This is a genomic window from Cupriavidus sp. BIS7 (assembly GCF_000292345.1).
Taxonomy (GTDB): Bacteria; Pseudomonadota; Gammaproteobacteria; order Burkholderiales; family Burkholderiaceae; genus Cupriavidus.
Genome location: NZ_ALOU01000052.1, coordinates 1 through 43032 on the forward strand (window position 1 = coordinate 1; position 43032 = coordinate 43032).

Below are 43032 nucleotides of genomic sequence, written 5' to 3' on the forward strand. Positions count from 1 at the left end.
CCCCCAACCCCTCTCCCGCAGTGCGGGAGAGGGGAGTAACAATTGGCAATTTCACGCTGGCGTGGCGTTTTCGGAGCACTACACTGGAAACCCGCGCCAGTTTTGTTTTGGAGGGCCGATATGAGATCGAATTTGATTACGGCCGCCGCTGCAATCGTTTTCGCTATGACGCTGTCACCGCACGCCGACGCCCAGCCCGCCACTACTGGCCCCATCGTCGTTGGCGGATCGGCTCGGGTTGAAGGGCCGGCAACCATCACCGGCACACTCAGGGTCGACGGCAATGTCTTTGCCAACGGTCCGCTGACGGCGGACTGGTTCGCGTCGCCGGGCGGATATGGGCGTCCGCCGGAGGCCGGGCTCCTCAAGGTGTTCCATGGCCCGTTGACGGTGCACGGGACGATGGTGGTGCGTGGCGATCTGTATGTCGATGGGCCGCTGACCGTGAATGGCGCCCTTGAGGCTGCGGGGCACATCAGCGCCAGCGGCCCGATGGTCGAGCGCGAGGGGGGACGCTAGCACCGGCGCGCGGATGACAGCACAATGGCGACTTCGACACCTTCTCCGATTTCGCCATGGCTCACTCCGGATCACCACTGGGACTCAAGGGTATCGCGCTGTTCGAGGCCGCCAAGGGGGCGCTCGTCATCCTGGCCGGTGTTGGCCTGATGGCGCTGCTGCACCGTGATGCACAGGCCCTGGCCGAGGCCATCATCACCCGTATTCATGTCAACCCGGCCAGCCACTATCCAACCATCTTTCTTTCCCTGCTGGCGAATCCGTCCGACGGGCGCCTCTGGGCCATCGGCGGGTCTGCCGCCGTGTACGCAGTGATGCGCTTTGCCGAGGCCTATGGCCTGTGGAAGGGGCTTGCCTGGGGCAACTGGATCGGCGTGTGGTCCGGCGGCATCTATATTCCCGTCGAGATCTACGAGGCGGTGCGGCATCCTACCTGGCTGCATATCGGCCTGGCCATTGCCAATGCGCTGGTGGTGGTCTACCTCGTGCAAAGCCTTGCAAGGCACAAGGTCAGCGGCTGAGCAGGGGCGCACGAATCTGCTAAGGTAGACGCCATGCGGCGCGGCTCCGCGCCCGGTCAGACATTCATCCAGCAAGAAACCAGAGAGACCCATCATGATTCATGAAATTGCCCAGATCACGATCAAGCCCGGCATGGAAGCGCAGTTCGAAGCCGGCGTGGCAAAGGCCAAGCCGCTGTTCCTGAGCGCCCGGGGCTGCCACGCGATGAACCTGCAGCGCGTGATCGAGGAGCCGTCGCGCTACACGCTGGTGGTGGCCTGGGAGACCGTGGAAGACCACATGGTGCACTTCCGCGAGTCGGATAACTTCCAGGAATGGCGCAAGCTTGTCAGCGACTGCTTCGCCGCGCCGCCGCAGGTGCATCACGTCAACACGGTTCTGTGAGTGGCGGTGCCACCTGACGAAGGAGCAGAGCGCATGTCGACCCCTCAACAGCGTCCCCGGCATTTCTCGATGCTGCGCGACCTGCAACTGGCCGACTTCTTCACGCTGGCCAACGCGGCGTGCGGCATGGGCTCGGTGTTCTTTGCGATGTTCTTCGTTGCCGAGCCGTCGCTCAGCAACTTCTACATCGCGGCGGCGCTGGCGCCTGCCGCGTTCATCTTCGACGTGCTCGACGGGCGCATTGCCCGCTGGCGCCATGCGCACTCTGCGCTAGGCCGCGAACTCGATTCGCTGTCCGACATCATCTCCTTCGGAGTCGGCCCGGCCACGCTGGCATTTGCGGCCGGCATGCGTGGCGGCTGGGACCTGGCCGCGCTGATCTATTTCGTGTGCTGCGGGGTGAGCCGTCTGGCACGCTTCAATGTCACGGCCGAGACGCTGGCTGAAGATTCCGGCAAGGTCAAATACTTCGAAGGCACGCCGATCCCGACCAGCGTGGTGCTGACCGCGATCCTGGCCTGGTGCGCGTCCCATGGCCGTATTGGCGATGCACTGGTCGGCGGGGCGTGGGACATCGGCCCGGGAACGCTGCATCCGATGGCACTGCTGTTCGTGCTGTCGGGGTCGTTGATGATTTCCAAGACCCTCCGCATCCCAAAGTTCTGACTGCCTTTGCGAGTCGCCGATCCCGCCGCCGAGCCCGAGAGTTGTGGCTGGCGGGATCGGCACGCCATCTGGCGAAAATAGCTCTATCTGTCATCCCCCGGTTTGCCTGACCATTGCTGCTGGTGGAAAGCGGCCTGCCCGCTGCCGCCACGACAACAAAGCAAAACAGGAGAGAGACAGATGACCCCACGCATTGCGCGCGGTGCGGTCGTGCTTGGCACGGCCACGCTGGCGGCTGCTGCCCTGAGCGGCTGCGCCACCGGCAACGGCAACTGGAGCGACCAGGGCCTCAGCGCCGAGATTCGCCGCACGTCCTACGGGATTCCCCATATCCGCGCCAACGATTACGCCAGCGTGGCGTTCGGCATGGCCTATGCCTTTGCGCAGGACAACGTTTGCCTGATGGCCAATCAGGTGGTGACGGTCAGCGGCGAGCGTTCCGCGACGTTCGGGCCGGATGGCAGCACGGAAGTCTCGTTCAAGCCGATGCGCAATGCCGATGCCGACGCGTTCTTCCGCGCGATCATCGACGACGATGCGCTGCAGGCCGCTGCCGCGCAGCAGTCGCCCGAGGCGCATGAGCTGCTGCGTGGCTATATCGCCGGCTATAACCGCTACCTGCGCGATACGCCGCCGTCGAAGCGTCCCGCCGCGTGCCGCGATGCGGCGTGGGTGCGGCCGATCACGGCCATCGACATGGCGCGTCTGGCTGAAGAGAAGAGCATCCAGGCCAGCGCTGGAGCGCTCGCGGCCGGCATTGTCGCCGCTGCGCCGCCGCAGGCTGCAAAGACCGCAATGGCTGCAACGGCCGCAATAGCGGCTGGAGCGCCCGCGCAGGTGGACGTCGCCTCGATCGATTTCGATGCCGTCAATCGTGACCTGCAACTGCTCGATCCGCCGATCGGCAGCAACGGCTGGGCGTTCGGCAAGTCGGCCACCGCCAATGGTTCCGGCCTGCTGCTTGGCAACCCGCACTTTCCGTGGACTACGACCAACCGCTTCTACCAGGCGCACCTGACGGTGCCGGGCAAGCTCGACGTCATGGGCGCGTCGATCGCGTCGTTCCCGATCATCAGCATCGGCTTCAACAAGGACGTGGCCTGGACCCACACGGTGTCCACGGCGCGCCGCTTCACGCTGTTCGAACTGAAGCTGGCCGATGGCGACCCCACGACCTACCTGATTGACGGCAAGCCGCACAAGATGACCACCAAGACGGTCACCTACTCGGCGAAACTGGCCGACGGCCGCACCGAGCAGCGCTCGCATACGTTCTACATGACCGAGTACGGCCCGGTAGTGTCGATGCCTGCCGCAGGGCTGCCGTGGACCGCGCAGAAGGCCTACACGCTGCGCGATGCCAATCAGAACAACATGCGTTCGATCGACACGTGGCTGAACATTGCACGCGCGCATAACGTTGGCGAGATCCGCAATGCGGTGGGCAACCTTGGCATTCCCTGGGTCAACACGATCGCTACCGACCGCTCGGGCCGTGCGCTGTTTGCCGATGTCTCGGTCACGCCTAATGTCTCCGCCCAGATGCTGCAGCGCTGCGCCCCGGCCGGCGATGGCGCCATGTTGGCGAAGAAGCTGATGGTGGGTACCGGCATGGTGCTGCTCGACGGCTCGCGCAGCGCCTGCAACTGGACGGTCGATCCGGCGTCGCCGGTGCCGGGCCTGGTGCCGCCGTCGGCGATGCCTGTGCTGGAGCGCGACGACTTCGTGGCCAACAGCAACGACAGTTCTTGGCTGACCAATCCGGCGCAGAAGATGGAAGGGTTCTCGCCGGTGCTTGGCCCCCAGGCCGTGCCGCAGCGCCTGCGCACGCGCGTAGGCCTGATGGAAATCGGCAAGCGTCTGTCGGGTGTCGATGGTCTGCCGGGTAACCGCTTCGATATCGAAAGCCTGCAGGCTGTGCTGTTCCGCGACCGCAACCTGGCCTCGGAACTGGTGCTCGATGATTTGCTGCGCGCGTGTCACGCCAAGGCCGTGCAGGCCGATAGCGAACTGCGCGACGGCTGTACGGCGCTGGGCAAGTGGGACCGCCGCAGCAACCTGGAAAGCCGTGCCGCGCCATTGTTCCGCGAGTTCTGGATGCGCGCCCACGTGATCCCGCACGTCTATGCTGTCGCGTTCAACCCGGACGATCCGGTCAACACGCCGCGCGGCCTGCACATGCAGGACCCGGCGGTCAGCACCGCGGTAATCAAGGCGCTCAAGGACGCCGTGGCGGCCATGCACAAGGCCGGTTTCGCGCTCGATGCGCCGCTCGGCGAAGTGCAGGCAGCCCGGTCACCGAAGGGCCTGATCCCGCTGCACGGTGGCGAGGAGTACGAAGGCGTGCTGAACAAGCTGACGAGCAAGCCGGTGTCCGCGGATGGTCTGCAGGTGTATTTCGGCACCAGCTATGTGCAGACGGTGGGCTTCGACGCGAACGGTCCGGTGGCGCAGGCGCTGCTGGTCTACGGCCAGTCGGTCGATCCGGCGTCGCCGCATGCCTGGGACCAGATGCAGCAGTTCTCGGCCAAGCGCTGGATCTCGCTGCCGTTCTCGGAGCAGGCCATCGCCGCCGATCCGCAGTTGACCGTCACGAAGCTGAGTCAGTAAGACGCTTCAAGGATGACCCGCCGCGTTGCGGCGGGTCATCGAAACCTCGTGCATCGAAATTCCTTATATCGGCGCCAAAGACTTTGAAATCGACGGGGCAGGGTGGCTGCGCTATGTTGCGGGTTTCGTACCCGTCACCAATGGAGCCGTCTCCCGTGTCCCTTTCCGCTTCCGCCAAACTCGGCTGCCTGGTGCTGCTGGGCGCAGGCCTTGCCGCATGCTCGACGCAGCAGGCGCCGTCGACCTACCGGATGACCACGCCGATTCCGCCCGAGATCACCACACCATCTTCGGTCGATACGCGCATTGGCAGGCTCGAGTATTTCGACGGCGTGCCGACGCCGGAGACGGCACGGAAGGTCTTTGACAACCTCGACTTTTCGCGTGGGGTGGAGGCATTCCTGAACGGTGTGCCCGGCGCCTCCCTGGTCGCGATTCGTACCGGCCTGCGCAGTGTCGGCGCGGTTGGCAGCACGGTGGGCGTCTACGAGCAGTTGATGGACTCGAAATCGCTGTACCTGACGGCGAATTCGGAAACCATCTACTTCTGGAACTGGATGGACCTCAAGGACGGGCCGGTGGTGGTTGAAACCCCGCCGAACATTCTCGGGGTGGTGGACGACTTCTGGTTCCGCTATGTCACCGACATGGGCAATGCGGGACCGGACAAGGGCAAGGGCGGAAAGTACCTGTTCGTGCCGCCGGACTACAAGGGCACGCTGCCGTCCAGCGGTTACTTCATCATCAAGTCGCCTACCTACGGCAACCTGCTGTTCGGCCGCGCCTTCATGCAGCATGGTGATCCGAAACCGGGCGTGGCCAGCCTGAAGGCCGGGCTCAGGGTCTATCGTCTGGCCGATGCGGCGCGTCCGCCCGAGACGAAGTTCATCAACCTGTCCGGCAAGGTGATGAACACCGTCCACGCGAACAACTTCAAGTTCTTCGAGGAGGTCAACCAGATCATCCAGGAAGAACCGGCGGGTGCCTATGGCCCCGACATGACCGGTCTGTTCTCGGCCATCGGCATGGAGAAAGGCAAACCGTTCGCGCCTGATGACCGCATGAAGCAGATCCTGACCGATTCGGTGGCCGTGGGCAACGCGTCGGCGCGGGCGATAGATTTCCGCAATCGCGACAAGGCCTCGCTGATCTTCCCGGACCGGCGCTGGACCACGCCGTTTATCGGCGGCAGCTATGAGTGGCTGAATAACGGCGCACGCAACTTCGATGCGCGCACACTGTTCTTCTACGCGGCCACGATTGATACACCGGCGATGGCCGTGGCGATGCCGGGCATCGGCTCGCAGTATGCCGCCTCGAACCTGGATGCCGCAGGCAATCCGTTCGATGGCGGCAAGACCTACCGCATGCACGTGCCGGCGAACGTGCCAGCCAAGGACTTCTGGTCGGTGGTGGTTTATGACACGCAGACACGCTCGATGCTGCAGACGGACCAGCAGTTCCCAAGCCTGTCCAGCGAGAAGTCGCTGACGAAGAATGCCGATGGGTCGGTGGATATCTACTTCGGCCCGCAGGCCCCGGCCGGCAAGTCCGGGAACTGGATCCAGACGATCCCGGGCAAGAGCTGGTTCACGATCTTCCGGCTTTACGGGCCGCTCAAGCCCTGGTTCGACAAGCAGTGGAAGCTTGAGGATATCGTCGAGGCGTCGTAGGCGCACGCAAGGCGGCCGACGCGGGGCATGGGTGGTAATCCATGCCGGCGGCAGGGTCAGCAGGGCTTTCCAACGGCGACTACAATCGCCCGGACCACCACGCCCCGCAAGGACTGCCCGCATGCCCCATCTCTTCGATCCATACAAGATTGGCAATCTGGAACTCGCCAATCGCATTGCCATTGCGCCCATGTGCCAGTACTCGGCCGACGAAGGCTGCGCCACTGACTGGCACATGATCCACCTTGGCCATCTGGCGTTGTCCGGCGCCGGCCTGCTGATCATCGAAGCCACGGCCGTCTCGCCCGAGGGCCGCATTACGCCGGACGACCTGGGCCTGTACAACGATGCAAACGAAGCCGCGCTCGGCCGTGTCGTCGATGCCGTGCGCAGGTATTCACCGATCGCCTTGACGATGCAGCTTGGGCACGCGGGCCGCAAGGCATCGAGCCATGTGCCCTGGGATGGCGGCAAGCAGATCCGGCCGGACCAGCCGCGCGGCTGGCAGAGCGTTGCACCGTCTGCAGTGCCGCATGCCGACGGTGAGGCCCTGCCGGCTGCGCTCGACCGCGCCGGCATGAAGAAGATTCGCGACGACTTTGTCGCGGCAGCAAAACGTGCAGCGCGCCTCGGCATTGAAGGTATCGAGGTGCATGGCGCGCACGGCTATCTGCTGCACCAGTTCCTCTCGCCGATTGCCAATCACCGCACTGATGAATATGGCGGCAGCCTTGAGAACCGCATGCGCTTTCCGCTGGAGGTGTTCGATGCGGTGCGCGAAGCATTCCCGGCCGACAGGCCCGTGTGGATGCGCGTGTCGGCAACGGACTGGGTGCCGAACGGGTGGGATATCGACGGCACCATCGCGCTGTCGCACGAACTGAAGGCGCGCGGCAGCGCCGCGGTGCATGTGAGCACCGGAGGCGTGTCACCGCAGCAGGCCATCAAGCTTGGCCCCGGCTATCAGGTGCCATATGCCCAGCGCGTCAAGGCGGAAGTGGGCCTGCCGACGATGGCGGTCGGTCTGATTACCGAAGCGGAGCAGGCCGAAGCGATCATCGCCAACAATGAAGCCGATGTGATCTCGATTGCGCGCGCCATGCTCTACGATCCGCGCTGGCCGTGGCATGCGGCGGCCACGCTTGGTGCGAGTGTCGATGCGCCAAAACAGTACTGGCGATCGCAGCCACGCGGGCTGGAAAAGTTGTTCAGGGATGCAAATTTCGGCCAGCGGTAGGCTGGCAGTCGGCGTCAGCCGGGCATAAACAAAAAGGCAGGGCTGACCCTGCCTTTCAACATTTGCGATGTGACGCCTCAGGGGCGCGTCTTGCGCAGGATCGCGTAAAGCTCGTCCTTGAGCCGCAGCTTTTCCTTCTTCAGTCTCTCGATCTCCATTGACGTGGACGGGTCCAGCCCCGCTTCCATGTTCCTGATTTTCTGGTCCAGGTCGTTGTGCATGTCGAACAACCTGCCGAAGCGGGCGTCATGCACCTTGAGCATGGAAATCTGTTCGCGATATTCCGGAAACATCGTCAACTCTCCTGCAGTGGATCAAACGTTGGGAATCTTCGTCTGCAGATTCTAGGGAGATGGCGATTCGGCCAGTTTGACAATGGTCACGCAGGGGCCGCGTTGCGTCCGCACATTTACTCATTGACTTCGGCCTGCGCCAGAAGCGGTGACGCAAGCGCCGCGATCTGCGGCGCTGCAGCATCGAAAATTGCCAGAAACGAAGGGATTACCATGATTGTCGCGTCCGGGTGACAAGCGCGACCATGGCCTCAATAGATTGCGTTGGGCAGTAAAGACGGGAGCCCCCACATGCGAATCCCGCCTTCACAGAAGTAGTCGAAGAACGAACTCTGGGAGACATCCATGCAAGTCTATGACGGCCTTGTCTTCGGTTGCGCCATGGTCCTGGTCTGCATGTACGCCTATCTGGGCGTGCAATCGCAGAGTATTGCGCTGAAGTATGTGTCGCCAGCAATCGTTGGTGCGCTGACGGTTGCCTACGCACTGTTGCCTATGCGGATGATTGGCTGACTGCCGTGTCCCGGCGACAAAGATCCCCGCCCAGTGCGAATCGGGCGGGGCGTGGCTATTGAGTGCTGGCGGTGCTGGCAGACTGCGCGCCTAGCGCAGCGACAGCCAGATCGCTTTCGGCTCCGTGAAGTTCTCGATGGCCGCGTCACCGTGCTCACGGCCCAGGCCCGAGTCGCCGCCGCCGCCCCATGGCAGGCGCACATCGGTGTAGCCATAGGTGTTGATCCACACGGTGCCTGCCCGCAACTCGCCGGCCACCTTGTGCACGCGCGCGATGTCGGCACTCCACACGCCCGCTGCCAGGCTGAACGCAGTGCCATTGGCGATGCGCACCGCATCGGCTTCATCCTCGAACGGAATCACGCTGGCCACCGGGCCAAAGATCTCCTCCTGCGAGATCCGCATCTCATGCTCGACGTTGGCGAACACGGTCGGCTCCACAAAGAAGCCGCGTTCGCCGATGCGTGCGCCGCCGGTCACCGCGCTGGCACCTTCGCGCTTGCCGATTTCCACATAGTCGAGCACCGTCTTCATCTGCGCTGCGGACACCACCGGGCCCATCGTCGTATCGGGGGCGGCGGGGTCGCCCACGCGGATCGCCCTGGCGCGTGTGGCCAGCCGTTCCACCACTTCGTCGTAGATTTGCCGCTGTGCCAGGATGCGCGATCCGGCCGAGCAAACCTGGCCTGAGTTGAAGAAGATGCCCGACGCCGCGGCGCGCGTGGCGGCATCGATATTGGCATCGGCGAAGATCACGTTGGCGGACTTGCCGCCAAGCTCCAGCGTCACGCGCTTGAAGTTGCCAGCCGCGCCCTGCATGATGCCGCGCCCAACGCCAGGTGATCCGGTGAACGTCACCTTGTCGATGCCCGGATGGGCGACCAACGCGTTGCCCACGACACTGCCCTTGCCGGTGACCACATTGAAAACGCCCGGCGGCACGCCGGCTTCCAGCGCCAGCTCGGCCATGCGCAGCGCCGTCAGCGGCGTGATCTCGGCTGGTTTGACGATCAGCGTGCAGCCACACGCCAGCGCCGGAGCAATCTTCCACATGCCGATCATCAGCGGGAAATTCCACGGAATGATCGCGGCCACTACGCCCACCGGCTCGCGCACCGTATAAGTCAGCGCATCCGGGCGCGCCGGTATCACGCTGCCATTGATCTTGTCGCACCAGCCTGCGTAGTAGCGCACGGTGTCGATCACCGCGGGCATGTCCTGGCGCCGCACTGCGGCAAGCGGTTTGCCGGCGTCCTGGCTTTCCAGTGTGACCAGTTCCTCGGCGTGGGCCTCCAGCAGATCGGCAAAACGGTAGAGGATGCGGCCCCGGTCGGCCGCGCGCATGCCGGCCCAGCCCTTGAGCGCCGCGCGGGCGGCGTGCACAGCCGTGTCGACGTCGGCGGCGCTGCCTTGCGCCACCAGTGCAATAGGCGCTTCAGTGGCCGGATTGATGTCGGTGGAATACTCGCCGTTGCCAGGCGGCAGGCGTTTGCCGTCGATCAGCAGGTCGTGTTTCGGCAAGTCCAATAGTGGGGCGGTGTTCATGCAAGGCACCTCGCTTGGGTCATGGTTCTGGAATGACGTGAGCGTTGGCCGTGGAATCAGGCCTGCTTTGCCTTGCAGTGTGGTCGGGCGCCTGACCTAAGTCCAATTAATAGGAATGATCCATTCATGTTTTTGTTGCATGAATGTGGTTCGGGCTTATTGCTCGGCCCGATACCATTCAGACTCGCGCAGCAACGTGCTGATGGCCGCGTGGAGTTCGCCTGGCACCACCGGCTTGTGCAGCAACGTGGTGCCACCGGCGTGGACATTGCGCAGCCGGTCGGCGGCGGTGTCGCCGGTGATGATGATGGCAGGCAGCGCCGAGCCGATGCGTGCGCGGATGGCAGCGATGGCCTCCTGCCCGGTGCGATGCCCGCGCAGCCGGTAATCGGCAAGGATCAGGTCGGGCGTGAAGGCGTCCAGAATGGCCAGTGCCTCTTCCTCGGATTCGGCGGTGCGGCACGGGCAGTTCCAGACAGCCAGCAGCCCGGCCATTGCTTCGCGAATCGCGGGATCGTCATCGATGACGAGTACGCGCAATCCGTCCAGCCGCATCACGCTACCGGGGAATGCGGTTTCTTCTGGTGCGGCCCAGGCCTGCGGCAGCCGCAGCCGGAATACCGATCCGCGATCGGGGACCGAGGCTACCGTCACGCGGGTTTCCATCGTGCGGGCCAGGCCTTCGACGATGGCCAGGCCGAGGCCCAGGCCCTTGCGCTGGTCGCGTTCCGGATTGCCAAGCTGGTGGAACTCGCGAAAGATCTCCCGATGCTGCGCGACTGGAATGCCGATGCCGGTGTCCCAGACCTCGATGGACGCATGGAATCGCTTTGGCCGGCAGGCAACCAGCACGCCGCCAGCGCGGGTGTAGCGAATCGCATTGGCAATCAGGTTGCGCAGGATCAGTTCGACCAGCGACGGGTCGCCAAACAGCGTGGCAGTGGTGTCCCGGGTGCGATAGATTAGGCCGCGTGCATTGGCCTGTGGCGCGAACTCGTTTTCCAGCTTGTGCAACATCGGCTGCAGCCGGAACGGCCGTGGCCTTGGCGTGATGACGCCTGCTTCCAGCTTCGAGAAATCGAGCAGCGTGTTGAGCATCTCGCGCGCGGCGCCGGACGATGCCTCGATGTGATCGAGCAACTGGCGCTGGTGCGAGTCAAGCGGTGTACGTCCGAGCGACACAAGAAACAGCCCCAGCGCGTGCAGCGGTTGCCGCAGGTCGTGGCTGGCCGATGCCAGGAACACCGACTTGGCGCGATTGGCATTCTCGGCCTCGCGCTGGGCCTGTCCGGCACGCGCGGTCTGGTCGCGCAGCTGCGAGATCAGCTCGATATTCTCGAAGCGCAGCGCAATCGAATGGCTCGCCACACGCGAGTAGTTGCGCGCAAAGATCAGCAGTACCACCAGGTAAAGCGGCGTGCCAAAGAACATCGGCAGGTAGGCGATGTCGCGCGTGGCCAGGAATACGATCCACACGGGCAGGATCGATGGAATGAAGAAGCCGATGGCCACGGGCAGGCACGCGGAGAAGACCGCCAGCGCGGCCGCGCTCATGCCCGCGATCAGCGACAGCACGCAGATCACCACGGCGGGCGAACGGATATCGAGATACAGCCACGCCACCAGTCCCCACAGGCCGCCAATCAGCACCAGCATCGCCGTCATGCTGCGCGCATAAAGCCCGGCGCGGGCTTCCGTCAGCCGGTCCGGCACGGCAAGCCGGCCAAAATGTGCGATGGCGCAGAGCACCACCATCGCCGCGGCCCACGGCATGGCACCCGGATGGCCGCCGGTGAGCATCAGGCCCGTACCCAGAATGATCGCCGCAAGCGAGCAGCCGAGCATGGCAATGCCGAAACTCTGGTCGATCAGCTCCATCTGCGCCGCCAGCAGGCGCGGTTCGTCGTAGCGGGGGAGCAGGGACAGCGGCATGCCGTGCGCGGGTTAGCGCTGGGCCTGCACCAGCCCGCGGCGCTGGGCTTCGAGAATCGCTTCCACGCGGCTGACCACACCAAGGTGGTCCAGTATTGCCGCCACGTGCACGCGCACAGTGTTTTCCGACAGGCCAAGGTGATAGGCGATGACCTTGTTGGAACGGCCCAGGTTCAACTGGCTCAGCACCTCCAGCTGGCGCGGCGTGAGCTGGCTCGGTTCATAGACGGGCGCCTGCGGGAGGCAGCCGCATGGGCTTTCGGATGGGAAATACGTGGCGCCTGCAAGGCAGCAGGCAATCGCTTCCTCGATCTCGCGAGGATCGGCCGATTTCGGCAGAAAGCCGGCGATATCCTTGCGCGCCTCGGGCGGGATCGTCTCGACACCGGACGTGCCGGATACGATCAGGATCGGTGCCCTGGCAAAGTGACGGCGCAGTACCTTGATGCCTTCGATGCCATTCAGGCCCGGCATCTGGATATCGAGCAGCAGGATATCGACAGCCTTGTCGCCATGGTCCTGGACAGCCTCCATGACGGAGCCGGCCTCGACGATCGACGCAACGCTCGGGCTGTCGGCCAGCAGAAGCCTTAGCCCCGTGCGGAACAGCGTGTGGTCATCGATCAACAGGAGCTGGGCACGCGACATGAGAAGTGCGGAGGACGACAGACAAGCAGGATTGGACTCGATTCCGCTCCGCTTGTCCATGTGTGCACGGCCCCACGCGCATGGGGTAGTCCAGAAAGATTATTGGCAGGTCAGTGTGCGGGTGCCACGATGCTGACGTGGACAGATTCCGCGACTTGTCCATACCACTTTGGATACCCGCACCTCCCGGCTGCGGGTATTTTTTTGGGTCATCGCCGATTTGCGGGGTCGATAAGGGGCGTAGAACGGCCCACTACTCTGTTTATTGCTGCGAGATCGGATGCGCAGCCTGCGCTGGTCGGACGAAACCATTTGTACGCACCATGTCACTTGGTTGCGAAAACAACGACAAGGTCTGCATCGCCATCCTCTGGCAATTACCGCGGAGTTGCCTAGAGTAGCTAAAGCCTAATGTGGTCGACACTTGCATTGAGGTGGCGTAGTTCATCCAGCTTTTTCTTTCCTTTCAGGAGGAATTTGCATGAAAAACGCTTCGTTGGCGGCATTGTTTGCAGCAATGGGGGTCAGTCTTTCTGCGTGCGTGATTGCGCCTCAACCTCCGCCGGCGACAGTCGCTGTCGGCTGGCACGGAGACCGCTACTACGATGGTCATCGTTACTGGGAGCGAAAGGAATGGGAGGAGCACCAGCAACACGAGCACGGTGATCACGACCAAGATCGCTGCCCACCTGGACTCGAAAAGCAAGGCAGGTGCTGAAGAGCGATAGCGAGCATCAAGCGGGGCGACTTGGCGCCGCCGGCGCTGGCCTAGGTTGCCGGCGCCAGCTAATCCGAGAGAACAGCGACTGATGCGGCGGGCTGGCATGCTCGCGGCGGTCAGACCATCGATGGAAGGGGGCATTCAGCCATGAAAGCGTTCTTCATTGCCGCCTGGATCGGCATTGTCACGGTAACCGCCACCGTACCGGTGGGGGCTGCCACCAAGCACACCGCTGCCAAGTCGGCCTCGAAGCCGGGCAGTCAGGCTGCCCCCCGCGGCGAGAAGTGGCAGTGCGAACTGGGCAACACACTGTACATTGCCGGCGACATGCAGCGTGACGCGATCCTGACACTGCACTGGAAGGGCCGTGACTACAAACTGCCGCGCGAGGCTACCCATACCGGCGCGGACCGCTTCCACGATGCGCGTTCTGGGCTGGACCTGGTTGTAATCCCCAGCAAGGCCATGCTGTTTAACGATAACTTGGGCCAGCGCCTAGCCGATGAATGCCAGACCGCCGCAATGCAGGCCGGCGCCGCCGCCCCCACCCAAGCCGGCGGCCTGCGCGCACCGGTGACATCGCCCCTGCTGGTGGCGCCGACACCGAAGCAGTAAGCACGCACGCCACGCAGCGCCGTGGCCGGCCGCCGGGCCCGGAAGCGGCCCCGGCGGCCGCTTCCCTCATCGGGTGCCGCTGGTAGATCGCGTGCAGATTTCCCTTGTTGCAAAAGCCATCACGCACGCGACCCTGCGCGAAGCCCCGTGATGCTGGTCCTTATCTCGGATTGCCCGCCTGCTGTCAGGCCGCTTCACTTGCAACTGCCTCAGCCAGCGCGACTTCCGTCTCGTCGGTCACCGTGCTTTCCGCGATCACGTTGTCGCCTTCGGAAACCAGGTCGCCAAGACCGATGACGACCGTGATATTCGGCGTCCAGTTCTTGCGATCGGTACTGACCTCGGCAAACGTGGTCACCGTTGCGGTGTAGCCCTGCGCTCTGAGGTCGTCGGCTAGCCGTTGCGCGCGCGGTTCCAGCGCTGCTTGCGGATTTTCTTCGTTGATGTCGAGTACCAGTCTGGTTTCGAATTCGTCCTTGCCCCTCTGGATTGCCGTTTGCATTGCCTTGAGTTGCTTGTTCGCGAGCGCGACGAGCTTGCTGTACCTGGATTCTTCCTGGCTGGCGCGCAGTGCCTTGGCGGCGTTAATGATTTCGGTACGGTCCACGAACATGATTGCCTTTCGAGGGTGGGGGAGAGAAAGCGCAGGCGCCGCACGGGCTTGACTTCAGGAGCCAGCTTTTCCGGGGTGCGACGACAACTGTATAAATATACAGTGTGCGCCGTCTGGCCGGCAAGAGTCCCTGGCAGAAATTCGCTGCACCAGCGCGTCAGATTGCGCAGGCGCTCAAGGCGTCATTGGGGTAGGTTGGCGTTCGGCAAGAAACTGATGAATTTGCGCGACGACGGCAGCACCTTCTCCTGCGGCAGACGCTACGAACCATTCCTTTTGGTTCGTCCGTCACACCTTCCGGACGAACTCCGATTTCAGGCTCATGGCGCCAAAGCCATCAATCTTGCAGTCGATATCGTGGTCACCGTCTACCAGGCGAATGTTCTTTACCTTGGTACCCATCTTGATCGTGCCGGCCGAACCCTTCAGCTTGAGATCCTTGATGACGGTGACGGTATCTCCATCCTGCAATACGTTGCCCGCCGAGTCGCGATAAACCCTGGCTTCCGCTTCGGCCGGTGCCGATGCCTGCGGCGACCACTCATGAGCGCATTCCGGGCAAATATAGAGCCCCCCATCCTCGTAGGTGAACTCGGAATGGCATTTCGGGCAAGCGGGTAATGCGCTCATCGGTAATCCTTGGTGCGTGGCGATAGACGAAGGGCGAAAGTATACTGCCCCGCCTCGGGGCCATGCTCGGGCGGGGCGTCAGGCCTGCAAGTACTCTGCGGCTCCCAGCCCGGCAACCCGCCCGCTGGCGAAGCAGGCCGTCAGCAGATAGCCGCCGGTCGGCGCTTCCCAGTCCAGCATCTCTCCCGCACAGAACACGCCTGGCATCGCGGTCAGCATCAGCCGGGCATCCATCGCCTCGAAACGGACACCGCCCGCCGTGCTGATGACTTCGTCGATTGGCCGCGCGCGAACCAGCCGCAGTGGCAGCGCCTTGATGGCCGCAGCCAGCGCCACGGGGTCATGCATCGCTTCCTTGGTCAGGATCTCGCGCAGTATTCGCGCCTTGACGCCGGTAATGCCGAGCCGGCTCTGCAGATGGCTGGACACCGAGCGCGAGCCGCGCGGCCGTCCGATCTCGGCGGCAACGTCCTCGGCCGAGCGCCCCGGTGCCAGGTCCAGCGTGATGGTGGCGAAGCCGTTTGTGTCGATCAGGTCGCGAATCGGTGCGGACAGCGCATAGACCAGGCTGCCTTCGATGCCGGATTCGCTGATAACGAATTCTCCCTGCCGGTGCAATGTCTCGCCATCGACCGTGGTGACGCCGATCGCCACGGACTTCACTGGCTCGCCCGCGTGCTGCGAACGAAACACCTCGCTCCATTCGATATCGAAGCCGCAGTTGGCGGGCCGCAGCGGAGCCACGTCCACCCCGCGCGCCGCCAGCATCGGCATCCAGGCGCCATCGGACCCGAGACGCGCCCAGCTACCGCCACCGAGCGCCAGTACCACGGCGCGTGCCGCTACCTCGATCTCGCCGTCCCGGGTGGCAAAGCGCAGCACGTGCCAGCCATCGACGGATTCCGAGAAGCCGATCCAGCGGTGCCGTACGTGAAGACGTACCCCCGATTCGCGTAGCCGATGAAGCCACGCGCGCAGCAGCGGCGCGGCTTTCATATCAGTGGGAAACACGCGCCCCGAGCTGCCGACGAAGGTATCGATGCCCAACGCATGGACCCACGCGCGCAGTTTGTCGGCGTCGAAGATGTCGAGCAACGGGCCAATCCGGTCCGCGCGCGTGCCATAGCGGCGCAGGAATGCGTCGGCCGCTTCGGAGTGGGTGATATTCATGCCGCCCTTGCCAGCCATCAGGAACTTGCGTCCAACCGATGGCATGGCGTCGTAGATATTCACCGAAATACCCTGCGCGGCGAGCATCTCGGCCGCCATGAGACCGGCCGGGCCGCCGCCAATAACAATGGCGCCATGGTGGCGGGCGGGATGGGCGGAAGAGACAGCGGGCATGGAACAAGGCGATGGCGGGAGGCGGGCGAATTATAAGCGTAGCCAAGCTGTCAGCCATTTTCGTGCCCGCTGGCGAGCCGCGACGAATTTGTTCATGTCGGGGCACTAAAGTACTGAATTCACTGCTTTCTCCATTGTCGATAGCATCCACTGATCATGGAGCGCCTGGCGCACCCGGACATCTTCTGGCGTGCGCTCGGTGCAGGAGAGAACAGAGATGCGGCAGAAGTTGATCCGGGTGGCAGTAGCGCTTCAATTGGCGGCGGGGCTTGCAGGCACCGCCTACGGCCAGACGTCGAGGTACGACGCCATCGCAAACACACCAATGCAAGGTGGCTACCCCACGGCCCAGGGCATCTCGGCGCTGAAGGACGAGCTTTATTTCCAGCGTGCGGTGCAGTCGTACATCTGGGCATTGCCAGCCCTGAACATGTACGGCATGAAAGAGGGCTCGGAAAAGGCGTTCGGCAAGGGGTACAACGTACTGCCGATCTGGAAGGACCGGCTGAACGCCAAGACCCAGGTCACCACGCCCAATTCCGACGTGATCTACGCAATGGGTTACCTGGATCTGAAGGACGATGGCCCGATGGTGATCGAGGTGCCGCCTGGCCTGCAGGGCATCCTGGACGATTTCTTCCAGCGGCCGATCTGTACCGAAGGAGAGTTCGAGGGCCGCAAGTGGTGCGGGGACGTGGGCCTTCCCGGCCCGGACAAGGGCAAGGGTGGCAAGTACCTGCTCCTGCCGCCTGATTTCCGTGGCGAAATTCCATCGGGCTACATACCGATGCGCTCGCGCACGTACGGCGTGTTCGTATTCTGGCGCGGATTCTTCCAGGACCCCAAGTTACTGGAGGCGCCCGTCAAGGTGATGGAGCAGACTCGCATCTATCCGCTTGGCAAGGAAGCCAGCGCACGCCCGATGCAGTTCCCGAATGCCTCGGGCGTGCCTGTCAACATGCTCTATCCGCGCGATGGGTCCGCATTCGACATGCTCGGCCGCTTTATCGCGCATGAGTACGCCGACCCGCAAGACATGGAAATGCGGGGCATGCTCGCTGCGCTCGGCATCATCAAGGGCAAGGACTTCGCGCCTGACGCCAAACAGCGTGCTCTGCTGGACAAGGCCGCCCGCACGGCATTCAGGATGGGCCATGCCATCTCATCGTCTCCGCAGACGATCGTGGACGATGGCACGTGGTACGGCGACCGTCGCTGGCTCAACGTATTCCCGGGCAACGCCACGTTTACGGCCGAGACCTTCAACTACATCGACCCCCGTACCGGCTTCTTTACCAACGCCTATTCCGCGAGCCCAGGCATGGCGGTCACCATGGTCAAGGTGGGCGCCAAGTACCCGACGACCTTTGTCGATGCCGATGGCAACTTCCTGAGCGGCGGCAACCGGTACAAGGTCACGCTGCCCAAGGACGTACCTGCTGCGCTTTTCTGGTCCGTCTCCATTTATGACGCGCTGACCTCGTCGGGCGTCGACAACGGCCAGCCGTTCCCGTCGATCAACACGATGGACAAGCCGGTGCAGAACGCGGATGGCTCCACCGACCTCTATTTCGGGCCGACCTCGCCGGGGGCAGGCAAGAACTGGCTCAAGACGCTGCCGGGCAAGGGCTACTTCGTGATCCTGCGCCTGTACGGACCGACGCAGCCGTTCTTCGACAAGACCTGGAAGCCGTCTGACGTCGTCAAGCTCAAGTAAGCACCGGCTCCTTTCTTCTGGAATCATGCAAAAAACCGACCCAACCGCCGACCCAACCGCCGACCCAACCCCTGTGACTATCCGCGCGGTCGAGCCCGGGGACTTTGCTGCCTGGAAAGTGCTCTGGGACGGGTATAACAAGTTCTACGGCCGGCATGGTGCTACTGCGCTGCCGGCGGAAATCACGCTCACCACGTGGTCACGCTTCTTCGACGCATACGAGCCAATGCACGCGCTGGTTGCAGAGCAAGCGGGCGAGGTGGTTGGGCTGGTGCATTTTCTGCTGCATCGAAGCACGATCCAGCTGCATCCGAACTGCTATCTGCAGGATCTTTTCACCGCCGAGGCGGCAAGAGGAAAGGGCGTAGCACGGCGCCTGATCGAGGCGGTCTACGCGCGTGCAAAGGCCATGCGCGTGGAACGGGTCTACTGGCAGACACACGAAACCAATACGACTGCCATGCGTCTGTACGACACCGTCGCCGAGAAGTCGGGGTTCGTCGTCTACCGCAAGCTGCTTTGAGTCGAGAAAGAGCGCGAACCGCGAGCGCGCTCAATCCGTCAATCAGTCAGTCAATCAACTTCCCGCTCGCGTCGTAGAACGGATGCAGCGCGCCATAGTCGCCGCTGGCAGCCAGATGCGTCACCAGGCCATGGACCGGATGCCACCAGTGCAGCAGGTACCCCGGCGGCTCCATCCGGAAGCGCGACGCCGCGTCCGGGTCAAGGTCCAGCGCGACCTGATGCGCGGGGCCCGGTGCCGTCATGGCGATGGTGCCGCCGAATCGGCGCGTGATATGGCGGTGCAGGTGGCCACAGACGACGCGCTCCACCTGAGGATGGCGCGCGATGACGCTCTCGAACGCGGCGGCATTCTCAAGGCCCTGAACGTCCATGTGGCCGATGCCGGTATAAAACGGTGGATGATGCAGCATCACCAGCGTCGCGCGAACCCGTTCGGCCGATAGTGCCGCATCAAGCCACGCCAGCCCTGCATCGTCGGCGCGGCCGCCCGGCTTGCCCGGCACCGTGCAGTCAAAGCCCACCAGCCGCAATGGCCCGGCATCGATCGCGTAATGAACCGGCGCGTCGCCATCGCCATTCGCGAAAAGATAGTCGTGGTCGATGAACACGCTGCGCAGCGACTGGCGGTGATCGTGATTGCCGGGCAGCAGCCGGACCGGCATCGGCAGGCGCTGCAGGATGTCGCGCAGGAAGCGGTATTCGGGCTCGCTGCCGAAATCGACCAGATCGCCGGTCACGATGACGATGTCCGGCTGTTGCGGCGCGGCCAGCAAGGTGTCGATGGCGGTATGCAGCGCGCCGGCGGTGTCCACCAGCCGGTATGAGAGCTTGCCGCCTGCCTTGATATGCAGATCGGTCAGTTGCGCGACCAGGTAGGGGGCTGTGCTGTTCATGCGGCCTCGGGAAGCGTAATCAGGTGGTCGGTATCGATGCGCAGGCCGATGCGTTCGCCAGCCCGCCACGCATCGCGGCGAGCGGTATCAACGATCAGCGGCTGCGTGGCGCCCACATCCACCAGCAGACGGGTATGGTTGCCGAGGAACAGCGCGGTGACGATCGTGCCTTCCACATGTGCGTGGTCCGCATGCGCAAGCGCCACGTCCTCCGGGCGGAACATCAGGCGTGCAGAGGCCGATACCGGCGCATCAGCGGGCGGGCCCATCGGCACGGTTCCGCCCGGCACGCGCCAGCGGCCCGCTTCGGCCATTGCCGGCAGGTGGTTCATCGTGCCGATGAAGTCGGCCACGAACGCGTTGGCAGGCGCGCGGTAGATCTCCTGCGGCGTGCCGGCCTGCGCGATGCGCCCCTTTTCCATCACGATGATGCGGTCGCCCAGCGCCATTGCCTCGGCCTGGTCGTGCGTCACGTAGACGGCGGTGATATGCAGGCTGCGCAGAAGTTGGTTGATGTCGGCGCGCAGCGCGTCGCGGAGCTTGGCGTCAAGCGCGGTCAGCGGTTCATCGAGCAGCAGCACGCGCGGCTGTACGGCGATGGCGCGCGCCAGTGCTACGCGCTGGCGCTGGCCACCAGAAAGCTGGCCGATGCGGCGGTCGGCGAACGGCCCCAGATGCATCATCGCCAGCATGTCATCGACGCGCCGGCGGCGCGTGGCGGCATCGGTTCGCCGCACGCGCAGGCCGTAGGCGATGTTCTCGGCCACGGTCATGTTCGGGAACAGTGCATAGTTCTGGAACACCATGCCGACTCCACGCTGCTCGATGGGCTGGTTGGTGACGGGGGTATCGCCAAACCAGACTTCGCCGCCCGCGTCGGGCTGTTCCAAACCGGCGATGATGCGCAGCGTCGTGGTCTTGCCGCAGCCCGATGGCCCGAGCAGCACCACGGTTTCCGCGGCGCCGATATCGAGATCGAGCGGCTGGAGCGCCGTCGTCCCATCGGCAAAGGTCTTGGCGCAATGGCGCAGGCGGATCGTTGTTGGCTCATGCATGGCGGGTCTCGGCGGGTTGGGGCGCGGCTGCGGGCGATATCGCGGGCGCGGCTTCCGTTTGGGGCGCATGGCGGCGCGCACGTGCGCCCATGGCGCTCAACGTCTGCATGAACACCAGCAGCGGAATGATCATCACGAAGAACACAATGGTGTAGGCCGAGCCAATTTCGAGCCGCATCGATGCATAACTGTCGGCCAGCCCCACGGGCAGCGTCTGCGTAGTGGGCGTATGGAGCATCCAGGTCAGGTTGAATTCGCCGACGGACAGCGTCACCACCATCAGCGCGCCAGCCAGGATGCCCTGGCGGCAGTTGGGCAGCACCACCGTAAAGAAGCGCTGCAGGCGCGTGGCGCCAAGGCTGGCGGCGGCGTCCTCCAGCGTGCGGATGTCGATGGCTGACAGAATGGCCAGCACCGACCGCACCATGAACGGCAGCGTGAACAGCACGTGGCCGATCAGGATGAACACCCAGCTTGTGCGCAGGGCCTGCCAGCCGCCGTAAAGCAGGATCAGGCCCAGCGCCGTGGCCAGCCCGGGCACGGCGACGGGCAGCATCAGCAATTCCTCGATCAGCCGCGTCACGCGATTGCGCCGCAGTGCCATGTAGTAGGCGGCGGGCACGCCGATCACGAGCGTGCAGGCCAGGCAGGCCAGCGCAATACCCAGCGACAGGAAGATCGTGTTGCGATACAGCGACCAGACTTCGAGCAGCCAGCGCGTGGTCAGGCCGCTGGAGACGCCGATGAAGATATTGTTGGTCAGGCCGGCCAGCACGGACAGCACCACGGGCACCGTCATGAACGCGCAGACCGCAAGCGTGAGCGCCAGTTGCAGCCAGTAGGCAGCGCGGCGGGGTTGTGAGGTCATCAGTGGTCCTCAGGTGGGCTCATTGGGACACAGGGAGCTTTGGGGAGGCGCTATCAAAATGAAGCGAAGCGGTTCTGGCTAGGGTGAAGCAGGGGTTTCGGCTCGCGTGCGAGCCGCCTGCGTAACGGCATGTGCCTACGAGCACATGCGCGCCCTGCAAGGGCGCGGCCGCAGACAGTACAAGTGGTACGGCAAGGCCGCGCAACGACGCCAGAATCATTTTGATAGTGCCTCCTAGGCTGTGGCGGCGACGGCGTCGCCGGAGTACCAGCGCGCCAACGCCAGCAGCAGCCACGTGACTGCACCAAGCAGGATCGACAGGGCCGCGGCCATGCCGAAGTTCGCGTAGTTCGTGAATTCGTTGTAGATCGTCAGCGGCAGCACATCGAGCTGTGTGGCCAGCGTGAACGCCGTGCCGAACGCGCCCATGCTGGTGGCAAAGCAGATGGCGCCGCTCGACAGCATGGCTGGCATCAGCGCGGGCAGCATCACGTCGCGCACCACATGCCAGCGGCTGGCGCCGAGCGAACGCGCGGCTTCTTCCAGCGAGGTATCGAGTTTCTCGACGGCCGCCATCACGGTCAGGATCACGCGAGGAATCGAAAAATACAGGTAGCCGACGAACAGGCCGGTCAGCCCGTAGGCAAAGGTCCAGCGGTCGCCCACCAGCAGATCGCCGATCGATGCCAGCAGGCCGTTGCGGCCGCCGAGCATGATGACCATGAAGCCGATCACCACGCCCGGGAAGGCCAGCGGAAACGTGAGCATCGCCACCAGCACCGGCTTGCCCGGCACCGGATGGCGCTGCAGGAACGTGCCGGAAATGCCCGCAATCACCAGCGTGGCGAACGTGACCAGTGCGGACAGCAGCACGGTCACCATCAGGCTATGCAGGTAGCGCGAGCTGGTCAGGACGGTCCAGTAGACCCCCGCGCCGTCCTTGCCGGTCAGGCTGACTTCGATCAGCCGCGCCATCGGCAGGCAGAAGAACGCCAGGAATACGACGAGCGCTGGCAGCGCGAACAGGAACAGGGCGGGGGATCGTCTGGTCATGGTGTATCAGCGGACTTCCTTCAGGTACTGCTCGCTGAAGCCCTTCTGCACCTGCGCCATCTTGCCGAAGTCCACCGGCTTGGCGCGTGCGTACTCGGCGGCAGGCAGGAAGCGCGACTGAACGTCCTTTGGCATCGGCACGTTACGCACCGGGCGCAGGTAGGCGTTGGCCCACAGCGCCTGGCCCTGGTCGGACAGCACGAAGTCGAGCACCTTGCGGCCTTCCGTGGCGTGCGGCGCGTTGTTGACCAGGCTCATCACGTACGGGACAACCAGCGTGCCTTCCTTCGGAATCACGAAGGCCACGTTGGCGTGATCCTTGTATTTCGCGCGATAGGCGTTGAAGTCATAGTCCAGCAGGATAGGAATCTCGCCCGACAGCACGCGCGCATAGGCGGTCTGCTTCGGCACGATCGGCTGGTTCTTCTGCAGTTCGCGGAAGTACTTGAAGGCCGGACCGAAGTTGTCGAGCGTGCCGCCCATCGCCTGGTTGACGGCGACGGCGCCGACGTAGCCGACAAACGCGCTGGCTGGATCGAGATAGCCGATCAGGCCCTTGTACTCGGGCTTGAGCAGGTCGGCCCACGACTGCGGCACCGGTTTGCCGCGCAGCGCGTCCACGTTGACCATGAAGCCGAGCGTGCCCGAGTGAATGGCGAACCAGTTGCCCTGCGGGTCCTTCAGGCCATCGGGAATATCGTTCCAGTTAGCCGGCTTGTACGGCTGCGTCACGCCATCGGCCTTGGCCTGGATGCCAAACGTCACGCCAAGGTAGGTCACGTCGGCCACCGGGCTGGCACGCTCCGCTACCAGCTGCGCCAGCGACTGGCCCGAGTTTTTGTTGTCGAGCGGCACGGTGACGCCGGTTTTTTCCTTGATCGCGCGGATCTGCGCGGCCCAGTCGGCCCATTCGGGCGGGCAGTTGTAGCAGATGGCGGTTTGTGCGGCCACGCCCTGGCTGAAGGCCGCGGCGGTTGCGGTGATGGCCAGCCAGCGCAGCGGACGGCGCCAGAAGGATTGCGTCGACATGTAAAGCTCCCTGGTTGAGATGATGGGACGGCGGGAAATGCGTGAAACGCTTGTTGGCAGGATCTATGGCGGCGCGCCGACGGTACCGGCGACGCGCAGTATGTGTGGCAGCAGGAAGGCGCCTTCTGCTGCGTCATCGTGGATCGTGTTGCGATGCTTGAGCCGGTGCAGAAGCTGCCGTACGGCTTGCGCGCCAATTTCGGAGTTCGGCTGCACCACGGTGGCCAACGGCGGCTCCACCAGTGCGCCCAGCGCGATGCCGTCGTAGCCGAGCACGGAGACGTCGCGCGGCACGCGCAGGCCCAGGCGCTTGAGATCGGAGATCACGCCGATGGCGAGCAGATCGTTGGTGCAGAAGAAGGCGGTAGGGGTATCGGCATGGGCCATCAACTCGCGAATCTGCGCGGCGTTGCTGGCCGTGTGCGATGGCAGGCAGACCGGTGCGAGCGGCGCCAGCCCGTGCGCCCGCATGGCATCCTCATAGCCCGCAAATCGCTGGCGGGCGCGGTCGGAGGCCATGAACGCGCCGGAGACCACCACGATGCGCCGATGGCCTGCGGCGATCAGCGCCTTGACGCCCTCGCACGCGCTGGCGCGGTTGTCCACCGATACCGAATACCGGCCGCGCGGCGTGCCCTGTGGTGACACATGGTGCGACACCTGGTTGTACGCGAGCACATATGGCACGGACTCGCGGTCCAGCTGATCCAGCACGATGCTGTCGGCGGCGTCGGCCACGGTCAGCACCATGCCGTCGACGCGATGGCGCAGCAGGTACTCGATCCGCTCGCGCTCGCGCGCAGGGTCATAGCCGCTTGTCACAAGCATCAGCGAGTATCCCGAGGCCATGGCCTCTTCCTCGATGCCGCGCCAGCACTCGGCAAACACGGCATTCTCCAGCGTGGGCAGCATCACGCCGAGGATGCGCGTCTGCTGCGCGCGAAGCTTGGAACCAAGCAGGTTGGGGCGGAACGAGAGCCGCTTCGCGGCGTCATGCACGCGCTGTGCCGTGGCCTCGCGCACAAGCTGGGGATGACTGAACACGCGTGACGCCGTGGCCAGCGATACCTTCGCCGCCAGCGCTACGTCGGCCAGCGTCACGCCATGGCCCGGTTCGGCGGGGGCGATGCTGGGCAACACGGATCGGCGGGACGTCGACATGGGCTTCCTCGTCGGTTGGGGGCGCGCTATGATGAAAACGTTTTCATTGAAGCGCCGAAAAATCAGACGTCAAGGTTTTCCGTTGTTGCGATGCCGCATCGGCGATGCGGTGCGGCCCGGACCCTGCGCCTGTTATTGCCCCGGATTTTCGCGGGCATGTGTGACTTGGCGATGACAGGCGCGCAGGCGAAAGTTTTGGTAACAGTGTTGCCACGCTCCACGGTCAACCGTTGCGCCGGTCAAGCGTCAAACCGGCATTCCCTCCAGGAAACACGAAAGGGCGCCCCCATGATCACCCCCAAATCGCGCGCGCAGAAGTGGCGGCGCCCGCTGGCACTGCTGGCGATGACCACAATCCTGGCGGCCTGCGCCCAGACGCCACCGTCAGGCGCTGCCCCGCAGGGAAACCTGACGGCGGCTGACCTGCGCTGGCTGAACACCGTCAGCTTTGGCGCGGACCAGGCCAGCGTGCAGCATCTGCAGGCTGTCGGGCGGGAGCGCTACCTGGAGGAGCAGTTGCGCATGCCGATGGCCGACCCGCAGCCGGTGGCGGCCGCCATCTCCACGCTGGAGATCAGCCAGGGCGATGCCGCGCAGCGGTTGCAGGTGGTGCGCACCGAACGCCAGCGCATCAACGCGCTGACCGACGAGACCGAAAAGCAGCAGGCACGTCAGGCGCTCAATCGCCAGGGGCGTGACCTTGTGCTGGATACGGAGCGCCGCCACCTGCTGCGCGCGTTGTATTCGCCGGGCCAGTTGCGCGAGCAGATGACGTGGTTCTGGATGAACCACTTCAGCGTCTATGCCGGCAAGGGGCAGGTCAGGCTGGCGCTGCCCGACTACGAGGAGCGCACGATCCGGCCGCACGCGCTGGGCAAGTTCCGCGATCTGGTGATGGCGACCGTGACCGCGCCGGCCATGCTTGAATACCTCGACAACGCGCAGAGCGCGGTCAATCACATCAACGAGAACTACGCCCGCGAATTGATGGAACTGCACACGCTGGGCGTGTCGGGCGGCGCCAGTGGGTCTCACTATACGCAGCAGGACGTACAGGAACTGGCGCGCGTGCTGACGGGGCTGGGCGTGAACGTGCGCGGCGAGCCGCCAAGGCTCGGGCCGGCGCGCGCGGCGCTGTATCGCAGCGACGGGCTGTTCGAATTCAATCCGAACCGCCATGACTTCGGGCCCAAGACGCTTATGGGTCAGCGGATCGAACCGACTGGCTTTGGTGAAGTGGAGCGGGCGGTGGCTATCCTGTCGCGCGACCCGGCCACGGCGCGCTTTATCTCGATGAAGCTGGCGACGTACTTCGTGTCCGATGCGCCACCGCAGTCGCTGGTTGATCGCATGGCCGCCACGTTTACGCGTACCGATGGCGATATCGGCGCGGTGCTGCGGACGATGCTGCTGTCGAAGGAGTTCGACAGCACAACGCCTCATGGCGCACGCAAGTTCAAGGATCCAATGGTGTTCGTGGTGTCGTCGATGCGGCTGGCCTATGACGGCCGTCCGGTCACGAACCTGCGCCCGGTGATCAACTGGCTCAATCAGCTTGGCGAGCCGCTGTACGGGCATGTTGCCCCCGACGGATATCCTTCTGCCGAGAGCGCATGGGCCAGCTCCGGGCAACTGGTTCGACGCTTTGAAATCGCGCGGGCCATTGGCAGCGGTCCGGCCGGGCTGTTCAGCGGCGACGACGGCCAGCCCACGCAGCGGCGTGGCTTCCCGATGCCGAACAGCCGCATGTTCTACGACACGATCGAGGCCACGCTGGGCCCCGCCACGCGTGGCGCGCTGGCGCAAGCCGGATCGCAGCAGGAGTGGAACACCGTGCTGCTCAGTTCCCCGGAATGGATGCAACGTTGAATGCGCAAGGAGCGTGTCATGAATCGACGTGATTGGCTCAAGGCCATGGGGAGTACGGGGCTCGCGCTGACGCTGCCGACGGTGACGTCGCGCGTGTTCGCGCTGCCGGCTCAGGCGGATGCGCGTTTCCTGCTGGTATTCCTGCGCGGCGGCTACGATGCGGCCAACGTGCTGGTGCCGACGGGCAGCGATTTCTACTATCAGTCGCGGCCCACCATCGCCATTCGCCGTCCGGTGGCGGATGGCGCTGCGCCGGACCCGGCCGCGGCGCTGCCGCTGTCGGTCGATGGGTGGGCGCTGCACCCGGCGCTTGGCGCCACGATGCTGCCGATGTGGCAGCGCCAGCAGCTCGCCTTCATCCCGTTTGCCGGCACCAGCGACATGTCGCGCAGCCATTTCGAAACGCAGGACGGCATCGAAGCCGGGCTGGCTGGGGACGGGCACGCCGGAGGTGTCCCGCGCGGCAGTGGTTTCCTGAACCGGCTCGCTCAGTCGATGGGTGGCCTGGCCGCGCCGGTGGCGTTCACCGATGGGCTGCCGATGGTGATGTCGGGGGGCGCCAACGTGCCGAACGTATCGCTGAAAGGCACGGGCCGCACGCCGTTCGATGCGCACCAGACCCAGGTGCTGGCGCAGATGTACAAGGGCACGCGCTTCGAGTCACTGATCGCCGAGGGGTTCGATCTGCGGCAGACCGTTGCGGAGCAGGCCGAGGCGATGCGGCAGCATGAGGCCGCGATGCACAGCGCGGAAGGGGAATCGATGTCGGGCCGCATGCAGGAAATGCAGGCGGCCAACCGGCGGGCGCTCAGTGCGCGTGGCTTCGAACAGGAAGCGCGCCGCATGGCCGGACTGATGCGCGACAAGTTCAATATCGGCTTTATCGACGTAGGCGGTTGGGACACGCACGTCAACCAGGGCGGGGCGCAGGGCCAGCTTGCCAACCTGCTGGACAACCTGGGGCGCGGTCTTGCCGGGTTCGCCGAGGAAATTGGCCCGGCGTGGCGCAATACCACGGTCGTGGCGATTTCCGAGTTTGGTCGCACGTTCCGCGAGAACGGCACGCGCGGCACCGACCACGGCCACGGGACGGTGTACTGGGTGGCGGGGGGCAATGTGCGTGGTGGGCGCATCGTCGGCGAACAGGTGGCGGTGTCGCCGTCCACGCTCAATCAGAGCCGGGACTATCCGGTGCTGAACGACTATCGCGCTGTGCTCGGTGGGGTATTCCGCCGGCTGTACGGGCTGGACGACAGCCGTCTGGCGCAGGTTTTTCCGGGCAGCCGGGCGCGGGACATCGGACTGGTGTAGCACGCCGCGCGCCGGCGTGTGCCCCCGGCAAGTGGGGTGTGGCGGGGCTCAAGGGGCGGTGGTGATGTGCCGATAGTTTGCGGTGGGAGCGGATTTTCCCACTGCAAGATCCGCACGGTCCAACGCCAGTTTGAGTGCAAAGCCTTGTCGCGACCCCTGACGCCAACTATTGCCGATTGCCTCGAACACAGGTACCTGCGACCGGTTTTCCAACCGATCGGGTCGCTCGCCACGGGCGACATCCTCGGGTACGAGGCACTGATTCGCGGCCCTGCAGGCACGCCGCTGGAGAATCCCGTCGCACTGTTCGCGGAAGCGGCCAGGGCGGGAGCGCTGGTGCGCATGGAGCGGCTGGCCGCGCGCACCGCGATCGCCGCCTTCATCGAAGCGGGCTTGCCGGGCAAGCTGTTCCTGAACTACTCGGCGGATTCGCTGCGCGATATCGAGGACACGCGAGATGAGGTGCGCACCTTCCTGAAAGCCAGTGGCATTCAGTCGGACCGGATCGTGCTGGAGTTGACCGAGCAGGCGCCGCTGGGATCGCTGGAATCGCTGACCAAGGCGGTCTTTTCGATCCGCAGCCGCGGCGCGCAGTTCGCGCTCGACGACTACGGCACCGGCCATGCGAACCTGGGCCAGTGGATCGCGTTGAAGCCCGACTACGTCAAGATCGCCCGCGTGGTGATTGATGGCATCGCAACTTCCACCTTCCAGCATGAGGCGGTGCGCGCACTATGCAAGCTGGCAAGGCTCAGCGGCAGCAAGCTGGTTGCCGAGGGTATCGAGCGCGTGGAAGACCTGATTGCATGCCGCGAACTCGGCATCGATTATGCGCAGGGGTACCTGCTGGGGCGTCCTTCGGCCGAGCCGCCGCTGACGCTTTCAGACGTATCGTTGCGCGCCTTGCGTGTGAAGGCGTAGCGCATCAGTGCATCAACGTATCAGCGTGCTGTTGCCGATGCGGCGTCCGGCGTCGTGGAGTCGGCTGTAGCGGAGGAAGGGGGTTGCGGCGCTGCTGCGGGCGCGGCCGGGCCTGAGGGCAGGGAAGCCGGGGCGGCCGGAGAGGCAGTCGGAGTCGACAGGGCCGACGATGTCGAATCAGGCGCGGCTTCCACCACCTCGCCCGGGTCGAGTGCCATGCCGTTGTCTGCCGTCGTCGCAGGTGCGCTGGCCGGCGGTAATGCATCGCTCTCGGTCTCCGGCAGGGCCGGACGGCGAGGCGAGGGACGTGGTGTCGGAGCGGCTTCCTCCTTCTTGCCGGACGCAAACAGCTTCTGGTACCAGCCCTTGACCTGATCGGTGATGGCGGAGTACCAGCTCTTCTCGTCCACCTCCGCAAATCGCACACGCGGGTCGATGATCCGGGCACGCAGCGCGCGCTGATAGAAATCGCCGACGATCGGCAGTGCGCTGTGTGCGCCCTGGCCCCAGTAGTCGCTGCGCAGCGTCACGCGGTTATCGTTGAAGCCCACCCATGCACCCGCCACGAGCTGGGGATGCATCAGGATGAACCAGCCATCGGCGTTGTCCTGCGTGGTGCCGGTCTTGCCGGCCACGTCGGCACGGATGCCGAAACGCGTACGGATCGAGGTGCCCGTGCCGCGGTCGATCACGTCACGCATTACATCGACGAGCGTTTCGTTGGCCGACGCCGAAAGTGCACGCTGCGGCGACGGCAGGCGGAACTGCGCAAGCACATTGCCATCGTGGTCCTCGATGCGCGTGACCATCGATGGCGCGATGTACTGCCCGCCGTTGGCGATGGTGCCGTACGCGCTGACCATCTCCTTAAGCGTCACCGGGCTTGTGCCGAGCGCTAGCGAAGGCACCGCTTCGAGCTTGCTGTCGCGCACGCCCATCTCGCGGGCCAGTTGCGCCACGCGGTCCGCGCCGATGCTCTGCACCAGTTGCGCGGTGATCGTGTTCTTCGAATAGACCAGGCCGTCGCGCAGGCTCATTGCACGCCCGGTGGGCGCCGAATCATCGGTGGGGCGCCAGATTTCGCCACCGGCCAGCTTGATCTCGACGGGCTGGTCGATAAACGTCTCATCGGGACTCTGCCCGCGCGCGAAAGCAGCGCCATAGACGAATGGCTTGAACGTGGAGCCGGGCTGGCGGCGCGCCTGGGCCACGTGGTCGAACGCATCCACGGTGAAATCGCGGCTGCCTACCCAGGCCCTGATCTCGCCGGTGGTCGGGTCGATGGCCATGAAACCGGCCTGAATGCGCGTCTTCTGCTGGCGCAGGTCCTGCATGAACGCCCGGTTGGCCATCAGGTGCTTCAGTGCATCGTCTTCGGCCCGGCCGCCTGCGACGGCAGCGCGGAACTCCGGCGTTTCACGTACGAAGGCCTGCACCAGCGCGGGATTCTCGGCCCAGCCGGCGCGCGGTGCCCAGGCGGCATTGGCGATCGACTGCAGTTGATTGCCCTGGCGCGCAAGTGCCTGGGTGGCCATGGACTGCAGGCGCGAGTCGATCGTCGTGCGAATGACCAGCCCGTCGGTATAGAGGTTGTAGTCGTTGCGGTCGGCCCAGGCGATCAGCCACTTGCGCAGTTGCTGGGCGAAGTGGGGCGCCGGGCCGGGGGCCTCGATCTGGCGCTCGAAATCGATGCGTAGCGGCCGCTTCTTCAACACCTCGTACCGCGCGGGGGCCAGCTTGCCGCGCTTGACCATCTGCGCCAGCACGGTATTGCGGCGGTCCAGCGCACGCTCGGGGTTCAGCACCGGGTTGTAGTAGCTGTTGCCCTTCAGCATGCCGATCAGCGTTGCCGCTTCGAGCACGTCCAGCTTGTCGGCGGACTTGTCGAAGTACGTGCGCGCGGCCATCTCGATGCCGAACGCGTTGTACAGGAACGGGACGGTGTTCAGGTAGGTTTCGAGGATTTCATCCTTCGAATACAGCGCCTCGATCTTGAGCGCCGTGATCGCTTCCTTGAGCTTGCGCGTCAGCGTGGGCGCGCGGCCAATTTCGTCCGGATAGCGGTTGCGGGCGAGCTGCTGCGTGATTGTGGAACCGCCCTGGCGGTCGCCGGAGAACGTATGCAGCGCGGCCGATGCCGTACGGCGCCAGTCCAGCCCGTGATGCTGGTAGAAGCGGTGGTCCTCCGTGGCGATCAGCGCATCGACCACGTTTGGCGAGATTTCCGAGAGCTTGACCCAGTCGCGATTGGCCCAGCGATAGACCGCTATCTCCTTGCCGTCGGCCGACAGCACCTGGGCCGGCTGCTCGGATTTGGCCTTGCGGATGTCGCTGATGCCGGGCGTAAACGGGATCAGCAGCAGGATGTAGAGCAGCACCAGTGCCGGGATGGCAGCCACCGCCAGCAGGGCTTCCCGCCGCGTTGGTCGGCGCAGACGCTGACGCAGTTGCAGCAGGCGCGGGGCGATGAAGGTCTTGATCGAATCCAGGTGCATTGACGCAGGCACCCTGGGCCCGGCGTACGTACTGTCGCGGGGCTGTCAAATGCCGTTCTCGGAAAAGTGTGAATCCTACCAAATTGCGGCTCGGGAAAACCCGCATTTTGTACCTCGTTTGGGTTCGTACCCTGCCAAGGTGGGGTGTCATTTCGTGCAATGAAAAGCGTTCCGACACACGAATTTCATACTCGACTGGAACAATCGCGCTGCCCCCAATATGTCACCGCGTGTTTCCGGTTGTGCCTTGTGCACTTTTCCCGGATCTGGCGCGGGGCGGGGAAGCGCCTCAATGTCTTGAATAAAACGAGAAATTACAGTGAAGAAAGCTCTATTTGCCCTGGCGGCTGCGGGTACGTGCGTCCTGAGCGGCGTTGCATCGGCACAAACCGCCTCCAACGTGACGCTGTACGGCATTGCCGATGCAGGCATCGAATTCGCCACCCATACGCCGGGCGGCAACAACGGTACCGTGGTTCGGGTCAGCTCGGGCAACATGTCCGGTTCGCGCTGGGGTCTGCGCGGCGTGGAAGACCTGGGCGGTGGCCTGAAGGGTATCTTCACGCTCGAGTCGGGCTTCGATATCGACACGGGCCTGTCGGGCCAGGGCAGCCGCCTGTTCGGCCGACAGGCTTTCGTGGGCCTGCAGGGCGATTTCGGCGCCGTGACGCTTGGCCGTCAGCAGAACGCGCTGTATGACCTGTTTGGCGCCTATGACCCGATGGGCGTGGGCCCGAAGTATTCGCTGAACTCGGTGGACGCGGCGTTCAACGGCCGCGCCGACAATTCGGTCAAGTACACCGGCAAGTTCGGCGGCCTGACCGCCATGGCCCTCTACAGCACGGGCGTGAACAACAACGGCGAAGTGCCGGGCAACTACAAGGCTGCCCGCGACATCGGCGCCGGCCTGGCCTACAACGTCGGCGGCTTCTCGATCGGCACCGCGTATGACCAGATCCAGAGCGCAACGCCGGCCATCTCCGACCGCGCCGTCAAGCGCCTGGCCGTCGGTACGTCCTACGACTTCGGCGCGGCCAAGGTGTTTGCCGGCTATCGCTGGATGCGTGACGACGGCATCGCCAGCGCCACCACCGCTGCCACGCGCAACAACGTCTACTGGCTCGGCGGCCTGTACCGTGTGACCCCGGCCCTGTCGCTGACCGGTGCCGCGTACTACACTGACGTGCACGAGAACAACAATGATTCGTGGATGTTCGTGCTGTCGGCCGACTACACGTTCTCGAAGCGCACCGACGTCTACCTGAACGTGGGCTACGTGACCAACAAGAACGCATCGAACCTCGGTCTGAACGGTGCCGGCACGGCCGTGGCCGGCGCGAACCAGACCGGCACGATCGCCGGTATCCGTCACCGCTTCTAAGACGCCGACATCCACGTGCCTGTCAGGAAACTGCTTCAGAATGAAGCGAAGCGGTTTCCTGGGCGCCGGCAGGCGGGGCCTTTCCCCCCAGCCCTGCCGGACAATAAAACGCCCCTTGCCCGGCGAAAACCGGGCAAGGGGCGTTCTTCATTCAACGCTGGCGGCCTGGCCGGGGGCGACTATGCGGCCGGTGGTTGGGGCGGTTGGGACTGTGCGTCGTGCTTGCGCAACCGTTCGAGTGCCCGGGTCAGGCGGGCGCCTTCTTCCACGTCGGCAGTCCTGTGCAGTGTTTGCACCGCATGCAGCAACTGCTCCTTGTCAGCGACTGTCAGGCGGTCGGTGGCCTCCATGGCCTCGAGTTCCTTGTCCACGCGTTTGCCAAGCTTGCGTACGAATTCGGGGTCAAGCTGCCCCTGGCTCGCGCCATGGGCAATGTGATAGATCAGGGCTGCAAGCCCTTCGGGCGTCGTCTCGGTCACGGCAACAGCATCGCGTTTCATGGCATCTCCGATGGCAGGCCGTTTCATTCTAGATAGATGCAGATGCGACGGACACTGTGTTTGCAGGGATTTGTAAAATGTGCGCTATGCGGCGCCACACCGTCTTACTGCCGAAATATTGCGGGGCCAGAATGTCACACGTTGTCGGCCCGCTGAATAAGTCGGAATCGAAGAAAGAAAGCGACCGGAGGGGTTGCCGCGGGCCGACAGCGCCCAATCGAGGTCTCCTGACGAAATCTTGCCGTCCGGGGCCGACGTGCCTTGGCACACTTCCCACCTCGGCCCCGCCGCACCTCAACTCCATCTGATCAAGCTTGGCCACGCGCCGCTAATGATCGTCGTCAAAAACTCGGCGCCCTCGCGACCGGGCAACGGCCACGTGGCATCAGTCACGGAGGCTTGCGAATCCTCCTTCAGGTTGGCCCGATATCTCCAAATTGCCTTGTATGGCAATGGCTTTGCGCCGGCGGTTGGTGAAGTCATGCACAACCGTGCGATCTCGCTTTGCGCAAATTGAGTTGGTCAATCGACCCAATTGAAACAATCTAATTTCTGCGGCCTTAATGTCCCCGTAATATCGAGCGCAGTAGTTTCGATAATATGTAAGGAGTTAAGGAAAATACTACGTTAGAAAATCATTCACTCTGCCGCGGTGCAAATAGCCAGGGCGAAGTACTTCGCTAAAACGCTGGCGGACGCATAAGCGTTCTGCATGAGGATTGCTCCAACTTCTCCAGTCCCCCGGGCGATTCATCACTGAGGTGCGTGTGTTGATCATCCACACGGGCCGCCCCCACCCAGCCTGATAAGGCTGGCAAACACCACGCCTTCACCATCGCCATCCGGCATGGCATGACTGTTTGCGGGATGAACAGACAGTTTCATTGCCAATCACGGCCATTTGCATGGCGGCAGCGGTTCGACAATCAACCTCACAGGAGTAACTGTTCCATGAATATCAGAAAAACCTTAAAAATCTCCGCGCTGGCAATAGCCGTTTCTGCCGCATTTTCCACCAATGCACTGTTTGCACAAACGAACCCGACACCGAACAGTTTCTGGTGGCCGGAACAGCTGAATCTGCAGCCACTTCGATATCATTCCGCCGAATCCGATCCCATGGGCACGGCATTCAACTATGCGAAGGAATTCAAGACCCTGGACCTTCAGGCTGTCAAACGGGATATCGCAGTCGTCATGAAGACATCCCAGGCCTGGTGGCCGGCTGACTACGGCACCTACGCGCCATTCTTCGTTCGCATGGCGTGGCATAGCGCCGGTGTCTATCGCATCTTTGATGGCCGGGGCGGGGCTTCCGGCGGCCAGCAACGGTTTGAACCGCTCAACAGCTGGCCCGACAACGTAGGCCTGGACAAGGCACGGCGTCTCCTGTGGCCGGTCAAGCAAAAATACGGCAAGAAGATCTCCTGGGGTGACCTCATGGTGCTGGCAGGTAACGTCGCACTGGAGGAGATGGGCTTCAAGACCTTTGGCTTTGCGGGCGGACGCGCGGACGACTGGGAAGCCGAAATGGTGGACTGGGGCCCCGAGAAGAAAATGCTCGCCCATCAGCGACATGATGCGAAGGGCACCCTGAACAAACCGTTCGCGGCAACCGAGATGGGTCTAATTTACGTCAATCCAGAGGGGCCGGGAGGAAAACCCGATCCCATGGCATCCGCGAAGGTCATGCGCGACGCGTTCGGCCGCATGGGTATGGATGATGTCGATACCGTTGCACTCATCGCCGGGGGTCACACTTTCGGAAAGGCCCACGGTGCACACGATCCGGCAAAGTGCGTCGGGAAGGAACCTGCCGCCGCCGGTATTGAAGAGCAAGGCCTTGGCTGGGTGAACAAGTGCGGTACGGGCGTTGGCGTGGACGCCACCGGCAGTGGCCTTGAAGGTGCATGGTCCACCAACCCGACGCGCTGGACCCATGAATACCTGACATGGCTCTATAGCTTCGACTGGGAAAAGTCAAAGAGCCCTAGCGGAGCGATCCAATGGGTTCCCAAGGACAACCGGAGCGCCAATTTCGTTCCGGACGCGCACGATCCGAAAAAGCGGCATCCGTTGATGATGTTTACAACGGACATTGCACTGAAGGTCGACCCCGAGTATCAGAAGATCTCGAAGCGCTTCCTCGAGAATCCGAAAGAGTTCGAACTGGCCTTCGCCAAGGCATGGTTCAAGCTCACGCATCGCGACATGGGGCCCAAGGCCCGTTACCTTGGTGCCGAAGTACCCTCGGAAGATCTGCTCTGGCAGGACCCGATCTCCAAGCCGGATCACAAGCTCGTGGATGGTAACGACGTTGCGAAGCTGAAATCGAACATCCTGGCTTCCGGCCTGACCACCCCGGAACTGGTCAGAACCGCATGGGCATCGGCGGCGACGTTCCGCGTGACGGATATGCGTGGTGGTGCAAACGGCGCGCGTATTCGCCTGGTGCCTCAGAAGGATTGGGAAGTCAACGATCCCGCCGAGCTTGCCAGGGTGTTGAGCCGTCTGGAGGCAATCCAGAAGGATTTCAATCTCGCCCAGAAAGCCAGCGGCAAGAAGGTATCGCTCGCCGACATGATCGTGCTGGGAGGCGTGGCTGCGGTGGAAGACGCGGCGCGCAAGGGTGGCTACCCGGTACAGGTACCGTTCACGCCGGGCAGAATGGATGCATCGCCGGAACAAACGAGTGTCCCGTCTTTCGCGGTGCTTGAACCGGCTGCGGACGGCTTCCGCAACTACTACGGGAAGCAAACCTCGGCTTCCCCGGCGGAAATGCTTGTCGAGCGTGCGAGCTACCTGAATCTGAGGGTTCCCGAAATGACGGTCCTGGTTGGCGGCATGCGTGCGCTGGACGCAAATGCCGGCAAATCCCGGTACGGCGTGTTGACGGATCGCCCTGGCACCCTGAGCAACGACTTCTTTGTCAACCTGCTGGACATGTCGACCAAATGGTCAAAGTCTTCCACGGACCAGGGCACGTATGAGGGACGGGATCGCGAAACCGGAAAGGTCAAGTGGACGGCTACGCCGGTGGACCTGATTTTCGGGTCGAATTCCGAACTGCGTGCGGTTGCCGAAGTTTATGGTGCCGACGACGGCAAGGAGAAGTTTGTCCAGGACTTCGCCAAGGCATGGGCCAAGGTCATGAACCTGGATCGTTTCGACCAGTTCTGATATCAGGCTGAAAGGAAGGGCCCGGTTCTGCGCATTGGGTGGAGTCGGGCCAATGAACGGGTAATTTTTTCCTGTTCAGCGTCGTCCCAAGAAGTTGAAGTCCTGAAACGTCACTTCTGATCGGTAGATGGCGGCGTGCAGTCGCCGCCATCTATACTGACTGCGTTTGACGGTTCACGAACGCGGGTCACGGGAGGCACGCCATGTTCAGAATTGCCATATTCCTGCTGTTGCCAATCAGCCTGGCTGGCTGTGTGTCGATCAGCAGCAGCGACCCAACCCCGCCACAGCACACCACGGTGGTCACGCCTGCCCCAGGATCTTCGACCACGACCTGCAGTCCGAACCCCTGCTAGCCCCACCTGCCAGCCCCCGCCTTGCTAGCGCGCGGGCGGGTCGCCTTCGGCCTGTGCTGCGGGCCGGATCTGGCGCATGATGCCGTCGGCAAACAGTACGGGCCCGTGGATCGGTATGCCAGCCGTACGCAAAGCGTCGGCGGTCCAGGTATTGCAGGTATAGAAGCCGTCGTATTGTGCGGTTGCACCGAAGTACAGGCCGCCCGGATAGGGGCCGTCGCCAAGGCCGACCGGCGCTCCGCTGCCGTCGGTCTGCACGGCGTTGGCAAGGAAATCCCGCAGTTGCGCAATACCTTGTTCGCTGACGCCAAGCCGCACCACGTTGTCAGCGCCGAACGCGGCGGCGGGTGTGTCACGCAGCACGGTCAGCAGGATGGCGCCCGCGCCGGGCAACAGCGCCGACAGCAGCGTCATCGGACCGCGCTCGCGGCTTAGCAGATAGTGTCGGTCACCAAAGCCGAAGCACAGGAAATGCGAGCCGTTGTAGCCCACGACCAGCCGCATCAGGCGCGCATCGGCATCTTCGGTCCGGATGCAGACATCGGTGTGCCAGTCGCGCTCGACCACGTCGATGATGGTGGCGGGGTCGTCCGATGCGGTGGCCTGCGTGGAGGTTGCGCAGCCTGACAGCAACGTGACCAGCAGGGCAATCGCTGCATGGGCGACGAACCGGCGCAGGCTGGTGGTTTTCGTCATTCGGTCCGTACCACTGACGAAAGGATGTGAGCGGCCTTCAGTGTCAGGTAGAGGCTCATGGATTCATGGACTCAGGCCAGCCCCGCAGCATGTACGCCCCAGCCCGCCAGCGCGCAGCCGGCCACAACGGCCCACGGCGGCACGCGCCAGACGGTCAGCGCGGCCAGCGCCAGCAGCGCCAGCGCGAAATCGGCAGGGACATGAATTGCACTGGTCCACACCGGCTGATACAGGGCGGCCAGCAACAGGCCGACCACGGCCGCATTGATCCCCGCAAGGGCCGCGCGGGTGCCTGTATGCCGGCGCAGCCGTTCCCAGAAAGGCAGGGCGCCAAATACCAGCAGGAAGGACGGTGCGAAGATCGCCAGCAGGCACAGCGCGCCGCCGAGCCAGCCATGGGGCGTGGGCCCGCCTGCCGCGCCGAGGAACGCAGCGAAGGTGAACAGCGGACCCGGCACGGCCTGCGCGGCGCCATAGCCGGCCAGGAACGTGTCATTGCCGACCCAGCCGGTTGGCACTACAGCGGCCTGCAGCAGCGGCAGCACCACGTGTCCGCCGCCAAACACCAGCGCGCCCGCTCGGTAAAACGCGTCGGCCAGTGCCAGCGCATGGTTCGGAATCGCACTGGCCGCGATCGGCAACCCAACGAGCAGCGCGCCGAACGCCAGCAGAAACGCCAGTGCAGCGCGGTGGCCGACCGGTATCGGCAGCGGTTCGTGCGGCGCGGTGTCAGCGGTGCGGAAGCTGCGTGCACCGATCAGGCCGGCGATCACCATTGCGCCAACCTGGCACCACGGCGAAGGCACGAGCGTGACGGCCACCGCGCTGAGCGTCATCAGCGTGATGCGAGGAGCGTCGGGGCAGAGCGAGCGCGCCATGCCCCAGACGGCCTGCGCCACCACTGCCACTGCCGCCACCTTGAGCCCGTGCAATGCACTCGCCGGCACCAGGCTGCCATAGTGCGACAGGCCCAGCGCGAACAGGATCAGCGCGATGGCCGACGGCAGCGTGAAGCCGGTCCATGCGGCCAGCGCGCCGGGATACCCGGCCCGGGACAGGCCCACCACCATGCCTACCTGGCTGCTGGCTGGCCCCGGCAGGAACTGGCACAGCGCGACGATATCCGAGTAAGCGCGGTCACTGAGCCACTGGCGGCGCGTGACGAACGCCTCCCGAAAGTACCCGAGATGGGCCACCGGGCCGCCAAAGGATGTAAGCCCCAGACGCAGGAAGACAATAAAGACTTCCCACGCGCTGTGACTGGTCTGATGCGTCTCGGAAGTTCGGACTGCGGTCATGGCGGATGCCGGTCTAGCTCTTGACATGGATGGTTGCCACCAGCCCGGTGCCGTCGGCGGCGGAACGATTGGCAAAGTCGACGGCGAGCCCGTGCAGCACGGCCACCCGGCGCGCGATGGAGACGCCCAGGCCGTTGCCTTTTTCCTGCTGGCCGGCGGCGCGGAAGAACCGGTCGCCAAGCCGCGCCAGCAGTTCGGGTGCAACGCCCGGTCCGTGATCGGATACGGTGATCCGGTCCGGCTCGAACGCCAGCGTGACCACCGTGCCGGCCGGACTATATCTGATCGCGTTGTCCATCAGGTTACGAAGCATCGTGCCAAGCAGCGCGGGGTCTCCGTTGACCGGCAGCGGCGTCTGGTTCGCCCCGGGCCACATGATTTCCATGTCGACATTGCGCCGTTCGGACAGCAGCAGGCAGTCCGACAGCACCTGTCGGGACACTTCATGCCAGTCCACAGGACCGCGCCTCGGCAGCGTTTCCTCATCCTCGAGCCGACTCATCGTCAGAAGCTGCGAAACCAGCCGGCTCATGCCGTCGATGCCGGCTTCGACATTGGCCGAGGCGCGCGCGCGTTCCACCGGGTCCGGCGAGCGTCGTGCGACTTCCCACTGGGCCTTCAGCGCGGCCAGCGGCGTGCGCAGTTCGTGTGCGGCGTCGGCTGTCAGGCGTCGCTCATGCTCCAGCAACGCCGTGGCCCGGTTCAGCAACTGGTTCAGTTCCGTCACAAGCGGCACGAGTTCGCGCGGCACTTCAGTGAGCGAGAGCGGGGTGGGATCGCCCGGCGCACGCCCGGCGATCGATTTCGACAGCGTATGCACGGGCTGCAGCGCACGTGCCACGCCCCAAAGGAGCAGCGTGGTCAGCAGCGGCAGCCCCAGGACCCAGGGCAGCACCTGCGCCTGCAGGTAGGCCACGATCAGTTCGCCGCGCTCGCCCATGGTCTGGCCGACGCATACGCGCCAGCCCTCCACCGGGTCGTCCAGATAGTAGAGCCGCCAGGGCACCCCATCGATCTTGCGATTGGTAAAGCCCTTGACGTCCGGTGCGCGTGGCAGGCGGTCGCCGTCCGGGTCGATATGCAATGGTTCGCCGTCCGGGCGCCATGCGGCGATGGCAAGGTCGCCAAGGCCGGCATTGCCTTCATCGACCAGATCCGCGTCGCCGGGAATCGGCCCGTTCGCCTGCGGCGTCGGCGACTCCCGGGAATGGACCCGAGGCAACAGCGCCTGCATCTGCTGGGCCATACGGACCATCGCCGTGTCATAGAGCTCGTTGATCTCTTCTTCGGCGCTCAGGTATATCAGGACGCTGGTCAGCACCCATGCAAAGGCCACGGCGGCAAGCACGGCCAGGATCAGCCGCCGCCGCAGCGTCATGTCTGGTCCTCGCCCGGGGCGTCGGGCGCCGTGGCACCGATGGCTTCGAGCGTGCCCAGCGTATAGCCTGCGCCGCGCAGCGTTCGCACGATGGCGGGGTGAATCTTGCGGCGCAAGTGGTGGATATGGACTTCCAGTGTGTTGCTCTCTGCCCCCTTGTCCCAGTCATAGAGCTTGTCGCGCAGGAACTCGCGTGTCAGCACACGGTTGGGGTAGGTCAGCAGCAGTTCCAGCAGCATGGACTCCCGGCTGGTCAGGTCGACGGCCTTGCCGTGCCAGATGGCCAGGCGGGCGGCCGGCTGGTATTCCAGTGGACCGTGCCGCCAGACCGGTTCGGGCATGCCGGCCGCACGGCGCGTGACGGCGCGCAGCCTGGCCGCCAGTTCGTCCAGTTCCACGGGCTTGACCAGGTAGTCGTCGGCGCCGGCGTCCAGCCCGCCAATACGGCTGGACACGGCATCGCGCGCGGTCAGCACCACGACCGGCGTCTGGCGGCCCTGATTCCGCCAGCGGGACAGCATCGCCACGCCGTCATCGTCGGGCAGGCCCAGATCGAGCACCACGGCGTCGTAATGCATCATGCCGATGGCGCGGTCGGCCTCGCTGGCGGTGCCAAACCAGTCCACGGCGTGCCCCATCAGCTTCAGGCCGCGCTGGAGCCCGTCGCCGAGCATCGGGTCATCTTCAACGATAAGAATTCGCATCTTGCTAGTGACTGAAACGACTGTTTGGAATATTGGCACCAATCGGGCCGGAAGGTCCACATCAGCCGGTCGGAAGCGTAGCATCGCAGGGAGCCGATCGCAGCATTAATCTGGCGTAAAGGTTTCTGTCATAATCTGCGCGCTATTTTGGCCTACATCATCGCCCGCGCGGACATTCGCCGGCATGGTGTGGGCCTTGGTCTTTCTGCCCGTCCATTTCTCCCTATCTGCCTCTTTTACATGCCGCAACCCACTTCCCAGCAGAGCGCGTCAGTCGCATCCTCGCAATCGGCCCAGGGTACGGTCGGATGGTCGGTTGCTGCCGGTTGGGTGGGCCTGTTCGTCCTCGTAGCCCTGGTGGTCTGGTTTGTCTCGCTGGACATACGCCATCTGGTCGGGCCGGACGAAGGGCGTTATGCGGAGATCTCGCGCGAGATGTTTGCCTCTGGCGACTGGGTGACCATTCGCTATAACGCACTGAAGTATTTCGAGAAACCGCCGTTCCATATGTGGGTAACGGCGCTGGGCTACGAACTGTTCGGCCTGGGCGAGTGGCAGGCCCGCCTTGCCGTGGCGCTGTCCGGGCTGCTGGGGATCGGCGTATCGATGATGGCTGCCCGGCGCTGGTTCGGCGCGCGCGCGGCGATCTTCACCGGCCTGGCCCTGCTGGCTGCGCCGATGTGGAGCGTGGCAGCGCATTTCAATACGCTCGATATGACGCTGGCCGGCGTGATGTCCTGCGTGCTGGCCTTCATGCTGATGGCCCAGCACCCGGATGCCTCCGTGGCTGCGCGTCGCGGCTGGATGGCGGCCTGCTGGGCGGCCATGGGCGTGGCCATCCTGACCAAGGGGCTGGTGGGCATTGCGCTGCCGGGCCTGGTGCTGGTGGTCTATACGCTGGTGACGCGCGACTGGGGGCTCTGGCGCCGTCTGCACCTGGCACTGGGCGCGGTGGTGATGCTCGTGATCACCGTGCCGTGGTTTTACCTGGTCTCGGTGCGCAACCCGGAATTCCTCAATTTCTTCTTTATTCACGAGCACTGGGAACGCTACACGTCGAACATCCACTCGCGTTCCGGTCCGATCTGGTACTTCCTGCCTTTGGTCATCGGTGGATTCCTGCCATGGGCGGGCATGTTCCCGCGCCTCTGGACGGCCATGCGCATGCCGGCCGAGCGCAGCGAAGCACGCTTCCGCCCGGCGATGATGGCCGGCATCTGGGCCATCGCCATCTTTGTGTTCTTCAGCCTGTCCCGCTCGAAGCTGCCCGGCTACATCGTGCCGGTGATTCCCGCACTGGGTATCCTGGCCGGCGTGGCGCTTGACCGCGTGAGCCCGCGCGTCTGGGGCAGGCAGCTTCTGGGCATGGCGATCGTGGCGGCCTGCGGCCTGCTGGCCAGCCCGGTGGTGGCCACGCTCAACGCCAATCACATTCCGAATTCCTTCTACCGGGCCTATGCGATCTGGGTGGCCGCAGCCTTCGTCGTGATGCTGGTCGGTATTGTGGCGGCCCGCCTGCTGCTGCGCCGCGGCGTGCTGCCCAGCGTGGCCGTGTACGCCATGGGGATGTACCTCGGCTTCACGCTGGCGCTGCTCGGCCACGAAACGGTGGGCCGTCCGGCATCGGGTGCCGATATTGCGCCGCAGATCGCGCAGAAGCTGACCCCGGAAATGCCGCTCTACGGCGTGCAGATGCTCGACCACACGCTGCCGTACTACCTGCGCCATCCGCTCACGATGGTGGGCCAGGCCGACGAACTGACCTTCGGTACGACGGTGGAGCCGCAACGCTGGGTGCCCGATATCCCGGCCTTTATCAAACTCTGGAAGAACGGCCAGCCCGCCATGGCCGTGATGACGCCGGAGACTTACCTGACGCTGTCGCCCACCGTGCCGATGTACGTGGTTGCGCGCGACTGGCGCCGCGTGGTGGTGACGAACGTGCCGTCCCCGGCGCCTGTCGCCACGAACTGATTCCGATCCTGAAAACGTTCATGGCCGACTCCGGTCGGCCATTCTTTATTTGTTCTGGTCATATCCATGCATCAAAAGCGAGTCCTGATTCTTGGCATCAACGGCTTCATCGGCCACCACCTGACGCGCCGCATCCTGGAAACCACGCAATGGGAGGTCTACGGCATGGATATGTCGTCGGATCGCCTGGGCGATCTGGTGAA

General features: G+C 64.2%; 38 protein-coding genes. 19 read left to right on the plus strand and 19 right to left on the minus strand.

Annotation, left to right across the window (positions count from 1 at the left end):
• The first annotated feature begins 120 nt into the window (after nucleotides 1–120).
• The 7 genes from B552_RS0118765 to B552_RS0118795 all read left to right on the plus strand — a co-directional run bounded on the left by B552_RS0118765 (nucleotide 121) and on the right by B552_RS0118795 (nucleotide 7611).
• Complete coding sequence (locus B552_RS0118765) at nucleotides 121–519, plus strand: hypothetical protein (RefSeq protein WP_019450593.1); 399 nt, start codon at nucleotides 121–123, stop codon at nucleotides 517–519.
• A gap of 56 nt (nucleotides 520–575) precedes the next feature.
• Nucleotides 576–1040, plus strand: coding sequence for a DUF2127 domain-containing protein (locus B552_RS0118770; protein ID WP_019450594.1), 465 nt, complete (start codon nucleotides 576–578; stop codon nucleotides 1038–1040).
• 94 nt (nucleotides 1041–1134) lie between these two features.
• Nucleotides 1135–1425 (plus strand): antibiotic biosynthesis monooxygenase family protein, encoded by a 291-nt coding sequence (locus B552_RS0118775; protein ID WP_019450595.1) that lies wholly within the window; start codon nucleotides 1135–1137, stop codon nucleotides 1423–1425.
• A 33-nt stretch (nucleotides 1426–1458) separates the two neighbouring features.
• On the plus strand, nucleotides 1459–2091 hold the full coding sequence (locus B552_RS0118780) for a CDP-alcohol phosphatidyltransferase family protein (protein ID WP_026035810.1): 633 nt from the start codon (nucleotides 1459–1461) through the stop codon (nucleotides 2089–2091).
• A 180-nt stretch (nucleotides 2092–2271) separates the two neighbouring features.
• Nucleotides 2272–4701, plus strand: coding sequence for an acylase (locus B552_RS0118785; RefSeq protein WP_019450597.1), 2430 nt, complete (start codon nucleotides 2272–2274; stop codon nucleotides 4699–4701).
• Between the two features lie 155 nt (nucleotides 4702–4856).
• Complete coding sequence (locus B552_RS0118790; protein ID WP_019450598.1) at nucleotides 4857–6374, plus strand: DUF1254 domain-containing protein; 1518 nt, start codon at nucleotides 4857–4859, stop codon at nucleotides 6372–6374.
• 121 nt (nucleotides 6375–6495) lie between these two features.
• Entirely contained in the window at nucleotides 6496–7611 is a 1116-nt protein-coding gene (locus B552_RS0118795) for an NADH:flavin oxidoreductase/NADH oxidase (RefSeq protein ID WP_019450599.1), read from the plus strand.
• 77 nt (nucleotides 7612–7688) lie between these two features.
• Here B552_RS0118795 and B552_RS0118800 read toward each other — a convergent pair whose 3' ends face one another.
• The gene (locus B552_RS0118800; RefSeq protein WP_019450600.1) at nucleotides 7689–7904 is read right to left on the minus strand and encodes a YdcH family protein; all 216 of its coding nucleotides are present in this window, start codon (nucleotides 7902–7904) and stop codon (nucleotides 7689–7691) included.
• A 345-nt stretch (nucleotides 7905–8249) separates the two neighbouring features.
• On the opposite strand from B552_RS0118800, the gene B552_RS29110 reads away from it, so the two are divergent.
• On the plus strand, nucleotides 8250–8417 hold the full coding sequence (locus B552_RS29110; RefSeq protein WP_019450602.1) for a hypothetical protein: 168 nt from the start codon (nucleotides 8250–8252) through the stop codon (nucleotides 8415–8417).
• 90 nt (nucleotides 8418–8507) lie between these two features.
• Here B552_RS29110 and B552_RS0118815 read toward each other — a convergent pair whose 3' ends face one another.
• From B552_RS0118815 to B552_RS0118825, 3 genes are all read right to left on the minus strand, one after another.
• The gene (locus B552_RS0118815; RefSeq protein WP_019450603.1) at nucleotides 8508–9962 is read right to left on the minus strand and encodes an aldehyde dehydrogenase family protein; all 1455 of its coding nucleotides are present in this window, start codon (nucleotides 9960–9962) and stop codon (nucleotides 8508–8510) included.
• 156 nt (nucleotides 9963–10118) lie between these two features.
• Nucleotides 10119–11894: an ATP-binding protein gene (locus B552_RS0118820; RefSeq protein ID WP_019450604.1), complete on the minus strand. Its 1776-nt coding sequence runs from the start codon at nucleotides 11892–11894 to the stop codon at nucleotides 10119–10121.
• Between the two features lie 12 nt (nucleotides 11895–11906).
• On the minus strand, nucleotides 11907–12542 hold the full coding sequence (locus B552_RS0118825) for a response regulator transcription factor (protein ID WP_019450605.1): 636 nt from the start codon (nucleotides 12540–12542) through the stop codon (nucleotides 11907–11909).
• Between the two features lie 517 nt (nucleotides 12543–13059).
• Here B552_RS0118825 and B552_RS29330 point away from each other — a divergent pair.
• Both B552_RS29330 and B552_RS27720 read left to right on the plus strand, forming a co-directional pair.
• On the plus strand, nucleotides 13060–13260 hold the full coding sequence (locus B552_RS29330) for a hypothetical protein (RefSeq protein ID WP_245394386.1): 201 nt from the start codon (nucleotides 13060–13062) through the stop codon (nucleotides 13258–13260).
• A gap of 150 nt (nucleotides 13261–13410) precedes the next feature.
• Nucleotides 13411–13878 (plus strand): hypothetical protein, encoded by a 468-nt coding sequence (locus B552_RS27720; protein ID WP_019450607.1) that lies wholly within the window; start codon nucleotides 13411–13413, stop codon nucleotides 13876–13878.
• A gap of 184 nt (nucleotides 13879–14062) precedes the next feature.
• Here B552_RS27720 and B552_RS0118835 read toward each other — a convergent pair whose 3' ends face one another.
• From B552_RS0118835 to B552_RS0118845, 3 genes are all read right to left on the minus strand, one after another.
• Nucleotides 14063–14491, minus strand: coding sequence for a hypothetical protein (locus B552_RS0118835; RefSeq protein ID WP_019450608.1), 429 nt, complete (start codon nucleotides 14489–14491; stop codon nucleotides 14063–14065).
• Between the two features lie 288 nt (nucleotides 14492–14779).
• Nucleotides 14780–15121, minus strand: coding sequence for a zinc ribbon domain-containing protein YjdM (locus tag B552_RS0118840; RefSeq protein ID WP_026035812.1), 342 nt, complete (start codon nucleotides 15119–15121; stop codon nucleotides 14780–14782).
• A 78-nt stretch (nucleotides 15122–15199) separates the two neighbouring features.
• Nucleotides 15200–16465 carry a TIGR03862 family flavoprotein gene (locus B552_RS0118845; protein ID WP_051003589.1) on the minus strand — a complete coding sequence of 422 codons (1266 nt, stop codon included), beginning with the start codon at nucleotides 16463–16465 and terminating at the stop codon, nucleotides 15200–15202.
• A gap of 217 nt (nucleotides 16466–16682) precedes the next feature.
• On the opposite strand from B552_RS0118845, the gene B552_RS0118850 reads away from it, so the two are divergent.
• Nucleotides 16683–18182: a DUF1254 domain-containing protein gene (locus B552_RS0118850; protein ID WP_019450611.1), complete on the plus strand. Its 1500-nt coding sequence runs from the start codon at nucleotides 16683–16685 to the stop codon at nucleotides 18180–18182.
• A 25-nt stretch (nucleotides 18183–18207) separates the two neighbouring features.
• Nucleotides 18208–18705 carry a GNAT family N-acetyltransferase gene (locus B552_RS0118855; protein ID WP_019450612.1) on the plus strand — a complete coding sequence of 166 codons (498 nt, stop codon included), beginning with the start codon at nucleotides 18208–18210 and terminating at the stop codon, nucleotides 18703–18705.
• 46 nt (nucleotides 18706–18751) lie between these two features.
• On the opposite strand, the gene B552_RS0118860 is transcribed toward B552_RS0118855, so the two are convergent.
• The 6 genes from B552_RS0118860 to B552_RS0118885 all read right to left on the minus strand — a co-directional run bounded on the left by B552_RS0118860 (nucleotide 18752) and on the right by B552_RS0118885 (nucleotide 24766).
• Nucleotides 18752–19600, minus strand: coding sequence for a phosphodiesterase (locus tag B552_RS0118860; protein WP_019450613.1), 849 nt, complete (start codon nucleotides 19598–19600; stop codon nucleotides 18752–18754).
• On the minus strand, nucleotides 19597–20655 hold the full coding sequence (locus B552_RS0118865; protein WP_019450614.1) for an ABC transporter ATP-binding protein: 1059 nt from the start codon (nucleotides 20653–20655) through the stop codon (nucleotides 19597–19599). Before B552_RS0118865 ends, B552_RS0118860 begins: the two co-directional genes overlap by 4 nt.
• The gene (locus tag B552_RS0118870; protein ID WP_019450615.1) at nucleotides 20648–21523 is read right to left on the minus strand and encodes an ABC transporter permease subunit; all 876 of its coding nucleotides are present in this window, start codon (nucleotides 21521–21523) and stop codon (nucleotides 20648–20650) included. The genes B552_RS0118865 and B552_RS0118870 overlap by 8 nt, the downstream gene beginning before the upstream one ends.
• A 234-nt stretch (nucleotides 21524–21757) precedes the next feature.
• Nucleotides 21758–22576: an ABC transporter permease gene (locus tag B552_RS0118875; protein WP_019450616.1), complete on the minus strand. Its 819-nt coding sequence runs from the start codon at nucleotides 22574–22576 to the stop codon at nucleotides 21758–21760.
• Nucleotides 22577–22582: 6 nt separating this feature from the next.
• On the minus strand, nucleotides 22583–23605 hold the full coding sequence (locus B552_RS0118880) for an ABC transporter substrate-binding protein (protein WP_019450617.1): 1023 nt from the start codon (nucleotides 23603–23605) through the stop codon (nucleotides 22583–22585).
• A 63-nt stretch (nucleotides 23606–23668) separates the two neighbouring features.
• Nucleotides 23669–24766 (minus strand): substrate-binding domain-containing protein, encoded by a 1098-nt coding sequence (locus B552_RS0118885; protein ID WP_019450618.1) that lies wholly within the window; start codon nucleotides 24764–24766, stop codon nucleotides 23669–23671.
• A gap of 288 nt (nucleotides 24767–25054) precedes the next feature.
• On the opposite strand from B552_RS0118885, the gene B552_RS0118890 reads away from it, so the two are divergent.
• From B552_RS0118890 to B552_RS27725, 3 genes are all read left to right on the plus strand, one after another.
• A complete protein-coding gene (locus B552_RS0118890; protein WP_019450619.1) occupies nucleotides 25055–26635 on the plus strand; it encodes a DUF1800 domain-containing protein in 1581 nt (526 codons plus the stop codon).
• Nucleotides 26636–26653: 18 nt separating this feature from the next.
• On the plus strand, nucleotides 26654–27946 hold the full coding sequence (locus B552_RS0118895) for a DUF1501 domain-containing protein (RefSeq protein WP_026035814.1): 1293 nt from the start codon (nucleotides 26654–26656) through the stop codon (nucleotides 27944–27946).
• A 144-nt stretch (nucleotides 27947–28090) separates the two neighbouring features.
• Complete coding sequence (locus B552_RS27725) at nucleotides 28091–28867, plus strand: EAL domain-containing protein (protein WP_019450621.1); 777 nt, start codon at nucleotides 28091–28093, stop codon at nucleotides 28865–28867.
• 20 nt (nucleotides 28868–28887) lie between these two features.
• On the opposite strand, the gene B552_RS0118905 is transcribed toward B552_RS27725, so the two are convergent.
• Nucleotides 28888–31362 carry a transglycosylase domain-containing protein gene (locus B552_RS0118905; protein WP_019450622.1) on the minus strand — a complete coding sequence of 825 codons (2475 nt, stop codon included), beginning with the start codon at nucleotides 31360–31362 and terminating at the stop codon, nucleotides 28888–28890.
• A gap of 319 nt (nucleotides 31363–31681) precedes the next feature.
• Between B552_RS0118905 and B552_RS0118910 the strand changes: the two genes are divergently transcribed.
• Nucleotides 31682–32743 carry a porin gene (locus B552_RS0118910; RefSeq protein ID WP_019450623.1) on the plus strand — a complete coding sequence of 354 codons (1062 nt, stop codon included), beginning with the start codon at nucleotides 31682–31684 and terminating at the stop codon, nucleotides 32741–32743.
• Between the two features lie 179 nt (nucleotides 32744–32922).
• Here B552_RS0118910 and B552_RS0118915 read toward each other — a convergent pair whose 3' ends face one another.
• Nucleotides 32923–33243 (minus strand): hypothetical protein, encoded by a 321-nt coding sequence (locus B552_RS0118915; protein WP_019450624.1) that lies wholly within the window; start codon nucleotides 33241–33243, stop codon nucleotides 32923–32925.
• Nucleotides 33244–34194: 951 nt separating this feature from the next.
• On the opposite strand from B552_RS0118915, the gene katG reads away from it, so the two are divergent.
• Nucleotides 34195–36423 carry a catalase/peroxidase HPI gene (katG, locus tag B552_RS0118920; RefSeq protein WP_019450625.1) on the plus strand — a complete coding sequence of 743 codons (2229 nt, stop codon included), beginning with the start codon at nucleotides 34195–34197 and terminating at the stop codon, nucleotides 36421–36423.
• Nucleotides 36424–36803: 380 nt separating this feature from the next.
• Here katG and B552_RS0118925 read toward each other — a convergent pair whose 3' ends face one another.
• From B552_RS0118925 to B552_RS0118940, 4 genes are all read right to left on the minus strand, one after another.
• Entirely contained in the window at nucleotides 36804–37475 is a 672-nt protein-coding gene (locus B552_RS0118925; protein WP_019450626.1) for a DUF2459 domain-containing protein, read from the minus strand.
• Between the two features lie 71 nt (nucleotides 37476–37546).
• Nucleotides 37547–38773 carry a chromate efflux transporter gene (gene chrA, locus B552_RS0118930; protein ID WP_019450627.1) on the minus strand — a complete coding sequence of 409 codons (1227 nt, stop codon included), beginning with the start codon at nucleotides 38771–38773 and terminating at the stop codon, nucleotides 37547–37549.
• Nucleotides 38774–38786: 13 nt separating this feature from the next.
• Nucleotides 38787–40151 carry an ATP-binding protein gene (locus B552_RS0118935; protein WP_019450628.1) on the minus strand — a complete coding sequence of 455 codons (1365 nt, stop codon included), beginning with the start codon at nucleotides 40149–40151 and terminating at the stop codon, nucleotides 38787–38789.
• The gene (locus B552_RS0118940) at nucleotides 40148–40855 is read right to left on the minus strand and encodes a response regulator (protein WP_051003590.1); all 708 of its coding nucleotides are present in this window, start codon (nucleotides 40853–40855) and stop codon (nucleotides 40148–40150) included. The genes B552_RS0118935 and B552_RS0118940 overlap by 4 nt, the downstream gene beginning before the upstream one ends.
• Before the next feature lie 240 nt (nucleotides 40856–41095).
• Here B552_RS0118940 and B552_RS0118945 point away from each other — a divergent pair, with 240 nt between their 5' ends.
• On the plus strand, nucleotides 41096–42829 hold the full coding sequence (locus tag B552_RS0118945; protein WP_026035816.1) for a glycosyltransferase family 39 protein: 1734 nt from the start codon (nucleotides 41096–41098) through the stop codon (nucleotides 42827–42829).
• Between the two features lie 66 nt (nucleotides 42830–42895).
• On the plus strand, nucleotides 42896–43032 hold a 137-nt coding region (locus B552_RS28940), incomplete at its 3' end, for an NAD-dependent epimerase/dehydratase family protein (protein WP_157160303.1).

Bases quoted from the DNA above. Each gene is read 5' to 3' on its own strand.
- B552_RS0118765 (WP_019450593.1), top strand. From the start codon at position 121: ATGAGATCGAATTTGATTACGGCCGCCGCTGCAATCGTTTTCGCTATG.
- B552_RS0118770 (WP_019450594.1), top strand. From the start codon at position 576: ATGGCTCACTCCGGATCACCACTGGGACTCAAGGGTATCGCGCTGTTC.
- B552_RS0118775 (WP_019450595.1), top strand. From the start codon at position 1,135: ATGATTCATGAAATTGCCCAGATCACGATCAAGCCCGGCATGGAAGCG.
- B552_RS0118780 (WP_026035810.1), top strand. From the start codon at position 1,459: ATGTCGACCCCTCAACAGCGTCCCCGGCATTTCTCGATGCTGCGCGAC.
- B552_RS0118785 (WP_019450597.1), top strand. From the start codon at position 2,272: ATGACCCCACGCATTGCGCGCGGTGCGGTCGTGCTTGGCACGGCCACG.
- B552_RS0118795 (WP_019450599.1), top strand. From the start codon at position 6,496: ATGCCCCATCTCTTCGATCCATACAAGATTGGCAATCTGGAACTCGCC.
- B552_RS0118800 (WP_019450600.1), bottom strand. From the start codon at position 7,904: ATGTTTCCGGAATATCGCGAACAGATTTCCATGCTCAAGGTGCATGAC.
- B552_RS29110 (WP_019450602.1), top strand. From the start codon at position 8,250: ATGCAAGTCTATGACGGCCTTGTCTTCGGTTGCGCCATGGTCCTGGTC.
- B552_RS0118815 (WP_019450603.1), bottom strand. From the start codon at position 9,962: ATGAACACCGCCCCACTATTGGACTTGCCGAAACACGACCTGCTGATC.
- B552_RS0118820 (WP_019450604.1), bottom strand. From the start codon at position 11,894: ATGCCGCTGTCCCTGCTCCCCCGCTACGACGAACCGCGCCTGCTGGCG.
- B552_RS0118825 (WP_019450605.1), bottom strand. From the start codon at position 12,542: ATGTCGCGTGCCCAGCTCCTGTTGATCGATGACCACACGCTGTTCCGC.
- B552_RS29330 (WP_245394386.1), top strand. From the start codon at position 13,060: ATGGGGGTCAGTCTTTCTGCGTGCGTGATTGCGCCTCAACCTCCGCCG.
- B552_RS27720 (WP_019450607.1), top strand. From the start codon at position 13,411: ATGAAAGCGTTCTTCATTGCCGCCTGGATCGGCATTGTCACGGTAACC.
- B552_RS0118835 (WP_019450608.1), bottom strand. From the start codon at position 14,491: ATGTTCGTGGACCGTACCGAAATCATTAACGCCGCCAAGGCACTGCGC.
- B552_RS0118840 (WP_026035812.1), bottom strand. From the start codon at position 15,121: ATGAGCGCATTACCCGCTTGCCCGAAATGCCATTCCGAGTTCACCTAC.
- B552_RS0118845 (WP_051003589.1), bottom strand. From the start codon at position 16,465: ATGCCCGCTGTCTCTTCCGCCCATCCCGCCCGCCACCATGGCGCCATT.
- B552_RS0118850 (WP_019450611.1), top strand. From the start codon at position 16,683: ATGCGGCAGAAGTTGATCCGGGTGGCAGTAGCGCTTCAATTGGCGGCG.
- B552_RS0118855 (WP_019450612.1), top strand. From the start codon at position 18,208: ATGCAAAAAACCGACCCAACCGCCGACCCAACCGCCGACCCAACCCCT.
- B552_RS0118860 (WP_019450613.1), bottom strand. From the start codon at position 19,600: ATGAACAGCACAGCCCCCTACCTGGTCGCGCAACTGACCGATCTGCAT.
- B552_RS0118865 (WP_019450614.1), bottom strand. From the start codon at position 20,655: ATGCATGAGCCAACAACGATCCGCCTGCGCCATTGCGCCAAGACCTTT.
- B552_RS0118870 (WP_019450615.1), bottom strand. From the start codon at position 21,523: ATGACCTCACAACCCCGCCGCGCTGCCTACTGGCTGCAACTGGCGCTC.
- B552_RS0118875 (WP_019450616.1), bottom strand. From the start codon at position 22,576: ATGACCAGACGATCCCCCGCCCTGTTCCTGTTCGCGCTGCCAGCGCTC.
- B552_RS0118880 (WP_019450617.1), bottom strand. From the start codon at position 23,605: ATGTCGACGCAATCCTTCTGGCGCCGTCCGCTGCGCTGGCTGGCCATC.
- B552_RS0118885 (WP_019450618.1), bottom strand. From the start codon at position 24,766: ATGTCGACGTCCCGCCGATCCGTGTTGCCCAGCATCGCCCCCGCCGAA.
- B552_RS0118890 (WP_019450619.1), top strand. From the start codon at position 25,055: ATGATCACCCCCAAATCGCGCGCGCAGAAGTGGCGGCGCCCGCTGGCA.
- B552_RS0118895 (WP_026035814.1), top strand. From the start codon at position 26,654: ATGAATCGACGTGATTGGCTCAAGGCCATGGGGAGTACGGGGCTCGCG.
- B552_RS0118905 (WP_019450622.1), bottom strand. From the start codon at position 31,362: ATGCACCTGGATTCGATCAAGACCTTCATCGCCCCGCGCCTGCTGCAA.
- B552_RS0118915 (WP_019450624.1), bottom strand. From the start codon at position 33,243: ATGAAACGCGATGCTGTTGCCGTGACCGAGACGACGCCCGAAGGGCTT.
- katG (WP_019450625.1), top strand. From the start codon at position 34,195: ATGAATATCAGAAAAACCTTAAAAATCTCCGCGCTGGCAATAGCCGTT.
- B552_RS0118925 (WP_019450626.1), bottom strand. From the start codon at position 37,475: ATGACGAAAACCACCAGCCTGCGCCGGTTCGTCGCCCATGCAGCGATT.
- chrA (WP_019450627.1), bottom strand. From the start codon at position 38,773: ATGACCGCAGTCCGAACTTCCGAGACGCATCAGACCAGTCACAGCGCG.
- B552_RS0118935 (WP_019450628.1), bottom strand. From the start codon at position 40,151: ATGACGCTGCGGCGGCGGCTGATCCTGGCCGTGCTTGCCGCCGTGGCC.
- B552_RS0118940 (WP_051003590.1), bottom strand. From the start codon at position 40,855: ATGCGAATTCTTATCGTTGAAGATGACCCGATGCTCGGCGACGGGCTC.
- B552_RS0118945 (WP_026035816.1), top strand. From the start codon at position 41,096: ATGCCGCAACCCACTTCCCAGCAGAGCGCGTCAGTCGCATCCTCGCAA.